The following is a 57,671-nucleotide window of genomic DNA, read 5'->3' on the forward strand; positions in this document are numbered from 1 at the left end:
CCTTCGGCACGCTACCGGCCGCCGGCTTCCGCCCGGAGCAGACGAACACTCTCCGCACCCTCCGCGTCGTCTACCTGCTGGCCGACCACGGCGTCCGCCTCGACGACGACCACCCGAACGCCCAGCTCCCACACCGCGACCAGGTCAAGTCCAAACTCCTAGACCTCTTCCGCACCGCAACCCCGTACTACTTCTGAAGTGACCACCGAGGCGATCCGCGCCAACTACGCCCGGGTCGCCTCGACCTATGCCGGTGACTGGGCAGAAACCCTCGCAACCCACGGCCGAGCCCTCGCAGACCGCCTCCGACCGGCTGTGACTACCGGACGAATCTTGGAGTTGGGGTGTGGCCCGGGCTTGGTGCTCTCGCATCTGGCAGCAGTGAACCCGGGGGCTCGGGTGGTGGGGGTTGATTTGACTGAGGAGATGTTGCGGCTGGCTCCGGCGGGGTTCGGGCGGGTTGTTGGTGATGCTCAGGCGTTGCCGTTGGGGTCTGGGGTGGCTGATGCGGTGCTGATGCCGTTCGTGCTGTTCCATCTGCCTGAGTTGGCGGTGGCGCTTTCCGAGGCACGGCGCGTGTTGGTCCCGGGTGGGTCGTTCGGGGCCGTCACCTGGGCGGGGCATGATCCGCATCCGGCGTACGAGGTGTGGGTGCGGGTGATCGACGAGCACGGTGCTCCGCCCGACCCATCGCCGCAGATGCCGTCGAACGACATCACCTCCGATCCCGTGAAGCTCCGGATCGCCTTGCAGGCGGCGGGGTTCGGTGAGGTCGAGATCAGCGTCGAGCGGTTTCGGCACCAGCCGACCGCGCGGGAGTTCCTGGCGCATTCGCAGGTGATCGGCGCGATGGCGCGGCGGATCGAGCAGCTTCCGCCGGATCGGCGTGCGGCGTGCCTGGCGGTCGCGGAGGAGGAACTGAGCCGGCTGGATTCCGATGCGTTCATCGAGTCCGGCACGGTCCTCTACACGACCGCCAGAGCTAGCTGACTACTGGAAGGTTGCGGTAGCGGTCAGGGTGGGGAACGTCACCGTGCCCGAGGTCGGGGTGGCGCCGGAGTCGATGGCTGTGTAGGAGAGGACGCTCTTCGCGGTCAGCTGGACGACCTTGGTGGCGGCCGGGACGGGGACCGGGATCACGTCGAGGGTCTCGGCGCCTGGGACTGGCGGGATCGGGGCACCGTCGGCCGTCACCGTGAGGAAAGGCGCCACCCAGGTCGTCTTGTAGAGGATGTAGTTGTAGTCCAGCTTCGACTCTGTCTGGACCCGCAACCAGGCCTTGCCGGCTGGAGCCCAGCCCTTGTCCGGATCCCAGGGGGTCAGGACCGCCTTCTTGAGCGAGAGCAGGTAGGAGCTCTTGTAGTACGCCCCGATGTTCCGGACGGTGAGCGGGAACGACTTGTTCAGGTTGGCGACGACGCCGGTGCGGTAGTACGCCGCCGCGACATCGGTCGTCGTGCGCTCGCCGGTGGTGAGCGAGAGCTTTTGGACGACGCCGGCGTTGGTCGCTGTCAGCGACAGGTCGGAGGTGTCCTTCGGAACCGACACGAGCAAGGTCCGCTCGCTGGCGGAGGCTTCCGCCCCCACACCGGGGAACACCTCGACCGGGCGTTGCTCACTGCCGACCGTGACGGTCCACTTGGTCAAGGCGGACTTGGCGGTGCCCGCGTTGACCGCCGAGGCACCGATCAGTGGGTCGACGGTCGGCGTGGTGCTGAAGACTGCCACGACGAACTTCTCGCCGCTGGCGGGTGCCTTGACCTCGGTGCCCGCGCCGATGGTTTCCGGTGTCGCGAGGCCCTTGAGGGCCAGGGTGCCGTCGGGGACGACCAGCTTGCCGGTGGCCGGCTTGAGGTCGAGCTTCTCGCTCTTGTCGGTGACCGTGGTCAGCCCGGCCTGGGCGGCCGGCGCCGGCGGCGCGGCCAGCGCGTCCGCGTTGTCGTCGGCCTTCTTGTCGTCCGGTCGCCACAAGGCGCTGTTGTCCGGCCTCACCTGGGACTTCTGCCACTGGTCGTTGTCGGCCGGCTCGAAACCCGGCTTGTCGCCGCCGGTGGTCTGGATCGGGAGCACGTCCCACACCTGGCGCTCGGGCGTGCCGAGCCGGCGGAGCGGGCCGCAGGCCACCGTGCCGAGCGATTGCTTGCCATCGGCACCGGTCACGAAATAGCAGCGCGCCGACGGGTCGAGGTTCTTGTTCGACTCGGCATCGACCTCCTTGTGCCAGTCGCCCTCGGTGGTGGTCAGGAATGCCGAGGCGGTCTTCTTCTCGACCGTTCCGGCGCCTGTCTCCAGACCTGACGCCCCGCAGCCGGCCAGGACCACCAGTCCTGCGGCCAGGGCGACACCCACTCGCGTCTTCATCGCGTTTCCCCTCGTTCGACAAGCATTGATTGTGCTGACCTCCGACACCTGAAATCCTGCCAGTTCACGGGGCCTCCCGACCGGGCGTTCGCAAAGCTGTGGATAACCCGCCGGGATGCCGGCTGCGGCCTGCGAGGATAGCGACATGGAAGAGCAAGAGCTGGCCGCGGGTCTGGTCGATCGGCTGCGGGCCGCCTTCGAGGCGGCGGCGTACACGGTGGAGGGCGTTGCGGCGCGCTTGGACGGATCAGCCAACAATGCGCTGGCGCGCAATGAGACTACCCTCGCTTTCCAGCGGACGGCCGCCGGTGACTCGCTCGACACGATGATCAGGCTGTTCCTGCTGCAGCGGGCCGTGCCCAGAGATCTTGTGGAGAAGGCATTCCCGGGCGACACGACCGAACTGATTGCCCTGGGCATCTTACGGGAAGCGGGTCGTCATCAGCTCGCGGCGGCGCTCGACGTCCGGCCGTATGCCGAGGACGACCGGCAGTGGTGGGTGATCGCTGATCTCACGCCGGGGCTGGACGGCCGGCGCGAGCCGATGCGGCCGGACTATGTGCTGGGGATCGCGCCGGCGAGTCTGAGCCTGGTCAGGCTGACCGTGCCGATCAAGGCCGGGAAGGCGCTCGACATCGGCACGGGGTGCGGCATCCAGGCCTTGCATCTGGCCGATCGGGTCGGCCAGATCGTTGCCACCGATGTCAATCCGCGTGCTCTTCGCCTGACTCGCTGGACGGCAGCGCTCAATCGGGTCGAGCTCGAGGTACGTGCTGGAAGTCTTTACGAGCCGGTCGCGGGGGAGCAGTTCGATCTGATCGTGAGCAACCCGCCGTACGTGATCGCGCCGCCGGCGGCCGATGCGCGGCTGACCTATCGCGAGACGGGTTTCGCCGGAGATGCCGTTGTCGAGCAGTTGGTTCGGCAGGCTCCGCGGCATCTGACCGAAGGCGGCTGGTGTCAGTTGCTCGCCAACTGGACCTGCGTTCGGGGGCAGGACTGGCGGGAACGGATCGCGGGCTGGACCGGGGATCGGTCCGGCTGGGCGGTGCAACGCGAGCAACTCGACCCAGCGGAGTACGTGGAGTTGTGGTTGCGCGACGCGGGTCTGCAGGGGCGTCCGGAGTACACGAGCCGGTACGACGCCTGGCTGCGATGGCTCGACGAGCAACAGGTCGAGGCGATCGGGATGGGATGGATCAACCTGCACAACGTCGCGGGCAGCATGGATGCGGAGGAGTGGCCGTACGAGATCGAGCAGCCGATCGGGCCGCATGTGCTGGATCGGTTCGAGCGGGTCGAAGGACTGCCGGCCGAGCTGACCGGGCTGCACCTGACCATGGCCGAGGATGTCGTGCAGGAGACGGCGGGTCAGCCTGGTGCCGAGGATCCGGCGACGATCGTGCTGCGCCGGCAACGCGGGATGCGCCGGGCCGAGCAGGTGGACACGGTGCTGGCCGGCTTCGTCGGTGCCTGCGACGGCGAGCTCAGCGTCGGCCAGATCCTCGACGCTCTCGCCAGCCTGCTCGAGCGCGACGACCTGCACGCCGACTACCTCCCGAAGATCGCCGGCCTCATCACCGAAGGCTTCCTTCACTACTAGTCGGTTCGTAAACCATCGTCACTTGGCGTGATCAAATAGGTAGCATTCAGTCACCGTTGGTTGACTGGAGGGTGCCTGATGGATCTGCGGCCGGTTCGGGTCGAGCTGACGGGCAGCGTGCTGGTGATGACGATCGATCGCCCCACTGCCCGCAATGCCGTTGATCGCGGGGTCGCCAAGGCGCTCAGCGCGGCCCTCGACTACCTGGAGACCCATCCGGAGATCACCGCCGGGGTGCTCACCGGCTCCGGCGGGCATTTCTGTGCGGGAATCGACCTCGAGGCCTTTCCCACCGAGGGAGTCCCGGTCGTCGGCGAGCTCGGACTGGCCGGTCTGACCCGGCGGCCGCTGACCAAGCCGTTGATCGCGGCCGTCGAGGGTTGTGCCGTGGCCGGCGGGTTCGAGCTCGCCCTGGCCTGCGATCTGATCGTGGCCGGTGAGTCCGCGCAGTTCGGGTTGCCCGAGGTGCAGCGGGGCCTGATCGCCGGCGAAGGCGGTGCGATCCGGCTGCCTCGGCGGTTGCCATACCACCTCGCCATGGACCTGTTGCTCACCGGCGACCCGATGCCGGCCACGACCGCGGCTACCCACGGCCTGGTCAACCGGCTGGTCCCCGATGGCGCGGCGCTCACCACGGCGATGACCCTTGCCGCCCGGATCAGCCGCAACGCTCCGCTCGCCCTGGCGGCGGTCAAGGAGATCGTCCGCGCGGTCACCGAGGACGCGGCCTACGCGATCCAGGATCCCTTGTATCGCAGGGTTTCCAGCTCCGAGGACGCGCAAGAGGGCGCGCTCGCGTTCGCCGCGAAACGCCCGCCTCGCTGGCAGGGACGCTAGTTCGTGCGGCGGCGGCGTTTCTCTTCGTACATCCGGCGGTCGGCGACGGTGAGGAGTTCGGTGATCGAGGTGCCGTCGGTGCTGCTGGCTTGGCCGATGCTCAGCCGGAGCATCGCGAACCAGGGGTGAGCGGCGCCCCGGGCGACGAGGTCCGCGGCTGCTTTGATGCGTTCGACCAGTTCGCCGGCGCCTCGTTCGTCGGGGTTGTCGAGCACAACGACGAACTCGTCGCCGCCGGCCCGGGCGACGACGTCGTCGGCGCGGCATTGCTCGGTCAGGAGTTGGGCGACGCGGCGCAGCACCTCGTCGCCGCAGGCGTGGCCGTGGCTGTCGTTGATGACCTTCAGGTTGTCGACGTCGATCGCGAGCACGGCGATCGAGCGCCCCGAGTCGAGCGCCGCGCCCATCCGCTCGTCCAATGCGCGGCGGTTGCCGACGCCGGTCAGCGGATCCTCGCGTGCGGCCCGCCACTCCGCGTCGTGCCGGATCGAGAGCTCATGGGTCGCGAGCGCGCTGCGTACGGCGTACAGGCCGCGCAGCCGCTCGGCCCACCAGCCGCGGGTGATCGCTCGCGCATACTGCAGACCTGACGACGCTCCGCCATCCCCGGAGTCGGCGACGATCTGTACCGCGGTATGCCGCACAAGCGCCTCGACAGGCGGGTCAGAGGTCGGCGGCAGATCGGTCGCAGCCCGCTCGGCCGCCTCCGTCGCCTCCTCAAGCCGGCCCATCGCCGCATAGGCCTGCGCCAGATAAGCACCGGCGATCGCAGCCATTTCGGGCGAACCCAGCTTCACCAACTGGTCGCGACAGTCCTTGAGGATGACCGCGGCCTCCGCCGGATCCGCCTCGAAATCGCTGGCCGCGAGCCACATCCGGCCGGCGATCGGCCAGTAGCCGATCAGGTTGGCGCGGACGATCACCTCATTCGCCTCCGCCGCCCAGTGCTTGGCCGCTTCACGCCGGCGGATGATCTCGGCGTCGTACACCGGATCGCCGAGCCGCTCCATCTCGTGGGCCCACCGCATGTTCGACTCGGCCAGGTTCATCCGGTTGATCGCCGGCGACTCGGGCAGGCCGAGCGGATCCACCCCGGCCGCGGCGGCGAACTCGAAATGCGGGATGCACAACTCGAACAACCGCAGCAGGTCGTACGCATAGCCCAGCCCGGTATGCGCCCAGCTCGCCAGCCCCGGGTCCTTCGTCCTGGCCAAGGCGTTCTCGGCCGCGACCAGGTCGGTCACCGAGTCACCACCCTGCCCGGTACGGATCAAGGTGACGATCCGGACCGCCAGCGCATTGGCCTCCCAGCCGGGCTCCTCGATCGCGCGGGACACCCGGATGCAGCCGTCGACGGCGTCCAGCGCGGTCTCGGCGTCGCCGGTGTAGTGGGCGGCGACGGCACGGACGTACTCCGCGGCCGCACGCTCGCTACTCGGCTCGGGACCGAGCTCGGCGAGCAGCAGACGGATCTCGGTCGCCGCTCCGGCCGGGTTGCCCGACTGGGCCCGCGTCATCGCGGCAGCGATCCGCGCGGTCACCCCCGACGTCTCCCGCACCCAGCCTCCCCGTTGTGTTCTGCCGATGGTCCTGCACCGATCACCTGGAACGGCGCTTGTCCTCGTACAGCCGGCTGTCCGCCATCGGGATCAGCAGCTCGACCGGCACACCTTCCGCGGTCGCGGCGTACCCGATGCTGAGGCTCAGCTTGCTGAGCCACGGCTTGGCGGTCGTGGCGGCCACCAGCGCCACCGCGGCGCGGATCCGCTCGGCCAGCTGCGCGCCGCCTTTGGCGTCCGGCTGGTCCAGTACCACGAAGAACTCGTCCCCTCCCGATCGAATCACGGCATCGGTGGCACGTGCCTGTTCTACCAGCAGATCTGCCACAAGTTGCAGCAATTCGTCCCCACAGGCATGCCCGAAGGTGTCGTTCACGATCTTGAGGTCGTCCACGTCGATGGCCAGCAACGTCACCGCGCGCTGCGAGTCGCGGGCCGCTGTCAGCCGCTCGTCCATCGCGCGCCGGTTGCCGATCCCCGTCAACGCGTCCTGCCGGGCCGCATGCCATTCGGCATCATGGCGGGCCGAAAGATCGTGCGCGACCAGGGCCTGCCGTACTGCGTTCAGCCCACGCCGGCGTTCTTTCCACCAAGCGCGAGCCACCGACTGGGCGTAGTCGAGCGAGGCCGCCGCGCCGGGTTCACCGAGCTGGACCGCCAGCTCGGACCGGGTCTGCAGCACCAGCAACTCGGTCGACGGATCGGACAGCGGAATCAGATCCTCGATCGCGCGACCGGCCGCGATCCGCGCCTGCTCGAAGTCGCCCTGCTCGGCGAAAGCCCTTGCCAGGTAGGAGCCCGCGATCGCCAGCCGCTCGGTCTCGCCGAGTTTGCTGAACTCGTCGCGGCACTCCGCCAGGTCCTTGGCCGCCGCGGCCGGATCGGTCGAGGTGGCGGCCGCGGCCAGCCAGAGCCGCGCGCTCAACCGCCAGAACACCTGGCTCTCGTCATCGACGATGACCGTCTCCGCCTCCCGGGCCCAGTGCGCGGCCGAGGCGAGCCGCTCGGTGATCTCCGACCGGTACGACGGGTCACCGAGGCGCTCGAGTTCATGCGCCCAGCGCAGTTGCGTCTCGGCCAGGTTGAGCCGGTCGATCGCCGGCGACTCGGGCAGTGGCAGCGCGTCGTCCTCGATCCCGACGGCGATCTCGTAGTGCGGGATACAGAGTTCGAACAGCCGCAGTACGTCGTACGCGTAACCGAGCCCGGTATGCGCCCACCCGCGAAGCCCCGGATCCGTCGTCCGCTCCAGCGCGTGTTCGGCCGCGACCAGGTCGTTGATCGTGTCGCCACCGCGACCGCTCCGGGCCAGCGTGATGATCCGGATCGCCAGCGCGTTGGCCTCCCAGCCCGGCTCGTCGATCGCCCGCGCGACGGCGAGGCACTCGTCCACCGCCGCGAGGGACTCGTCGGCGTCGCTGGCGTGATGCGCGGTCACCCCACGCACGTACTCCGCCGCGGCCAGGTCATAACACGGTACGCCGGCGAGCTCGGCGCGGATGGCGTCGATCTGGGCAGCGGCGACGACATGCCCGCCGGACTGGGCAAGCGTCATCGCTGCCGCGATCTGTGCGGACAACCGCCCCGCCTCCATCGCCCGCCCTTCCCTTGTCGTCACCCACCGTCCAGGTGAGACCGCCCATTGTGGCGGCGCGGGGGCTCGCTGTCACGAGCTGACAAGTTCCGGCCGGTCCGGTTCAGCCGGCCGCCTGCTGTGTACTGGCCACCGCGTGCAGCTGGACCGGCAGCGATTCGACTCCGTAGACGATGGAGAAGTCGCGGAACCGGAGCTGGTCCTCGGAGACGGCCAGGGACAGATCCGGAAAGCGGTTGGCCAGCGCAAGGAAGGCCGCGCGCAGCTCCATCCGGGCCAGCTCGGCGCCGACACAGCGGTGCATGCCGTGGCCGAAGGCAAGGTGTGCGGCAGGGGCGCGGCGAGGCCAGAACTTCTCGGAGTCGTCGCCGAAAACGGCCCTGTCCCGGTCGGCGCCGGACAGCGAGACCGCGACCAGATCACCCTTCTTGACCTGCTGGCCGAACAGTTCCTGATCGTGCTTGGCGAACCGCGGGAAGGCGACCTGGACGACGGTCAGGTACCGCAACAGCTCCTCGACGATCGCGTCGACCGACTCCGGCTCCGTGCGCAGCTGGGCGAAGATCTCCGGGTCGCGGAGCAGTACCAGGGTGCCGAGCGCGAGCATGCTGGCCGAGGTCTCGTAGCCGCCGAGGAAGACGCCGTCGGCGAGCCCACCGAGCTCGATGTCGTCGATCCCGTCGCCGTGCTCGCGGATGATCGAGCCGATCAGGCCGTCGCCGGGGTTCTTGCGCTGCTTGCCGACGATCTCGAAGAGGAACTCGCGCGACTCGCTGGCCGAGCCGAAGACGCCGATGCCGCCGCCGGACAGGTCGAACCGGGCCGGGCCGAGGGCGCGGAAGCGATCGCGGTCGGACTCCTCGACGCCGAGCAGGTCGGCGATCAGCAGGAACGGCACGTTGAAGGCGAAGTCGGTGACGATGTCGACCACCGGGCCCTTGGCCTCCATCAGGTCGAGCTGGTCGTTGACGATCTTCTCGATCATCGGCTCCAGCCGGGCCAGCCGGCGCTTGGTGAACTCGGGCGTCAGCAGCTTGCGCAGCCGGGTGTGGTCCGGCGGGTCGGTGAAGCCCAGGCCGCCGATGCCCTCGGACGGCTTGTTCGGGTCCGAACCGATCATCGGCCGGATGTCGTTGCTGAAGTTGACCGAGTCGGCGAGCACGACCTTGGCCTCGGCGTGGCCGGACACCATCCAGACGTTCAGCCCGAACAGGTTGGCGAGCTTGTGCATCGGCTCGATCTCGCGGATCGCGGCCAGTTCGGGCACCGGGTCGAGGCCCGAGCGCCGCAGCGGCATCGAGACCTGGCGCGGAAAGACCCGCATCTTGGACAAGTTCAGACCACCCTTGCGAGTGGTTCGGCTCAAGACGCGGCTGCCGACCCATCTCTTCAGGTATGTCGCAACCATGACTCCCACGCGCCCTCTCTGAAACCACTGCCCCCGACGGCTTTCGTCTTCTTCGAAAGTAGTCGTACCGGGGACCAGATCTGATGGTGTTGGCACCACTTTCGCGGTGGCGTTGGCACCACCATGGGAGGGGGCCATGGCGCTGCTTCGTGTTGCCAGGTCAGACCTTGTCATGGACCAGGGCCGAGATACCACCGGAACCCACCTGTACCGTCCCCTGGGACGGCTGACAGGTGGGTTCCGGGGCAGCTCAGGGAAAGTCCAGCCGAAAGTCGGTTGCGCCGGCTGCGGCGGGCTGCTGGGTCAGGCGTTCTTGCAGGTCAGCCGCGCCTCCGCCCAGTCTGCATGGTCACTGGTGACGCCGTCACCGGCATCGGTCACCTGCAACGTCAGGAGCTGGCCGCCCGTCGTGTCGACGCTGACGGGCACCGTGGCCGAGGTTCCGGTGAGCAGCTCCGATGTGTACTTCGCCACACCGTCGACGAGCACCTTGAAGCTGACCTTGCCCCGGTCCTCCATCTCGTCGTCCACCCCGACCTTGGCGGTGAAGCCGGTGCAGTTGCCGCCGAGCCGCACGGTCACCGACGACGGCGCGTGCGTACCCAGGCCCTTCGCGTACTGCGTTCCGTCGAGCGTCAGGGTCGCGCCGTCACCGGCCGCGTCCTCGCCGTTGCTCTTGTCCCGCTCGACCGGACCCCAGCCGTTGCTCGAGTCGACGAACTCCAGGTCGCTGACCCAGGGCTGTCCGGTGGGAGCCGGAGGCAACGGCTTGTCCGCCACGGTGGCAGCGAAGAACCCGAGTCCGCCGCCGGGCAGCTTGATCGCCTTCACCGTCTTGCCCGGGGTGAGGGGTACGGCGGTGTAGAAGACCCGGTAGTCGGTGGTGGTGTTGGCCAAACCGGATTGTGTATACCGGCCCTTCACCGAGACGGCGAGTTTCGCGCCGCCGGTCGCGGGGTCCTGGCAGCACCAGTTCGGCAATTGCAGCGCCGACTTCGACTCGGTGCCGTCGGAGTAGATGATCGTCACCTCGCCCTTGGCGTTCAGGCTCGCGCCCGCACCCAGCAGGGCCAGCGACGATCCGGTGCCCGAGACGAGGATCGGCGCGGACTGGTTCTTCACCAGGTTCGGCGTACCGGGCACGCCGGTCGGCCAGGTGAAGTCTGCGCCCTGCACGGTGACCTTGGCGCCCGGGGTGTAGCCGGCCGCGGCCAGTGCTTCGCCGTTGAAGCTGTTGCCCGAGCCGTCGAAGTTGCCTTGGGCAAAGCTCTTCGCGTCGCTGATGCCGACCACGGTGGCGGCCTGCGACAACGATGCATAAGGCAACTGTGCTGTTGCCACCGTGCTGTTGCTGTAGATGTCCTCGTGGACCAGGTACGAAGCGTCGAGCCGCAGTGTGAAGGCAGCCGGCTTGACCGAGGCCGCGGGAGTCACCGCGAGCCTGGTGGTGACCGTCTTGCCCGGGTCGACCTTGGCGAAGGTGCTCGTGCCGGTCGCCGTCCAGCCGGTCGGGAGGTCCAGTGCGAGTTTGACCTCACGCATCGTCGAGGCGGTCGGGTTGGTGAAGGTGGCCGTCAGTTCGGTGGCCTGGCCGGGGGCGTTCCACAGTGCCGGCGAGGAGAGCTCCGGCGTACCGGTGGACTCCAGGACGGCCTTGCCGCCGCCGACGGAGGTGGTGCCGCCGAGCCGGACGGTTGCTGCGACAGCCGTGGAGATCGACGCGGTTTTGACGAGCACGACGCCGTTCTCGTAGTACCAGCCGGTGCTGGCCGCGAGGTACGCATCCTTGGTGGCCTGCTTGGTGAGCTGGACGTTGTCCACCGAGACGTCGCGCGGGGCGGTGCCGGTGTGGACGGTCAGCTCGTACGGACGTGCGCTCGGCTTGCCGGCGTACGAGCCCTTGCTGGCGCCGATCTTGACGGTGACGTCGCCGCGGGCCGCGACCGGAGCGGTGACCTCCAGGAGTTGCGAGGCCGACTTGTCCTGCTTGTAGTCGCGGGTGACGCGGTCGTCCTCGTAGAGGCTGAACGACGACTTGCCCTCGGGGTAGATGTCCACGGTGAGCCGGTCGCCGAAGCCCTGCTCGGCAGCGCTGTTGATACCGCTCTTCCACATCGGTACTACGGCGCCAGCCTTGACGAACAGCGGCAAGGTGTCGAGCGGTGCGTGGTAGCCGTTGACCGTGGTCGGGCCTGTGTAGACCTTGCCGGTCCAGTAGTCGACCCAGTTGCCCTTGGGCAGGTAGATGCCGCTCTTGACGTCGTCAGCGCTCCAGGACGGTGCGACTAGGAACTCCTTGCCGGCAAGGAACTCGTACTTCGCGGCGTCGCCCCAGGTGTTCGGGTCGTTCGGGTACTCGAGCACCAGCGAACGGTCCAGCGGAGCACCGGTCGCGTGGGCCTCAGCGGCGTACGAGTAGAAGTAGGGGAGCAGACGCTCGCGCAGCTTCAGGTACTTGCGGTTGATCGAGGTGTAGGGCTCGCCGTACGTCCACGGCTGCTTGAATGCCGGGGTAGCCCAACCGGACATCGTCATGAAGGCCGGGTTGAACGTCTTCCACTGCAGGTCTCGCGTGTAGCTGGTGGGGGAGCCGCCGAAGATGCCGTCGACATCCCCTGCGCTGTAGGCGATGCCGGAGTTGCCGGAGCCGGTGATAGCCGGGATCTGCCACTTGATCGCGTCCAGCGAGCCGCTGTGGTCGCCGGTCCACTGCACTGCACACCGCTGCGCCCCTGCCCAGCCCTCGACCATCCAGGCGTAGCCACGGGCGTTGCTGTACTGCTCGATACCGTCGTGCGCGGTGTCGCAGGCGCTCAGCGCGTACCGGTAGCCCGGGCCGACCCAGGCGACGTCCAGCTTGCGTACCCGGACTCCTGCGTCGCCTACCTCGGCCGGCTGGCGGTCGAGCGAGGACTGGGTCCACAGGCCCATCTGGATGTTCCGCTTGCGCAGCTCGTCGCCGGTCTGCTTGAGCGCGGGGATGTCACGCTTGCCCCACCAGGTGCCGTCGACCTGCTCCGAGTCTGTATTGGCCGAGTAGCCGCAGCCGTAGTCGTCGTTGACCAGCATCCAGCCGCCGGGCATGTCGTTGTCCTGGAACTTCTGCGCGACCTTGACCGCGTCCAGCGTGGTCGTCTTCTCCGGGTTGACCTTCCAGTCGTTGCTGGGGTCCGGGTCGGTCGCGTAGTGGCCGCGGTTGTAGCAGTCCGAGTCGCCGTACTCGAGCCCGTAGATCGGCGGCATGAACGGCCGGCCGGTGAGCTCGGTGTAGCGGTCGAGCGAGGTCTTGAGGTCGCCGACGAAGTAGTACGCGTCGAACCGCTTCTCGTCGTGCTCGGTGACGACAGGACTCGTGAAGCTGTAGCTACCGGGGGCGAAGGTGTTCCGCAGTACGCCGTACCCGGCAGTGCTCATGTAGTACGGAGAGGCGTTGGGGTTGCCGCCGTCCTCCCAGTTGAAGTCCCTGGCGACCGTGATGGTCTGGTCGCGATGGGAGAAGCGGCCGTTCTGCATGCCGCCGCCGAAGAACTGCTCGTCGGCGCCACGGCTCAGCGACTGCGTGGTGGAGCTGTCGGTCCAGGACAGGGGTGCCGTCTCGGACCAGACCTGCTGCCCGTTCGCCCGGTAGAGCGAGAAGCGCAGCGGCGACTTGTTCGCCCGTACCTCGACCTTGCCGGTCGTCAGCGAGTAGTAGCTGCCCTTGTCGGTCCAACTCGTCGCGGGCTTCGCGTAGTCGGTCTTGGCGACGATGTTCGACGCCGGGGCGGTGGGGTCGGTGGGTGGGGTGTTCGCCGGGTCGGTGAACGTGCCGTCCGGGGCCAGCCAGATCCGGAAGACGTCGTCCTTGACGAAGACGACCCGCACCTTCGCAGTACCGGCCGACAGCGTGTACTTCGCGCCGTCGGCGGCGAAGTCGGTCACTGCGCCCAACGAGGTACCTGCCGAAGCTGCGCTGTTTGCTGCGGCTGCGGCGGGTTCTGCGCTGGCGGGGCCGACCGCGTTGGCCAGGGCACCCGCTACTAGGGCCAGGGATGTCCCGGCGATGACTACTGAACGTTTAACGCGGACAAAGATGCTCACGAGTGCCTCACTTCACGCATCTATGAACAGGATTGCGCTATTGATAACCCACCGGTGCACCGCTTGTCACTAGTTCGGGCGCTGCTGTTGTCATGAAGTTGAGATGGCGACTCCATCGGGTGATGGCACCGTGCCGGCGGTCACGAGGGCTTTGATGATTCGCATGACGAACAATCGAAGCTTCAGCCGCCGCCGGGTCCTTGGTGCCGGCCTGGCGGCGAGCGTCTTCTGGTCGGTCCCAGCGCTGGCCGGCGCGTACCCGATCGGCGAACGCGACAGCGGGCCGGCTGTCAGCGGCGCCCTCGCCGCGACCGGCGCCACGACGACGTACCCGCCGACGAAGATCCACGTGCCCGCTCCGAGCGGACCGGACAAGATCGGCACGATCGAGCTGCACCTGATCGACCCTGCTCGGGACGACGCGAGCGCGCCGGGCGGCAAGCGGGAGCTGATGGTCAGTGTCTGGTACCCGGCGCGGCCTCGCGCGGAGGGGCCGCTGGCCAAGTACATGCCGCCGAAGACCGCAGACGTGCTGAGTCACAGCCTGGCCATGGCGGCCTTCGGTCTCAAGGACCCGGTCTTCGACTTCGCGGGCAGTGACACGCATGCGCGGGTCGGCGTACCGGCGCAGCTCGGCCGGCATCCCGTCGTGCTGTATTCACCGGGCTACCCGCTCAGCCGGTTCTACGGGACTGCTCAGGTGGAGGAGCTGGTCAGCCGCGGGTACATCGTGGTGACGATGGACCACACCCACGAGGGGCCGGTCGAGTTCCCGGGTGGGCGGTTCGTACCGGGTACGGACGTACTGCTGCCGACCGCGGACGAGACCAAGGCGGCCGTCGACGCTCGAGTGGCGGACGCGCGGTTCGTGCTCGACCGGATCTCGCTGCTGGCCTTCGGGCTCAACCCGGATGCCGAGCGGCGCCAGTTGCCGCGGGGTCTGCGGCAGGCGATCGACATCAACAGAGTGGGGATGTTCGGCTTCTCGGCCGGCGGCCACACGACGGCCAACGCGATGCTGGCCGACCCGCGGATCAAGGCCGGGGTGGATCTCGATGGCACGCTGGCCTACGACATGCAGAAGGGTCCGCTCGGGCCGGCCGCTCTGCACGGGCTGGACCGGCCGTTCATGCTGTTCGGCTCGGACGGCAGTCAGCGCACTGACCCGAGCAACACGGACACGTTCGACCTCTCGTGGGCGACGTTCTGGCAGCAGCAGAAGGGCTGGAAGGTCAACCTGCAACTGCCGGGGACGAACCACCTCGGCTTTTCGGACTACCAGTTCTTCTTCTACGACATCTTCTACGGGCTGACCGGGGATGACGACGGCGCTGTCCAGGTCCAGGCGAACGTGGGCGGCATCCTCGACCGGCACCGGATGCTGCTCTCCCAGCGGACGTACCTGACGGCCTTCTTCGACCAGTTCCTCCAAGGCCGGCCGCAGCCGCTGCTGCAGAAGCAGTCCCAGGCGTTCCCCGAGGTGCAGTTCGTGTCCTGATCGGGCAGGTGCGTGCTACCTGGGGATGACCTGGAGATCACGCCTTAGGACGATTCGCCGGGGCGGCTGCTGGGATTGGCTGGGGGCATGATCCAGCGCCGAATCATCGCAGCCGCCCTTGCGACCGCCTTCGCAGCGCTCGCAGTACCCGTCGCTACCCGGGTCGGCCCTCCGGTGGCTACGGCTGCTCCAGTTGCCGAGGCGGTCGCCGCTAGTACGCCGTACCGGGTCGTACTGCCCGAGCCGACCGGGCCGTACGGGATCGGGACGGCCGAGGTGCACCTGGTGGATGCCCGGCGCGCGGACCCGTGGCAGCCGGGGAAGTGGCGAGAGCTGATGGTCAGCGTCTGGTACCCGACTCGGGGTATTCACCGGCAGTTCGCTCCGTACGCCGATCCGGCCGTCGCCCCGGCTCTCGGCGCGGAGATGGCCTCTCTTCTGCGGCTGCCCGGCGACAGCGTCGACCTGGGCGGCAGTACTACCCACGCCCGGCACCACGCCAAGCCCTGCGGGCGGCACCCGGTACTGCTCTATTCACCCCCGTCGGGCGTCTCCAGGGTGATCGGTACGAACCAGGCTGAGGAGCTGGCCAGCCGGGGGTACGTAGTGGTGACCATCGACCACACCGGGGAGGCGCCGGTCGAGTTCCCCGGCGGTCGGGTGGTGGATGCGCTGCTGCCGTGGACCGCGCCGGGAGCTGTGAAGAAGGCCACGGACACGCGGGTGGCTGATGTGAGATTCGTCCTCGACTCGCTGCCGGGCCTGCCGCGCCGGCTGAGTCATGCGATGGACCTGAGCCGGATCGGGATGTACGGGTACTCGATGGGCGGCTCGACGGCTGCCTCGGCGATGCTCCTGGATCGCCGGATCTCCGCCGGGGTGAATCTGGACGGTGGGATGCGGGATGGGGAGGAGCCGAGCGAGGTGAGCCGGCGGGGGCTGGACCGGCCGTTCCTTTTGGTCGGCGGCGGAGCGCATTCCCGGTCTACGGACGCCACCTGGTCCAGCTTCTGGACGGCGCAGCACGGCTGGAAGAAGGAACTGGTGCTGCCGGACGGCGGGCACGGGTCGTTCGGTGACTATCAGTTCACCCTGCCCGGCCTCGCGCGCGCGTCTGGTATCGACCCCGCGGTGCTGTCGGAGGGCCTCGGTACGGTCTCTCCTGACGTGTCGGTCGCCTTCACGCGACATGCGCTGAGCGGGTTTTTCGGCGAGTTTCTGAAACCCTGATGAGGGTGATGGGGCCCCGAGCGGTTACCGTGCGTTGAGAAATGCGTTGCTGTCGGCCGTACTCTGTCCGTGGACGGGTGCCCAGAACTTCGGAGCACGGCCTGGTTCGGGGGAACAAGTTGTCCGGCCGCAGGCGTTTGAGGGCACAAGTGGAGCGTTGACAGGCAAGGAGCGCAGTGGCAGGGGCAACAGGCACGAAGACATCGTCCGGCAAGTCGTCGACGGCTGCCGGTGGTCAGCGCCGCCTGGTGATCGTCGAGTCGCCGAAGAAGGCGCGGATGATCGCCGGCTTCCTGGGCGCCGGATACGTGGTGGAGTCGAGCTTCGGCCACATCCGCGACCTGCCCAAGGGTGCCGACGAGATCCCGGCCAAGTACAAGGGCCTGCCGTGGGCGCGCCTCGGGGTCAACATCGAGGACCACTTCGACCCGCTGTACGTCGTACCGGCCGACAAGAAGGCGCAGATCCGCAAGCTGAAGGACCTGCTCAAGGACGCCGACGAGCTCTACCTGGCCACAGATGAGGACCGCGAGGGCGAGGCCATCGCGTGGCACCTGCTGGACGAGCTGAAGCCGAAGATCCCGGTCAAGCGGATGGTCTTCCACGAGATCACGCCGAAGGCGATCCAGGACGCGGTCGGCAGCGCGCGGCAGATCAACGACGCGCTCGTCGACGCCCAGGAGGCCCGGCGGATCCTGGACCGGCTGTACGGCTACGAGGTCTCGCCGGTGCTCTGGAAGAAGGTCATGCCGAAGCTGTCGGCCGGCCGGGTCCAGTCGGTGGCGATCCGGATGGTGGTCGACCGCGAGCGGGAGCGGATCGCGTTCCGCAGCGCGTCGTACTGGGACCTGGACGCCAAGCTCGACGCGGGCGAGGGCAAGACGCCGCGGATCTTCCCCTCCCGGCTCGTCTCGGTGGACAGCCGGCGGGTGGCCCAGGGCCGCGACTTCGCCTCGACGGGTGAGCTGAAGAGCCAGAACACCGTCCACCTGGACGAGTCGACCGCCACCGCGCTCGCCGCGGCGCTGCGGGACTCGACCTTCACGGTCCGCTCGATCGAGTCCAAGCCGTACACCCGCAAGCCGTACGCGCCGTTCCGGACCACCACGCTGCAGCAGGAGGCCGGGCGCAAGCTCAACATGTCCGCCTCGCAGACGATGCAGATCGCGCAGCGGCTGTACGAGAACGGCAACATCACTTATATGCGTACCGACAGCGTGACGCTGTCGGACACCGCGATCACGGCGGCCCGGGCTCAGGTCCGCGAGCTGTACGGCGCGTCGTACCTGCCGGACAAGCCGCGCGTCTACACCTCCAAGGTGAAGAACGCTCAGGAGGCGCACGAGGCGATCCGGCCGGCCGGCGAGCAGTTCCAGACCCCTGCCCAGACGGGGCTGAGCGGCGCGGAGTACCGGCTGTACGAACTGATCTGGATGCGGACCATCGCGTCGCAGATGAAGGACGCGGCCGGCAACAGCGTCTCGATCAAGATCGACGCCCGGGCGTCGTCGGGCGAGAACTGCGAGTTCACCTCGTCCGGCCGGGTGATCACCTTCCACGGCTTCCTGAAGGCGTACGTCGAGGGCGCGGACGACCCGTCCGCGGAGACCGACGACCGGGAGACGCAGATCCCGGACGTGTCCGAGGGCGACGTGCTGCCGGCCACCGAGGTGCTCGCCTCCGGCCACGAGACCAAGCCGCCGGCCCGCTTCACCGAGGCGACGCTGATCGCGCAGCTGGAAGACCGCGAGATCGGTCGGCCGTCGACCTACGCGTCGATCCTGGGCACGATCCAGGCGCGCGGCTACGTCTACAAGAAGGGCACGGCGCTGGTGCCGGCCTGGCTGGCCTTCGCCGTCGTGCGGTTGCTGGAGCAGCACTTCACCCGGCTCGTCGACTACGCGTTCACGGCCTCGATGGAGGACGTGCTGGACGACGTCGCCGCCGGGAACCTGCAGCGCGAGGGTGTGCTCGGGCGCTTCTACTTCGGTGACGACGGGATCGAAGGCCTGCAGTCCATGGTCAGCGATCTGGGCGACATCGATGCCAGAGAGATGTCGACGTTCCCGGTCGGCGACGCGGACAGCGGGATCGTGGTGCGGGTCGGCCGGTACGGGCCGTACGTCGAAGGGCCGGACGAGACGCGGGCGAACGTACCCGAGGACCTGCCGCCGGACGAGCTGACGGTCGACAAGGCGCGCGAGCTGCTGTCGCAGCCTTCCGGTGTGGAGCTGGAGCTCGGCGCTACGCCGGACACCGGGCTGAAGGTCGTCGCCAAGGCCGGTCGGTTCGGGCCGTACGTGACCGAGGTACTGCCGGAGGACGCGCCCAAGAGTGCGAAGCCGCGGACCGGGTCGCTGTTGTCGACGATGTCTTTGGACACCGTGACGCTGGATGATGCGCTGAAGCTGCTGTCGCTGCCTCGGGTTGTCGGCAAGGACCCGGAGTCCGGGGACGAGATCACGGCACAGAACGGGCGCTATGGGCCGTACCTGAAGAAGGGGACGGACTCGCGGTCGCTGCAGACCGAGGACCAGATGTTCGACATCACCCTCGAGGAAGCGCTGAAGATCTACGCCGAGCCGAAGCAGCGTGGACGCCGCGCTGCCGCGCCGCCGCTGAAGGAGCTGGGCGCCGACCCGGAGTCGGGTCAGCCGGTGGTGGTGAAGGAGGGGCGCTTCGGTCCGTACGTGACCGATGGCGAGACCAACGCGACCCTGCGCAAGGACGACTCGGTCGACACGATCTCGCTGCTGCGGGCGGCTGAGCTGCTGGCGGACAAGCGGGCGCGCGGGCCGGTGAAGAAGACGGCCAAGAAGGCTCCGGCCAAGAAGACCGCCGCTAAGAAGACTGCTGCGGCGAAGAAGACTGCGGCCAAGAAGACGACTGCGAAGAAGACGACTGCCAAGAAGACTGCGGCGAAGAAGACCACTGCCAAGAAGACGGCCGCCAAGAAGGCCTGATGCCTGATACCGCGAAGGGCCCGGCCGAGGTCACCGCGCAACGCCTCCGTGAACGAGGCGAACGCGTGACCCCGGCTCGGCTCGCCGTGGTCGAGGTACTGGCCGGCACCGACGAACACCTGAGCGCCGAACAGATCGGCGAACGGGCGGAGCAACTGCGCCCGGGCATTCACCGGGCGACGGTCTACCGCGCGCTGGACGCCCTTGGCGAGTTCGGCCTGGTGACGCACGTACACCTGGGCCGAGCCGGCACCACGTACCACCTGGCGGGGGACTTGGCACCCCGCCACCTACACCTCCGCTGCAGCGAATGCGGCACGGTCCTCGACGTAGCCGGCGACATCCTCGACCCAGCCCGCCGAAAACTCCTCCGAGAACTAGGCTTCCACCTGGCCCCCGAACAGGTAGCCCTAGTCGGGCTCTGCAAAGACTGCAGCAGCTGAGGTTCCGGCTCGTGACGCTTGGCGTCACCTCGCGCCTGGAGATGACGACGCCAGCGTCGGCCGATGCCTCCGACCAGCCTCGTGACGCTTCGCGTCACCTCGGCGTATCACTACGCACGTGGCGGGGTCGACGTACGCGCTACGGCTGAGGATGTGCAGCCGAGGTGGTGCCAAGGCGGCCAACTGGCAGGTGGCTGGCCGGCTCGTGACGCTTGGCGTCACCTCGCGCCTGGCGGGATGGCGTAGCCCCACCCGGCATCTGGTCGGCTCGTGACGCTTCGCGTCACCTCGCACCTGGGATTCGCCGAGCGGCAGCTGGCCAGCAGGCTCGTGCCCGGCTCGTGACGCTGGGCGTCACCTCGCGCCCAGGGGATGGTGGTGGGATAGCCCGGCGTTGGCTGGAGACCGACATGCCGATCTGCTCGTGCTGTGCGGGGTCGCTGCCTTCGGGTGGTGGGCGAATTGGTCGCCGCGACGGTTCCTCGGCGCATACCGAACCTCCGCAGGTAAGCGATTACCTCGGCGTGTCGGGGCGCTCCGCGGCAGTTAGGTACGCGTGGCGGTGCGGTGCTCCGTTGCAGCGCGGCCAACGGCCCCAAGAACCGGCGTACCGGCGTTGGGCTGTGGCGCAGTCCGGCGTGCGGGGTGGTTCTCGTCAGGTTGATGGGGGTGGGGTGTTGTCGCCGGGCCAGGTCCAGTGGGGGACTTCGTGGAGGGGGTGTAGGTCGGCGTCTGTGGTGGCGTTGGAGTTTTGCAGGGCTACTTGGGAGCCGAATTCGACGTGTTCGCGGACTGCTTCGCGGAAGGCGGGGTCGTCGGGCATGGCGGCTGTGTCCAGGGCGGTCATGTAGAGGTCTACGAATCGTTGGCGTTGTTGTTCGGTGATGTGCAGGCCTCGGTGGATCGCGATCAGGTGGGCGAAGCCCAGTTCGCGGGAGAAGCGGTCTGGGCCGCCGAAGGATTCGGCGGTGAAGGCGGTCAGGTGGTCGACGTGTTGGGGCTGGCCGGCGCCGAACAGCGGTTGCAGGAGGGGGTCGTTCAGGACGCTGTCGTAGAACGTCTGCTCCAGGCGGTGAAGGCCCTCGAGGCCGCCGGCGAATTCGAAGAGTGTGGGCACCAGCATCCTCCGGCCTGGAGCACGACACCGCGCTCGTTGGTGCAGACGCTATCGGCTGGCGGCCGGTCGGGCGATAGGTTCGGTGGATGGTGGCGGTTGGGGAGTCGATCTCACGCGACAGCGCGCGGCGGATCGCGTTGGTGGCGCAGGGGTTCGGGGTGGCGCGGCCTCGGCGGGTTGACGTGCGGAAGGTTCGGCGGGTGGTGGAGCGGGTCGGCGTACTGCAGGTGGACTCGGTCAATGTGGTGTGCCGGTCGCACTATCTGCCGGTGTTCAGTCGGCTGGGGCGGTATGACCGAGCGACGCTGGATCGGATGGCTTGGGGGGATGCCCCTGAGTTGTTCGAAGGGTTCTGGGGGCACAAGGCGAGCTTGATGCCGGTGAGTGCCTACCCGTTGGTGCGGTGGCGGATGCGGGCGGCTGAACGGCAGGTCTGGAGTGAGCCGGTCGGGCCCGAGGTGTCGGTGCCTTGGGCTGTGGTGGTGGGGATGCAGCGGCTGGAGAAGGAGCGGCCGGGGTTGGCGGGCGAGGTTCTCGCGCGGATCGCGGCCGAGGGGGCGATGACGGCGGGTGAGGTGGGAGCTGGGGAAGTACGGCGCAGAAAAGACGATCCGGATCCGGACCCGTCGACCGGCTCGATGTGGAACTGGCAGGACGCCAAGATCGCTGTCGAGTATCTGTTCAGCACTGGGCAGCTGATGATCTCGGGGCGGCGGAACTTCGAGCGCGTGTACGACCTGACCGAGCGGGTGCTGCCCGATGCCGTACTACGGACGCCCGAGCTCACCGCCGACGACGCCCAGCGTGAACTGGTGCGGCTCTCCGCCCGGTCGCTCGGGGTCGCGACGGCTCGTGAGCTGTGTGGCAAGACGGGCGGCCACTATCCGTTGCCGGCGGCAACCACCAAGCGGATCGTCGCTGAGTTGGTCGAGGCCGGCGATCTCATCCCTGTGCAGGTCGAAGGTGTCAAGCAGCAGAGCTACTTGTCCTCGACTGCCACGGCAGATCCGGTCGACGCCCGCGCGCTGCTCTCACCGTTCGACACGCTGATCTGGAACCGCGACCGCACCCAGCACCTGTTCGACTTCTTCTACCGGATCAGCATCTACACACCGGCGGCCCAGCGGGTCCACGGGTACTACGTCCTCCCGTTCCTTCTCGGCGACCGCCTGGTGGCCCGGGTCGATCTGAAGGCAGATCGCAAGACCTCCACCTTGGTCGTGCCCACCATCACCGCCGAGCCCGCTGCCCCCGATTTCACCGAGCCGCTGGTCGCGGAGCTGGAGCTGATGGCCGAGTGGCTGGGGCTCGAGCGGGTTCGCTTGCTCTGACGAAGTCGATTGCTCTGACAAAGTCGATGAATGTCTGTCCATATCTGTTCATCGGTGTGGATTTATGAACAGATCGGCCGTAGGCTCGATGCCTGTGACCTACGACCACAGTTATGTCGAAGACTTCGCCTCGGGCGCGGGTGTGTTGGCCCCGCGGGCGTGGCTTGATGACGATTCCCCACGGGTTGGGCTGGGTGGGGAGTGGAGTTTCCGGCTCTCGCCGAGTGTGGCGGAGGCGCCGGACGACCTGAAGGACCCGGATGTGTCCGGGTGGGACACGATCGTGGTGCCGGGGCACTGGCAGCTCAGTGGGTACGGCAAACCGGCGTACACGAACATCGACTACCCCTTCCCGGTCGATCCGCCGCATGTGCCGACGGCCAATCCGACCGGCGACTACGTGCGTACCGTGCGTGTTCCGGCGGAGTGGGACGGGTCCCGGATCGTGCTGCGGTTCGAGGGGGTGGACTCGCGGTTCGCGGTGTTCGTGGACGGGAATCCGGTCGGCTGGTCGTCGGGGTCGCGGTTGCCGAGTGAGTTCGACCTGACCAACTTGGTTGCTCCAGGCAATGAATTCACCGTCGCGGTCCGGGTCCATCAGTGGTCGGCCGGCAGTTACGTCGAGGACCAGGACATGTGGTGGCTGTCCGGGATCTTCCGTGAGGTCAACCTGCTCGCGCTCCGGCCGGAGGCGGCGACCGACGTGTTCGTGCACGCCACCTACCTCGATGGCGCCGGCACGGTGAAGGTCGATTCCGACGTACCGGGCACTGTCACGGTCGAGGAGCTCGGCCTCGAGTTCCCGACCGGGTTCGAGACGCCGGTACCGAGCGTTGAGCCGTGGAGCGCCGAGAGCCCGAGGCTCTATGACGCCGTACTCCGAACCGCCGGCGGCACGGTACGTCTCAAGCTCGGGTTCCGCACCGTGGCGATCGTCGACGGTGTGCTGACCGTCAACGGCAACCGGGTGCTGTTCAACGGCGTCAACCGGCACGAGTTCCACCCGGATCGCGGCCGCGCGCTGACCGAGCAGGACATGCTCGACGACGTGCTGATCATGAAGCGCGCCGGGATCAACGCGGTCCGCACCAGCCACTATCCGCCGCACCCGCATTTCCTCGACCTGTGCGACCAGTACGGGCTGTATGTCGTGGACGAGTGCGATCTCGAGACGCACGGCTTCGGGTACGAGCCGCAGCCGCCGAACCTGCCGAACCCGGTGATGGATCCGCGGTTCGAGGCCGACCTGGTGCAGCGGATGCGGCGGATGGTCGAGCGGGACAAGAACCACCCGAGCATCGTCATCTGGTCGCTCGGCAACGAGTGCGGGATGGGCGACAACCTCAAGTCGATGTACGCGTTCGCGCACGACCGGGACCCGTCGCGGCCGGTGCACTACGAGCGGGACACGCATGCGGAGTTCGTCGACATCTACTCGCAGATGTACACGTCGCCGGAGGATGTCGAGCGGATCGGGGCGGACCGTACGTCGTACCGGGGGCTGCCGTTCATCCTGTGCGAGTACGGGCATGCGATGGGGAACGGGCCGGGTGGGTTGTCGGACTACCACGCGCTGTTCGAGAAGTATCCGCGGTGCCAGGGTGGGTTCATCTGGGAATTCATCGACCACGGGCTGCGGACGACGGTGGACGGGCGGGAGTTCTACGCGTACGGCGGTGACTTCGGCGAGGAGATCCACGACGGCAACTTCGTCTGCGACGGCCTGCTGTTCCCGGACCGTACGCCGTCACCCGGCATGCTCGAATACATCAAGGTGATCGAACCCCTGGTCATCACCGGCGACGCCACCGGTATCACCATCACCAACCGCCAAGAGGTCCTGGACACCAGCCACCTGACCTTCCGCACGGTGACGGAGGTTGCCGGCGAGCGGGTGGGATCCGGCGTCCTCGACGTACCGCCGATCGCGGCTGGCGAGACAGCATCAGTTGACCTCCCACCCGTAGACGCCTCCCAGCCAGAAACCTGGCTGACAATCACAGCAGAACTGACCGAAGCCACCCCCTGGGCCGACGCCGGCCACCGGGTGGCCTGGGGCCAGGTCAGGCTGGACCAGCCAGTCGGCCCACGCCATGCCGGCACCAAGGCGCCCGAGGAAGCCGCGTCTGCCAGCACAAGCGCAGCCGGCGCCCCCTCCTCCTCTGTCCGCGCCGAGGTCGCCGGAGGCGACGAGGCGCGGCATGCGCGCGGTGATGCGGGTGAGGATGTTGTTGCCGGAGTGCACGGCATCGACGTTGCCTCGCTTGGCGTCAGCAAGCTGCGGTTGGATGTTTGGCGGGCTCCTATTGACAACGATGTGATTCCTGGGGTTGTGGACGGTTGGAAGGAAGCGGGGCTGCATCGGGTGCAGCAGCGGGTGGTGTCGGCTGGGCTGGTTGATGGGGCTTGGGAAGTGGTGACCCGTACTGCGCCGCCGGCTCTGCAGTGGGGGCTGGTTGCTACCTGGCGCTGGACTCACGGGCAGGACGGGTCGGTAGTACTGGACCTGTCTGTGGAGCCTGAGGGGCAGTACCCGGCCACGCTGCCTCGGCTGGGGATCACCTTCGAGTTGCCGAAGGTCGGACAGGTGGAGTGGTTCGGTACCGGGCCGAGCGAGGCGTACGTCGACACGCGCGCCGCCGCGGCCGTCGGCAAGTACTCGGCCAGCGTCGAACAGCTGCAGACGCCGTACATCCGTCCCCAGGAGAACGGTCACCGCATCGACACCCGCTGGGCCCAACTGGACTCCCTGCGGGTGGAGGCGGCCCCCGACCTCTTCGGCCTGACCGTGCGCGACTGGACGACAGCCGACCTGGCCAATGCCAAGCACGCCCCGGACCTGGTCGCCGGTGACACCACCTACGTCACCATCGACCTGGCCCAGGCAGGCATCGGCTCCAACTCCTGCGGCCCGGCCCTCCCGGACCGTTACACCCTGCATACAGCTCCTGCCTCCATGTCACTGCGCTTCACCCGCTGACGAGATCAGGCGATGTGAGAGTTGTCGGCACACCCGACTAGGCTTTCGGGTGTGCCGGAGGTGTATGACCCGCTGACTGATCCTGCACCGGCGCATGATCTGCGCGCGGTGTTGCGGATCCGGGCGTTCCGGCGGCTCTGGATCGCTTTCGGGTTGTCCAGTCTGGGCGACTGGATCGGGTTGCTGGCGCTGACCGCGATGGCGAAGGCCTTCGCCGGGGACGACTACCAGGCGGCCAACTTCGCGATCGGCGGGGTGCTGTTCCTGCGGGTGCTGCCGGCGCTGGTGATGGGGCCCGTCGCCGGCTGGGTGGCCGATCGGCTGGACCGGCGCTGGACGATGATCGTCGGGGATCTGATCCGGGCGGCCTTCTTCGTCAGCATTCCGATCGTCGGGACGCTGACCTGGGTGCTGGTCGCCACCGTGCTGATCGAGATCGTCAGCTTGATCTGGGGGCCGGCCAAGGACGCCAGCGTGCCCAACCTGGTGCCCCGGCACCGGCTCGAGGCGGCCAACCAGCTCAGCCTCATCACGACGTACGGGACGGCGTTGCCGGCGGCCGCGATCTTCACCGCGATCACCCTGGTCACCCGCGGTCTCGGCGACTTCTTCTCGATCAACCTGGCCGTCTACGTCAACGCGGCGACCTTCCTGATCTCGGGTCTGGCGATCGTCTCGGTCGCGGAGATCGGCCGGACCGGTCAGCACGACCACGAAGAGCACCCGACGTTGTGGCGCACGATGGTCGAGGGCTGGTCCTACGTCACCGGTACGCCGGTGGTCCGCGGGCTCGTCGTCGGCATCTCCGGAGCGTTCGCCGCGGGTGCCGTGGTGATCGGGCTGGGGCGGACGTACGTGGAGGATCTGGACGCCGGCGATCCGGGGTACGGCGTACTGTTCGGCGCTGTTTTCGGTGGGCTGGCGCTCGGGATGGGGTTTGCCCCGCGGGTGTTCTCGGGGTTGTCGCGGCGCAGGTTGTTCGCTGCTGGGCTGGTCGGGTCCGGGATCGGGCTGGCGGGGTTGGCGTTGATCCAGCAGCTTGAGATCGCGACGATGATCGCGATCGTGCTGGGTTTCTGCGCTGGTGCGTCGTGGGTTTCCGGGTACACGCTGCTCGGGCTGGAGGTGCCGGACAACGTGCGGGGGCGGACGTTCGCGTTCGTTCAGTCGGCGGTACGGACCGTGCTGGCCGTCACGCTGGCGGTTGCGCCGTTCGTGGCCGGCGCGATCGGTCGGCGTACGGTCGATCTGCCGGGCGATGGGTCGGTGACGTACAACGGCGCCTCGATGACGATGCTGATCGCCGCGATCCTTGCTGGGGTGATCGGGCTGGTTGCCTGGAAGCAGATGGACGACCGGCCTGGGGTGCCGTTCTGGCGTGATCTGCGGCGCAGCTTCGGGAAGACGCCGGGCGTGTACCCGACGACGGGGCTGTTCATCGCGCTCGAAGGTGGTGAGGGCGCGGGCAAGTCGACGCAGTCCGCGCTGCTGGTCGAGTGGCTCCAGGAGCAGGGTCAACAGGTGCTGCTCACCCGCGAGCCGGGCGCGACCGATCTCGGGAAGAAGCTGCGGCAGATCGTGCTCGATCCGGCGACCGGTGAGATCTCGCATCGGGCCGAGGCGCTGCTGTACGCCGCGGACAAGGCTGAGCATGTCGACTCGGTGATCAAGCCGGCGCTGAAGTCGGGCGCGGTGGTGATCACTGATCGGTACGTCGATTCGGCGCTGGCGTACCAGGGGTCCGGGCGTGATCTGGATCTGGGCGATGTCGAGCGGGTGAACCGCTGGGCAACAGATGATCTGCGGCCCAACCTGACGATCTTGCTGGATCTGCCACCGAAGAGCGGGCTCGGCCGGTTCGAGGAGCGGGACCGGATCGAGGCGCAGTCGGCCGACTTCCACGAACGCGTCCGCAAAGCATTCCTCGAACTCGCAGCTGCCGAGCCGCAGCACTACCTGGTCCTGGACGCCACCCAGGACCGCACTGCCTTGGCCACCCAGATCCAAACCCGCCTACTCCCAATGCTCCCGCCCCTGCAGCAACCGGCGAAACCGCGCGAGCAGTCGGAGCCGGGGGCGGGGGCGGGTGGGGTCTTGCAGCCGGGGGCGTCTCAGTCGGAGGTGGGGCAGCAGTGAGTGTTTGGGATGACTTGGTGGGGCAGGAGCCTGCGGTTGAGGTGTTGCGGCGGGCTGTTGCGGGGGCTTCGGCTCGGTTGCGGGGGGAGGGTGGCAAGGCTACGGCTGGGATGACTCATGCGTGGCTGATCACCGGGCCGCCGGGGTCTGGTCGGTCGAACGCTGGGCGGGCGTTTGCGGCCGCGCTGCAGTGCCTGGATGGCGGATGTGGTGAGTGTGCGGTTTGCCGTACTGCGCTCAACGGCGCCCACCCGGACGTCACGCTGATCCGCACCGAGATGCTGTCGATCCGGGTCAGTGAGATCCGCGAGCTGGTACGCCGGGCTGCGATGAGCCCGACCCAGGGCCGCTGGCAGGTGATGTTGATCGAGGACGCTGACCGGCTGACCGACCAGGCCGCCGACGCGTTGCTGAAGAGCATCGAGGAGCCGGCCCCACGTACCGTCTGGGTGCTCTGCGCGCCGACGGTCGAGGACGTCGTACCGACGATCCGCTCGCGCTGCCGGCTGCTGGTACTGCGAACCCCGCCGGTGGCAGCGGTCGCCGAGATGCTGACCCGCAAGTCCGGGATCGAGCCGGAGCTGGCCAGCTTCGCGGCCCGGGCGGCGCAGGGACACATCGGGCGCGCGAAGGCACTGGCGCGGGACGAGGTCGTCCGCAGCCGGCGGAACAAGGTGCTCGAGGTCCCGTTCGAGCTGCACGACATCGGCGCCTGCCTGAACGCGGCCCAGCGACTCGTCGACGCGGCGAAGGAAGAGTCCAAGGCGAGTGCCGCGAAGGTCGACGAGCAGGAACGGACCGAGCTCGAGCAAGCACTCGGCGTCGGCACGAAGGGCGCCAAACCGCGTGAGGCCGGTGCTGCCCTGAAGGAGCTCGAGGACGGGCAGAAGGCGCGCGCCAAACGCTGGGAACGCGACGTGCTCGACCGGTCGCTGGTCGATCTGATGGCCTTGTACCGCGATGTTCTGGTCGTTCAGACCGGTGCGGGAGCAGAACTGATCAACGCCGAGCTCAGCCAGGACATCCAGCGGCTGGCCGGCCGGACCAGCCCCGAACAGACTGTCCGCCGGATCGACGCGCTGACCGGTTGCCGCGAGGCGATCGAGGGCAACGTCGCGCCGCTGCTCGCGCTCGAAGCGATGACGATCGCCCTGTTCGAGGGCTGAGACCCGCGTCTGACTCGCGGACACGCTTGTAACGAAGGCGAGGGCGTGCGCGATGTTGGGGTGGCCAGGCTGACCTGGACTCCCCAGTGTCGTTAACCCCCGCGAAGGATGCTCTTTGACCCAGCCGCCCCCGCCGATCCAGCAAGGACCGGTCCAGCACGGGCGGACTCCGCTTCCGTCGGCCGAGTCCTGGCTGGAGGGCGTGCCGACACCCGCGCAACGTCGGCTGGATCGCTATGCCGTCGCGGCGTTCGCGACCAGCCTGCCGGGGCTGGTGCCGCTCGCGGCGGTGCTCGGGCTGGTCGGGATCCGGCGGATCCGCAAGTCGGGTGCGCGCGGGCGGGGGCTGGCGATCGGCGCGCTGGTGATCTGCGGGTGCTGGCTGATCGCGCTCGGGGTCGCCGCCGCGCTGAACCTGTACGGCGAGCGCCGGGCCGGCATCGGGCGTACCACGGGCATCTCGCAGGTGGAGGTGGGGCAGTGCTTCGACGCCGATCTCGAGGTGGCGACGCTGCGCCAGGTGAAGATCGCGGACTGTGCGGTGCCGCACACGGGTGAGGGGTACGCGAAGGTCCGGGCGACGTTGACCGGGCTGGCCGCGGACCAGCGGACAGCGGCGGCGACGCAGCAGTGCGCGACTGCTTTCCAGAGCTTCGTCGGCAAGGCGTACGAGCAGTCCGAACTGGACATCTACTACGTCGTACTGGAGGATCGTGCCGTTGCTGACGGCAACGTGCTGTGCATGGTCGGTAAGCCCGGCGAACAGTTGACCGGCTCCATGCGCAATTCTCAGCGCTAGGGGGCCAGCAGTGAGCAATATGTCCGAGCCGGATCCGGACCGTCCGCAGGACGACGTGACGCGACCGCTGCCGACCTCCGGTGAGCCGGAGACGGCCGAGTATCCGCAACAGTCGCCGCAGTCGCAGTCGCAGTCGCAGGCACCGCAGCCGCAGGACGGGCAGGCGCAGTGGCCGCGGTATGGGCAGCCGGAGCAGCCGCAGTACGGGCAGCCGGAGCAGCCGCAGTACGGGCAGGCGCCGGAGTATGGGCAGCAGCCGGAGTATGGGCAGCCTGGGTATGGGCAGTCGTCGCCGTACGGGCAGTCGGAGCAGGCGCAGCAGCCGCCGTACGGGCAGGGGCAGGCGCCGCAGTACGGACAGCCGGGGTATGGGCAGGCGCAGCAGCCTGGGTATGGGCCGCAGTACGGGCAGGCGCCGCAGTTGGGGCAGGGGCCGGGGTATGGGCAGCCGCAGTACGGGGCAGCACAGCACGGGCAGGGGCAGTACGGCCAAGGGCAGTACGGGCAGGGACAGTACGGCCAGGGACAGTACGGGCAGTCGCAGTACGGGCAGGGGCAGTATCCGGGGCAGGCGCCGGCGGCGTACGGGTATGGGTATCCGGGGGCGCGGGGCGACAAGACCAATGCGCTGGCGATCGCCTCGCTGGTGTGCGGGCTGGGCGGGCTGGTGGTCGGGATCACCGCTCCGATCGGCGTGATCCTGGGCATCATCGCCCTGGTGCAGATCAAGAGCAAGAAGGAGTCGGGCACCGCGATGGCCGTCGTGGGCATCATCGTCGGCGGCCTGATCACGCTGATCGGCATCGTCCTCATCCTGGCCGTGGTGGCCTTCGGCGACGCCAACGACTTCTAGCGAAACCACCTCCGACTTTTCCAGCGAAACCGCACACCCGGGGCCGTAGCGTCCACCACAGGACGGTTTGCCACGTACTCTGGCGCGGTGGGCATGGTGATGGCGGTGTCGTTCGAGCGGTACGGGCGGCTGTACTACCTGGACCCCGGCCCGCACAGACCGCGGGTCGGGGACAAAGTGCTGGTCCCGACCGATGACGGGCCCGAGGTCGCCGAGTGCGTGTGGGCGCCGCAGTACGTCACCGAGGAGATCGGTGGGCTGCCGCTGTGTGAGGGCGTCGCTACGCCGGCTGACCTCGACCGCGACGAGCAGAACCGGCAGCGCCGGGCCGATGCGCGGCTGACTGCCAAGCGGTTGATCCGGGAGCACGGGCTGCCGATGAAGGTGGTCGGCATCGACTTCGTGGACCGGCGGCCGGATGTCGATCAGCTGGTGATCGTGTACTTCTCCGCGCCGCACCGGGTGGATTTCCGGGAGCTGGTCCGGGATCTCGCCCGTGGGTTGCGGGCGCGGATCGAGTTGCGGCAGGTGGGTGCGCGGGACGAGGCGCGGCTGCAGGGTGGGATTGGGCCGTGTGGTCGGGATCTGTGTTGCGCGACGTTCCTGAAGGACTTCGAGCCGGTCAGTGTGCGGATGGCGAAGGACCAGGATCTGCCGCTCAATCCGCTGAAGATCTCCGGTGCTTGTGGGCGGCTGATGTGCTGCCTGAAGTACGAGCACCCGTTGTACCAGGAGTTCAACGCCAAAGCCCCAGCCGCTGGTACGCAGGTGGAAACCCCCGCCGGTGACGGTGTTGTAGTCGGCCACAACGTCCCGTCGGACACGGTAGTAGTCCGCCTAGCCGCCTCCGGCCGCCGCTGCGCCTGCAGCCGCGCAGACGTCTGCTCCCCCCGCCAACAGTACGAAGCCTCCGACACCACCACCCCCGACGCGCCCGCGGTCGAGCCCGTGCAGTCGGTGCAGTCGGTGGAGCTGATCGAGCGGCCGGCGACCGCTGAGCCGGAGCCCGAGGTACAAACGGAGCCGGAGAGCGATCGGCCTCGTCGTAAGCCGCGTCGGCGTCGCAGGTTGAGTCAGGGTGAAGGTGACAGCACAGTGCCGGAATCGGACGAGGGTACGGGAGATAGTTCGCTGTGATGATTCGTCGGGCGACTGTGGTTGTGGTTGGGCTCGCAGTGCTGGTGGCGGGGTGTGGGGTGGCTGGTCGGGCGCAGGATGCTGGTGGGGGTGGCGGGAGCGCGCCGAGTAGTGCGCCTAAGGGGCCGGCTGGGCCGGTGCCTGCGGGGTTGGAGAAGTTCTACAACCAGCAGCCGGACTGGGAGCGGTGTGGGTCGGGGAATCAGTGCGCGACGATCAGCGTGCCGCTCGACTACAGCAAGCCGGATGGGAAGACGATCGAGTTGCGGGCGCGGAAGGTGCTTGCGCGGGATCGGGCCGGGCGGATCGGGACGCTGTTCATCAACCCGGGTGGGCCGGGAGCATCTGGGCAGCAGTTCGCGGCGTCGGCTGGGTTTGTGCTGGGGGCGCCGCTGCTGCGGAAGTTCGACGTGATCGGCTGGGACCCGCGTGGCGTCGCCGACTCGACGCCGGTGCGTTGCCTCGACACCGAGCAGCTCGACAAGTTCATCGCCACCGACGGCAGCCCGGACGACGACGCCGAGATCGACGCGCTGAACACGCAGGCCAAGGCGCTCGCTGACGGTTGTGAGCAGCGCTCGGGCGACCTGCTGCCGCACGTCTCCACCAAGGATGCCGCCCGCGACATCGACGTACTGCGCGGAATCGTCGGCGACCAGGAGCTGTACTACCTCGGGATGTCGTACGGGACGCTGCTCGGCGCCACCTACGCGGAACTGTTCCCGAAGAACGTCGGCCGGCTGGTGCTCGACGGTGCGGTCGACCCGTCGAAGTCGTCCGAGGACAACAACCTCGCGCAGGCCAAGGGCTTCGACACCGCGCTCGACGCCTTCGCCGAGGACTGCGCGCAGCGGTCCTGCCGGCTCGGCAGTACCAAGGCCGAAGTACTGGCGAAGGTCGACAAGCTGATCAACGACAGCGACGCGACTCCGCTGCCGGGTGACGGCGATCGCGAGGTGACGCAGGCGCTGGTCGTGCTGGGCGTGATCTTCCCGCTGTATCTGAAGGACTACTGGCCGCGGCTCGAGGATGCGGTCGTCGACGGCATCGCGGGCAAGGGCGCGCGGCTGCTGGCGCTGGCCGACGAGTACACCGACCGGACGCCGAAGGGCTACGGCAACAACCAGAACGAGGTGATCTACGCGGTGAACTGCATCGACCGCCCGGATCTCACCTCGGTCGCGCAGGGCAAGGCCGAGGCGGCGAAGTTCAAGGCCGCGTCGCCGCGGTTCGGCTCGTTCCTGCTCTGGGGCTCGCTGCCGTGCGCGAACTGGCCGGTGAAACCGGAGGACAAGCCGCACAAGATCACCGCGGCCGGTTCGAAGCCGATCGTCGTGGTCGGTACGACGCGCGACCCGGCGACGCCGTACGACTGGGCGGTCGGCCTCGCCGGGCAGCTGGAGAACGGCGTGCTGATCACCCGGGACGGCGACGGCCACACCGGCTACAACGAGGGCAACCAGTGTGTCGACGACGCGGTCGAGACCTACCTGCTGAAGGGCACGCCGCCGACCAGTGACCTCAAGTGCTGATCGGCGGCGTCCCGAAGTACTAGCTCGAGGTACTAGTTCGGGCGGGTGTCGCCGACGTCGGTGCCGGAGATCTGCAGGGTGTCGATCGCCTTCTGCAGGACGGCGCGCAGGCCGGCCTCGTCCTGCGGGCGGCCGCCGACGGTGATCTCGACCAGCGTGCGCTGGCCGTTGGCGGTCGGGCGGAAGCTGGACAGGCCCATCCGCGGGCCACGGGTCTGATCGGTGTAGGTGTAGATCAGCGTGCCGTCGTCGCGGCTGATCACCTGCAGGTCCTTCTCGTCGATGCTCTTCTCGCGCGCGGCCACCAGCTCGTCCGGCGTCTGCTTGCTGCCGCGGGTGTCGAAGCGGATCTGCCAGACGCCGGTCGGATCGACGTACTTCGGTCTGGTGTCGCCGGTCGCGCTCTTCCAGCCGGTGGGGATGTCCGCGGTCGCCGGCGCGTCGTCGGCGCCGAACGCCTGCGACGTGAACTGGAGCGAGTCGGCCTGCAACCCGTCGCCGGTCTTCGGCGTCTGGGTCGGCTGACTCGTCACCACCTGGCTGGACGGGCTGTCACCGCCGCGTGAGTTGATCGCCAGAACGGTGCCGAAGACGGCGACTCCTACGGTCATTCCCGCAAGCGTCGCCACTAGCGCCTGGTGCCTGGGCGTGAGCATCCCGACCTCGTTTCCGCGTCTCGGTGCGCAGCTCGATTATCGGGTACGAAGGGGGCGTGAGCGAAACCGCGTACCGTAAGCGCCTGTGGAGATGGACGAAGCACTGCGCCGGTACGACGCCGGCGACGCCGGACGGACCGAACTCAAGCTGCTGGTGAAGGAGCTGCTGAAGCTCCTCGTCGCGAAGGCGCCCGGCCACGCGGTGGAGGTCCGCGTCCCGCCGTACGGGGCGGTCCAGTGCATCGAAGGCCCCCGCCACACCCGAGGTACCCCCGGCGCCGTCATCGAAATGCCCGCCGACATCTGGATCCCGTTGGCCCTCGGCAGGGTCACTTGGTCGGATGCACGTCTGACGGGCAAAGTCCGGGCCTCCGGAGAACGCACTGATCTCACCAACCTCCTCCCTCTCCTCCCCAACTGAAAGTCCGCCGCGGCGCTGCGCGCCGCGGCGGACGATGTTGAAGAGGGCGGGCCCAACTGGACTGGGCTGTTGGTAAGTGCAGGGCTTGGAGCCCTGGCCAGGTGACCAGCTGGTGGTGAGTGCAGGGCTTGGGCCCGGCTAGCTGGCGGGGGTTGGCTGGGCTACTTGGCGGTCCAGACTGTGGTGCGGCCCCAGATTAGGTTGAGGGTGCCGGTGTTGGTCAGGGTCAGGACTGCGTCGTGAGGGGTGGCTTTGGCGGACCAGAGGGTCTGCTTGCCGGCCGAGAGGACGGCGAAGCCGCCGAGGTCGCCGCCCTGGACGAGGGCGTAGGAGCCGGGGTGGCCGGCGGTGTTGCTGTGCCAGAGGACGGTCTTGCCGTTCTTCAGCAGCTGGAGGTCGCCGGTCTTCTGCATCTTGAGTGAGTAGATGTGGTTCGGGGAGACCATCACGTTGTCAGTCCGGAGCGCCTCCGTCTGACCCATCCGGCCGAGGATCATGTGGTGGTTCCAGATGGCGATGCCACGCGCGTTGTAGAGCGACAGGATGCCGTCGTTGTGGATGATGAGGTTGGCGTTGGGCGCGTACGTGCCCAGCTTCCAGATCGTCGTCCGCCCGTAGATCAGGACCAGATTGCCGTCGGTCTGCAGCCGCAGGACCGCACCCGGCTTGGAGACCGGCGTCGTCCAGGTCGCGTTGTAGCCGGGGCCACGGGTCAGCTCGGCCCACCCCTGGGCGTCCTGAGCAGGTACTTGCCGTCGTTCGACCGCAGGTACTGGCCGACCTTCAGCGACTGACCCGGCTTCAGCGTGTCGGAGACATACGAGGCCTGAGCAGTGGACGTGGTGGCGGCGCTGGCCGGTGCGACCGCCAGTACCGCAGTACCGGCGATCAGTGCCGCGGCAGAGGCGGCGAGAGCTGCGGTGGCGCGCAGTTTGTTCTTCATACGAGTGGATCCCCCTAGGTCAGAAGCTTTCACCCGTATGACGCCACCGCAGCCCGCATGGTTCGATCAGTGCAGCTTCTTCGCCACCGTGCGCCCACGGATCAGCAGCAGCGAACCGTCGTCGCGGAGCTGGAGTACGGTGCCGGGCATCTTCGTGACGACCGACCAGGTCGGGATGTTGAAGTTGTTGTAGACGGCGAAGGTGCCGTCCGGCGTCAGCCTGGCGATCGAGTCCCGGGTCTTGCTGGGGTCCGGCGCCCGCCACAGCAGCGTCTTGTTGTTCTTCATCAGCTCGAGATCGCCGTTCGGACGGATCTGCACGGTGTAGACCCTGGACGGCGAGAACAACGACATCGCGATGTCGCGCGGGCCGGCCGGCAGGATCTCGCTGCCCGCCCACAGGGTCCCGATGATCATGTGGCGGTTCCAGACCGACTTGCCCTGCGGGGTCAGGATCTTGAGCAGGCCGTCGTTGGGCAGTACCAGCTTGGCGTTCGGGCTCTTGGCGCCGGCGCTCCAGACCTTGGTCCGGCCGTAGATGATGCTCAGGGTGCCGTCGGTCTCCATCCGCAGGACGGAGCCCTTGCGCTCGGTGTTGATCGACCACTCCCTGGTCGAGCCCGTTCTGATCAGCTCCAGTACGCCGGTGGCCCGCATCACGAGGCTCCACTGGTGGTCCTTGGAGCGGATGTACTGACCGGCGGTCAGCCGCTGACCAGGCAGCAGCTGGTCGGCGATCGCGGTCGTGGCGGTCGTAGCGGTCGTCGTGGTCGGGGCTGCCTGGGCGGGTGTGACCACCAAGGCGGCTGCCGTCGCGAGCGCGGCAGCGAGAACTGCGGAGAATGCCTTCATCTGTCAGACGGTAGGGCTTCCGGCGGGCCAACAGACCGGACCGCCGTTGCAGGTTGATGCAACGGCGGTCCGAGTAGTGCGGGGGTGGTGGTCAGCGGCCGCCGGTGCCGCTCGCCCAGACCGGCGTACGGCCGTAGACGACGACCAGGTTGCCGTCGTCCTGCATCTGCAGGACCGAACCCTTGCGGGTCGTCCTGCTGGACCACAGCGGCTTCTTGGCGGCGGAGTAGACGACGAAGTTGCCGTCGGTCTGCATCGTCGCGAACGCGCCCTTGCTGATCGTCCGGGTGCTCCAGATCGGTGTCTTGCCGTTCTTCACGATCACCGCGTTGCCGTCGGGCTGCATCTGCAGCCGGAAGATCCGGTTGTGCGAGTACAGCATCTGGCCGGTCGGCAGTACCCGGCCGGCGCCGAGAGTGACCATCACCATCCAGCGCGACCAGGCTGCCTTGCCACGCGAGTTGTAGATCACCAGGTTGCCGTCGTTCTGCACGGCCAGGGTGGCGTTGGTGCTGCCGTGCGTGCCGCTGGCCCAGACCGGCGTACGACCGGAGATGACGACCAGGTTGCCGTCCTTCTGCATCACGATCGCCGACGACTTCTTGTTCGTCACCGTGCTCCACACCGGCGTCCTGCCGTTCTTGTACAGCACCGCGTTGCCGTCGGCCTGCATGATGAACGTGTAGACGCCGCTCTTCGAACGACGGTACTGCCCCGGCTTGAGGATCTGACCGGGCTTCAGCAGGTCGCTGACCGCGGTCGCGGCGGTAGCACTCGACACCTGGGTGGCAGCGCTGGTGTTCGCCTGCGCGACTGTCGGGACCAGCAGCACGGTGCCGGCGACTGCCGCACCGGTGGCGAGAACGGCCAACGCCCGGGCACGGGCTTTGAGATTCGGGATCATGCGGCCGACAGTAGGGCGGAAGTGGGTTCATCGATGGCCGATACAGGTGTCACTATGTGCCAGTGGCAACAAGTTTCCGCACCCGGCTGGCCCGTCTGAAGATCGATCTGACGCCGTGGCGGGGGTCGCGGGACTTCCGGATCCTGGTCGTCTCCGGCTCGGTCTTCTTCCTCGGCGGCATGGTCGGTTACGTGGCGTTGCCGTTCCAGCTCTACCAGTTGACCGGCTCGAACTTCGCCGTCGGCGCGATGGGCCTGGTGACGATCGTCCCGCTGGTGATTTTCGGCCTGTACGGCGGTGCGCTGGCCGACCATGTCGACCGGCGCAAGATGCTGGTCGCGACCGGCGTCGCGCAGGCGCTGATCTGCGCGCTGATGCTGACCAACTCGCTGCTGGCGCATCCGCAGGTCTGGCTCATCTACGTCTGCGGCGGGTTGAACGCGATCGCCACCTCGCTGCAGCGGCCGAGCCGGGAGGCACTCTTCCCACGGGTGGTCAAGCACGACGAGATGGCCGCGGGTGTGGCGTTGATGTCGCTGACCATGCAGATCGGCCAGCTCGCCGGTCCCGCGCTGGGCGGCGTACTGGTCGGCACGGCCGGGGTGAGCTGGGCGTTCGGGATCGAGCTGACCGGCCTGGTGATCGCCACCAGCCTGTACGCCGGGCTCGGGTCGTACAAGACGAACGAGCACAGCAAACCGCCGAGCCTGCGCGGGATCGGCGAGGGCATCGTCTACGCCTATCGCCGCAAGGATCTGCTCGCCACCTATCTGGTCGACATGGTCGGGATGTTCCTGGCGATGCCGATCGTGCTGTTCCCGGCGTTCGCGACCGACATCTTGAAGGAGCCGAAACTGCTCGGTCTCCTCTACAGCGCCGAGGCGATCGGCGCGATGTGCGCCAGCCTGACCAGCGGCTGGGCCAAGCGGGTGCATCACCAGGGCCGGGCGGTCGTCTGCGCGACGATCGTCTGGGGCGCGTCGGTCGGGATCGCCGGGCTGGCACCGAACATCTGGTTCGCGATCGGCTTCTTCGCGATCGCGGGCGGCGCCGACATGGTGTCGGTGCTGTTCCGGTCGGTGATCTGGAACCAGACCATCCCCGACGAGATGCGCGGCCGGCTGGCCGGGATCGAGATGCTCGGCTACTCGCTGGGCCCGCTCGGCGGTCAGGCGCGCTCGGGGCTGGTGGCCGACCTGACGACCGTACGGACCGCGATTGTCAGCGGCGGAGCGCTCTGCGTGGTGGGAGTCGTCGGTACTGCGGTGTGGTTGCGGCAGTTCTGGCGGTACGACGCGCGCACCGACGAGCACGCCGTCCGGCAGCGGGAGTTGCGGACCGAATCGACGTAATCGGCCCGCAAGGCGTTCCTGCCGGGCGTTGCGGGAGCGAGCGGGTAGCTTCGGGAGCATGGTGCTGCTCGTCGTCCTGCTCGGCATCGTGGTGCTGCTGATCGCGGTCGGCATCCATGACGTGGTCCAGAAGAAACACTCGATCCTGCGGAACTATCCGGTGATCGGGCATCTGCGCTTCCTGCTGGAGAAGATCCGGCCGGAGCTGCAGCAGTACTTCATCGAGCGCAACTACGACGGCCGCCCGTACGACCGCGACACCCGCTCGACGATCTACGCGCGGGCGAAGGGCACCAACGAGGAGCAGCCGTTCGGGACCGAGCGGGACGTGAACGAGATCGGGTACGAGTACCTGGTCCACTCGACCGTGCCCCGCCCGGTGGCGCGGGAGATTCCGCGGGTCAGGATCGGCGGGCCCGACTGCACTTCGCCGTACGAGATGGCACTGCTGAACGTCTCGGCGATGAGCTTCGGAGCGATCAGCGCCAACGCGATCGAGGCGCTCAACCGGGGCGCGGCGCGCGGAGGCTTCGCGCACGACACCGGCGAGGGCGGGATCAGCGAGTACCACCGCAACGGCGGCGACCTGGTCTGGGAGATCGGCAGCGGGTACTTCGGAACGCGCGACGCCGATGGCGGATTCGACCCGGAGCAGTTCCGCGACAAGGCCGCCGACGACCAGGTCAAACTCGTCTCGCTCAAACTCAGCCAGGGCGCGAAACCCGGCCTCGGCGGAGTACTGCCCGGCGCCAAGGTGACTCCGGAGATCGCAGCCGTCCGTGGCGTGCCGGTCGGCAAGAAGGTCGTCTCACCGCCGTACCACCAGGTGTTCTCGACACCGCGCGAACTGGTCTTGTTCATCGCCCGGATGCGCGAGCTGGCCGGCGGCAAACCGACCGGTTTCAAGCTCTGTGTCGGCTCCCGCACCGACGTGCTGGCGATCTGCAAGGCGATGGTTGCCGAGGGCATCACTCCGGACTTCATCGTGGTCGACGGCGCCGAGGGCGGTACCGGCGCGGCGCCGCAGGAGTACGAGGACCACGTCGGCACGCCGCTGACCGAGGGACTGATGACCGTGCACAACGCGCTGACCGGCGTCGGGCTGCGGGACCGGGTGAAGATCGGTGCCAGCGGCAAGGTCGCCACCGGCGTCGACGTCGTCAAGCGGATCCTGCAGGGCGCCGACTACACCAACGCGGCCCGCGCGATGATGATGGCGACCGGCTGCATCCAGGCGCAGACCTGCCACACCAACACCTGCCCGGTCGGCGTCGCCACCCAGGACCCGCGCCGGATGCGCGCGCTCGACGTCGCCGACAAGACCAGCCGGGTGGCGAACTACCAGCGCGAGACCGTCGCGTCGGCGATGCAGGTGATCGCGTCGATGGGGCTCGACGGCCCGGACCAGCTCGAGCCGCGGATGCTGCTCCGGCGGATCGACCACACCCGGACGGAGAGCTATGCCGAGCTCTTCGATCACCTTGCGCCGGGACAGTTGCTGGGCGGCATTCATGACGTGTCGAAGGCTTGGGCCCGGGACTGGGTACAGGCGGATCCGGACGTATTCAGACCATAGGGAGCTGCTGCTGTGAGTACTGTCGCTGAGCTACTGGTGGAGTCGCTGGCCTCGCATGGCGTCACGTCGGTGTGGGGTGTCGTCGGCGATGCGCTCAACCCGGTCACCGATGCGATCCGGCGCGAGGACCGGGTCGAGTGGATCGGCGTACGGCATGAGGAGGCGGGTGCCTTCGCTGCCGGCGCGCAGGCGTCGCTCACTGGTCGTCTGGGGGTGTGCATGGGGACGGTCGGGCCGGGGGCGATCCATCTGCTCAACGGCCTGTACGACGCGGCCAAGTCGCGGGTGCCGGTGTTGGCGATCTGTGGGCAGGTGCCGCGCGAGGAGATCGGCAGCGACTTCTTCCAGGAGGTCAACAACGACGTGCTGTTCGCTGACGTCGCCGTCTTCACGGCGACGGTGTCCACTGCCGAGCAGGCGCCCGGGCTGATCGAGCAGGCGGTCAATGCGGCGCTGGCGGAGCGGGGTGTCGCAGTACTGTCCATCCCTGGTGACGTCGGCGGTCTGGAAGTGCCGCACGGTACGCCGGTGCCGCGGTTCCTCGAGCCTGCATCGCATTCCGTGCCTGACGCGGCTGAGCTGTCGCAGGTGGCGGCTGTGCTCAATGCTGCCGACAACGTGACGCTACTCGTCGGCGCCGGGGCTCGGGACGCGCTGCCTGAGGTGCAGGAGCTCGCCAGCGTTTTGGCCGCTCCGGCGGTGCTCACGCTGAAGGCCAAGGAGCGGTTCGAAGAGAACCTGCCGCAGGAGGTCGGACAGTCGGGGCTGCTGGGCAATCACGCGAGCAAGGTGGCTTTCGACGGGTGTGACGTGCTGTTCCTGGTGGGGACCGACTTCCCGTACCGGGAGTTCCTGCCGTCGGGGAAGACCGTCGTGCAGCTGGATCTGCGGGGTGCGCACATCGGGCGGCGGGTACTGGTCGATCACGGGCTGGTCGGGCATGCGCAGCCGACGCTGGCGCAATTGCTGCCGCTGCTGCACCAGAAGACTTCCACTGCGCATCTGGACAAGGCGCGGAAGTCGTACGCGGCTTGGCGGGAGCGGCAGGTGCAGTTCACGGATCCTGCGTTCGACCGGAAGCCCAAGGGGTTGCTGCGGCGCAAGGTGGACAACCCGGACGCGCGGATCCGGCCCGAGCTGCTGGCGGCGGCTGTGGATCGGCATGCCGCTGACGATGCGCTGTTCACGAGTGACACCGGGATGTCGACGGTTTGGCTGGCGCGGTACGTGCGGATGCGTGGGGATCGGCGGTTGATCGGGTCGTACAACCTCGGGTCGATGGCCAACGCGATGCCGCATGCGCTGGGGTTGTCGGCGGTGGATCGGTCGCGGCAGGTGGTGGCGTTCTGCGGTGACGGCGGGTTGTCGATGCTGTTGGGGGACCTGATCACGGCGGTGGCGTACGAGTTGCCGGTCAAGTTGGTGGTGTTCAACAACGGGCGGCTCGGGATGGTCAAGCTGGAGATGGAGCAGGTCGGGTTGCCGGAGTACGGGACCAAGCTGGCGAACCCGGATTTCGCCGAGGTGGCCAGGGCGATCGGGCTGACCGGGATTCGGGTCGAGCGGCCGGGTGACGTGGATGAGGCGGTCTCACGCGGGTTGGCGACTGGGGGGCCGGTGCTGATCGACGTACTGACGAATCCGGACGAGATCGCGGTGCCGCCGTCGCCGACGGTGCATCAGGGGTGGGGGTTCGCGATCGCCAAGACGAAGGAGTTCATCGAGAGCCACGAGTAGGGCCTGCGGTTAGGCTCTGTGACCATGCGTACTCGGTTCGTGGTCGCTCTGGTCGGCAGTACTGCGTTGCTGGCCGGGTGTGGCGGTCCTGGGGGCGAGACGGCGCCCAGTGTGCCGCCGCTGGTGTCGGTGAGCACTACGCCTACCGAGACGCCTAGCCCGACGCCTACGGAGACGCCGAGTACGCCGCCTACCTCCAAGGTGGCGGACACCTTGTGCGTGCGGATGAACCAGGCGCTGGTGCAGTCGACGCTGGGTGTGCCGGTGGTGCGGATCCAGCCGAAGCCGGTGCTGCCGGAGCTCGGCTTCCCGACGTACGACCAGTGCCAGCTGGGGTTGAGCACAAACTCGTCCGGTCCGGTACTACGAGTCGGCACGTCCGTCTTCTACGCGACGGCCGTGGACCTGGCGGCGGTCCGCAAGGCCTACGACGCCACCAAGGGGGAGCCGGCCAAGCCGCTGACCGTCGGGCAGGGCGGATTCGCCACGAGCCGCTTCGTCGTGTTCTTGGCCGACGGCAAGCTGCGCAAGATCAGCGGGCCGCCCGCGACGCCGGCGAAGTACGCAGTACTGGCCCAGGACGCGGCCCAACAGACCGGGGGCCTTCCAGAGCCCGCGCCGTACATCACCCGCCCGGAGTGCGAGCGCGGCACGTCCGCCGCCACCAAGGTGATGGGCATCGAAGCCTCAGTCCGCCGCGACAGCGAAACCGACGCCGGCGACATCGTCTGCGCCTGGCTCACCAAGACCCGCGTCCTCTACTCCAGCGCCCGCCGGGTATCCGACGCCCAGGCCGTCACCACCCCCATCAGCAAGCTGCCGACCTCCTTCCCCATCCCCCTGGGCGACGAAGGCTACGTAGACACCGCCACCGGCCGCGCCATCATCCGGGTAGGCACCGACAAACTCATCGACCTGGTCCCCCTCCCCGCCGGCACCACCGACAAAGACAACATGATCGCCTTCGCCCTAGCCATGTCCGGCCTGTATACCCGCTGACCGAGGCTCAACTGACGTCTTTGTGAGCCTTGGCTATCAGGGTGATGGCTTCGGTGAGTTCGGTGGGGGTGCGGGCGGCGTAGCCGAGGACCAGGCCGGGGGATCGGGGGTGTTGGTGGTGCCAGGAGAGGGGTTGGGTTTTGACGCCGCGGGCCAGGGCGGCTGATGCCAGGGCGATGTCGTCGAGGGTGTCCGGGAAGGTGATGGTGAGGTGCAGGCCGGCGGCGGCGCCGTGGACTGTGGCTGTGGGCAGGTGGTTGCTGATGGCATCGATCATCGCGTCGCGGCGGGCGCGGTGACGGCGGCGGACGAAGCGGAGTTGGCGTTCCAGTTCGCCGGATTCCATCAGGTGGGCGAGGGTCAGTTGGGGCAGGCCCGCGTTGCCCAGGTCCGCGTGGCGTTTGGCGGCGATCAAGGCGCGCCGGTTGCGCGGCGGCGGCAGCATCCAGCCGATCCGCAGGGCCGGGGCGAGGAGCTTGGAGATGCTGCCCGTGTAGATCACCTGCTCGGTGAGCATGCCGCGGATGGCGGGCACCGGCGGCCGGTCGTACCGGTGTTCGGCGTCGTAGTCGTCCTCGATGATCAGCCCGCCCTCGATGGCCCACTGCATGAGTTCCCGTCGCCGTTCGCCGTCCAGTACTACGCCCGTCGGGAACTGGTGCGCCGGTGTGACGAGGACGGCTGGGGCACCGGTGTCACGCAGTACGTCGACCCGCAACCCGCTGTCGTCGACCGGGACGGGAGGGGTGCGCATGCCCCAGATCTGCAGGTGCTGGCGGGAGCCGAGTGAGCCCGGGTCTTCGACGGCCAGTTCGGTGATGCCGTCGCTGCCGAGTACCTGGCAGATCAGTGCGAGAGCCTGTGAGACACCCGCGACGATGATCAGGTCGGTCGGGTCCGCCTTGATCCCGCGGTTGCGCGCCAGCCAGTTGGCGACTGCTAGCCGCAAGGCCGGCGTACCGGCTGGGTCTCCGTAGCCGAAGGCTGATGCGGAGAGGTCGGTCAGTACTGCCCGCTCCGCCTTCAGCCAGGCGGCCCGGGGGAACGCGGCCAGGTCCGGCACCCCGGGCGTCAGATCGATCCGTGCCGGCGCCGCTCGCATCGTGTCGAAGATGTCTTGATCCGGATCAGCCAGCGTGAGCTGCCCAACCCGCGCCCGCTGTGTCCCGTCCACCGACAACCCAGCAAGGCCGACAGGTGTGCCGGGCGGCTCTTGGAAGACTGCAGGTCGGTCGATGGGAGCGGCCGCTACCGTCGTGCCGGCCCGGCCTCGGGCGGTGATGTGGCCGTCTTCGGTCAGGCGTTGATAGGCCTCGGTTACGACGCCTCGGGAGACCTGGAGTTCGGCGGCCAGTTGACGAGTAGCCGGGAGGCGGCTCCCCAGGGCCAGGCGGCCGTCTGCGATTGCCGTGCGGAGTTCGGTGGCCAGCCATTCGGCGAGGCCGCCGGGTGGGGCGTTCTCGGGTCGGAGCTGGAGGAAGTCGGCGCCGGCTTTGGACCTACCGGCAGCGCGATGATTGGACCTGTCCACGGGACCATTCTGCGCGCACCTTGGAGGTGAGGGAACTACCGAGTCGGAGGTCGGAATCTTGACGCTGAACCGGGTGTGCCGGGTTGGGTGCGGCTGGTAAACAAGGTGCATGTCGCCGACCGAACAGCTTGAGATCGAGACCAAGTACGACGTCGACGAGCACGCGATCCTGCCGCTGCTGCTGGAGCTGCCGGGAGTCGCGAGCGTCGCGCAGCCCGTCGAGCTGGACCTGGAGGCCGTGTACTTCGACACGGCCGGCCTCGACCTGGCCGCCAACAAGGTGACGCTCAGACGCCGGACCGGCGGCGAGGACGACGGCTGGCACGTGAAGCTGCCGATGGCCGCCGGTGAGCGGCTCGAGATCCGGCACCCGCTCGGCAAGTCGGCGAACAAGGTGCCGGTCCAGGTGGTCCGGAGCGTCCGCGTGCACGCCCGCGACCGTGAGCTGGTCCCGGTGGTGACGCTGTCGACCCGCCGGATCGTGCATCGGTTGCTGGACGCCGAGGGCGAGGTGCTCGCCGAGATCGCGGACGACCACGTGACCTCGACGGTCGACGGCGAGTCGGAGAGCTGGCGGGAGTGGGAGGTCGAGCTGGTCAACGGCGAGGCCGACCTCCTCGAGGCAGCCGAGCCGCTGTTGCGCTCCGCCGGCGCCACGCCCGCGTCCGGCCCGAGCAAGCTGGCGCGGGCGCTCGGCGACCGGGTGCCGAAGCGGGACGCCTGGGAGCTGCCGAAGAAGCCGACCACGGCCGACCTCTTCCGCGCCTATGCGCTCGCGCAGGTGCAGGCGATTCACGAGCGCGATCTCGGTGTACGCCGGGACGTGCCCGACTCGGTCCACAAGATGCGGGTCGCGACGCGGCGGCTGCGGTCCGCGCTGGCGACGTACCGGCCGGTCATCGATCGCGAGGTCGGCGACCGGTTGCGCGACGAGCTGAAGTGGTTCGCGGGCGAGCTGGGTGGCGCGCGCGACGCCGAAGTACTGCGTGAGCACTTCAGCACCGCGGTCGACCAGCAGCCCGTCGAGCTGGTGATGGGCAGGGTCGGCGCCTACATCGACACCCATCTGCGGTCGGTTTACAAGGCCGCCCGGGTCGAGGCGCTCGCCGCGCTGGAGAGCGAGCGGTACTTCCGTCTGCTCGACGCATTGGACGAACTCGTCGCGAACCCGCCGCTGATCGGCGAGACCCGCAAGGCGTCCAAGCAGCTGCCCGAGCTGTTGAAGCACGACTGGAAGCGGATGAGCAAAGCCGTCCGCCGGATGGAAGCCGCCGAGGACACGGCCGAGCAGGACCACGAGCTGCACGAGGTACGAAAGGCCTCCAAACGACTCCGGTACGCCGCTGAGTCGGCCCTCCCGGTCCTCGGCGACGAGGCGGCCGGCCTGGTGTCGCGGGCCAAGGAGGTCCAGGAGGTGCTCGGCGACCATCAGGACAGCGTGGTGGCTCGCGACTTGTTGCGGCTGCTCGCGGTACAGGTGTTTCTGGATGGCGGGAATTCGTTCAGCTACGGCCGGCTGCATGCTGCTGAAGAGCAGCGTGGTGAGGCTTCGCGGATCGCGTTCCTCGAACTTTGGCCGTCGCTCAAGCTCTGAACAAAGCGAAAAACCCGGAGGGCCAAGCTGGGTGCTTGGCCTCCGGGTCTCGGGGTGAAGCTGTCAGGCAGGTTCGCGACGTTTCAGCAGGGCCTGCCTGACAGGTCTAGTGGGTGGTTGCCTTCTCGGCACCCGCGCCGGTGAGCGAGCGGACCTCCATCTCGGCGAACTTGTCGATGTTGGTGCCCTCCTTGCTGGTCAGCGTGCCGATGATGCCGAGCACGAAGGCCAGTGGGATCGAGACAATGCCCGGGTTGTCCAGCGGGAACCAGTGGAAGTCGATCCCGGTGTCGGTGATCATCGACAGACTCGCGCCGGTCTTCTTGTCCACCTTGCCGGAGACGACCGGGCTGAAGATGATCAGGAAGATCGCCGAGCCCAGACCGCCGTAGATGCTCCAGAGCGCGCCCCGGGTGTTGAAGCGCCGCCAGAACAGGGAGTAGAGGATCGTCGGCAGGTTCGCCGACGCCGCGACCGCGAAGGCGAGCGCCACCAGGAAGGCGATGTTCTGGCCGTTGGCGAAGATGCCGCCGATGATCGCGACCGCGCCGATCACGACCACGGTGATCCGGGCGACCCGGACCTCGCCGTCGCCGCTGACCTGGCCCTTCTTGATCACCGAGCCGTAGATGTCGTGGGCGAAGGACGCGCTCGCCGTGATGGTCAGGCCGGCCACGACCGCCAGGATCGTGGCGAAGGCGACCGCTGAGATCACGCCGAGCAGGATCTCCCCGCCCAGTTCGTACGCCAGCAGTGGAGCCGCCGAGTTCGCCTTGCCGGGAGCCGCGCGGATCTTGTCCGGCCCGACCAGCGCGGCCGCGCCGTACCCGAGGACGAGGGTGAACAGGTAGAAGATGCCGATGATCCAGATCGCCCAGCTGACGCTGCGACGAGCTTCTCGCGAGTTGGGGACCGTGTAGAAGCGCATCAGTACGTGGGGCAGGCCGGCCGTACCGAGTACCAGTGCCAGCCCGAGCGAGATGAAGTCGAGCTTGCTGATCCCCGTTGCGCCGTACTGGAGACCCGGGCTGAGGAGCTTCTCCCCGGCGGCGGGACTCTTGTCCACGGCGGCGCCCAGCAGGCCGGACAGGTTGAACGTGTACTTCGCGAGCACCCAGATCGTCATGATGCCGGCGCCGATCACCAGCAGGACCGCCTTGACGATCTGTACCCAGGTGGTGCCCTTCATGCCGCCGACCAGCACGTAGGTGATCATGATCGCGCCGACGACCGCGATGACGATGTTCTGTCCGGCCTTGCCCGAGACGCCGAGCAGCAGGGCGACCAGGCCACCCGCGCCGGCCATCTGGGCCAGCAGGTAGAAGAAGCAGACGCCGAGCGTCGAGATGGCCGCGGCCATCCGGACCGGACGCTGCTTGAGCCGGAACGACAGTACGTCGGCCATCGTGAACCGGCCGGTGTTGCGGAGCAGTTCGGCGACCAGCAGCAGGGCCACCAGCCAGGCCACCAGGAAGCCGATTGAGTACAGGAAGCCGTCGTACCCGTTCAGGGCGATGGCGCCGGCGATACCGAGGAACGATGCGGCGGACAGATAGTCGCCGGCGATCGCGATGCCGTTCTGCGGGCCGGTGAAGGACCGGCCGCCGGCGTAGAACTCGGCCGCGCTGCGGTTGTTGCGGGAGGCCCGGATCACGATGGCCAGAGTGGCCACCACGAACAGCGCGAAGATCGCGATGTTCACCTTGGGGTCCCCGACGGTTGCCAGGGGCAACAGCATTGGCGCGCTCACTGGTCGTCTCCCTCGATCTGGTCACGCAGGTGCTTGGCGTCCGGGTCGAACGACTTGTCGGCCCAGCGGACGTACAGCAGCGTGATCGCGAAGGTGGAGACGAACTGGCCGAAGCCGAACAAGAGCCCGACGGTGATGTTGCCGCCGACCTTGTGCGACATGAAACCGTGCGCGTAGTCGGCGAGCAGGACGTAGAGGAAGTACCAGGCCAGGAACAGCCCGGTCATCGGGAACACGAAGCGCCGGAACCGGCGACGCAGCTCGGAGAAGTCCGGCGACAGCTGGACATCCCGGTACGTCGTCAGTTCCGGATCGCCGGCCGCGCGGCGCGTATCGCTCATCGCGGGACCTCCAGACGGAATCAGGCCGGGCGGAAGAACCGGCACGCAGGGTTGCTGCTCGTACTGTGGTCCAGCTCACTCTCACCCAACAGCACCGAACCGCACCGAGCGCCCAGTGGCGCGCACCCTTCGACCGGCGGCGGACCCCCCTGCGACAAACGGTCCAATTCCCGCGACGAGCGGCCGCCACCCCGTCGGGCACCGCGTGTCGGGCTGCTCGCGATTTCAGGGGTTCACCCCTCATCTGGTGGGTTGCCCCCCGTGATACCGGGGTGGTAACCCACCACTTCGGGGGTTAACCCCCGCAATGGTGGCGATGGGTCAGGGCGAGGGGAGGCCGCGGTCTACGTCTACTGCTTCGGGGGTGTGGAGGCGGACCATGCTGCGGGGAGTGCCGCGGGGGATTTTCTGGGGGGTGAGTTTGGAGATGGTGATGACGGTGATGAAGGCCAGCGGCATCGTCCAGGCGGCGGGTTGGGCGATCAGGGCCTTCGGCCAGCCGGCGTGGGGTGGGCCTAGGACGTTGAACAGTACTGCGGTGATCGCGGCGACTCCGCCGACGATCAGGCCGGCCGCGGCGCCGACGGTGGACATCTTGCGCCACCAGATTCCGAGCACCAGCAGGGGACAGAAGGTCGAGGCGGCGACGGCGAACGCCAGGCCGACGGTGTCGGCGAGGCTGAGTGCGCCGGTGATGTTGAAGGCCACGTAGGGAAGGGCGATCGCCAGCAGGGCCGCGATCCGGAAGCTGTTGACGGCCAGGTAGTCGCCGCCGGTCAGCCGGTGGAGGCGGTTGCGGAGGAGGTCCTGGTCGATCACGCCAGCGATGGCGACGGTCAGCCCGGATGACGTCGACAGGAACGCGGCGAAGGCTCCGGCGGCGACGAGTGCGCCGAGCAGATCGCCTGCTGTACCAGGGAAAATGCGGCCAGGCAGCTCGAGGACGACGGTGTCGGCGCCGCTGCCGATCAGGTCAGGCGCGAAGGTCCGGCCGAGGATGGCGTACAGGGGCGGGAAGAGGTAGAAGGCGCCGAGCAGGGCCAGCACGACGACCGTCGTACGGCGGGCCGCGCGGCCGTCGGGGTTGGTGTAGAAGCGGACCAGGACGTGCGGCAGGCCCATGGTTCCGAAACAAAGGGCCAGGAGCAACGAGTAGGTCGCGTAGAGCGGGTGGTCGCGGCCGCCTGCTCGGGAGAGCGGCTCGGCCCATTCAGCGCCGGCACCTTGGAGGGAATGCAGGACGCCGACAGGGTGGTCACCCGAGCGCCAGGCGATGAAGATGACGAAGATCGGCGCTGCCAGGGCGGTGAGCTTGAGCCAGTACTGGAAGGCCTGGACGAAGGTGATCGAGCGCATCCCACCGGCGGCGACGTTGATGACCACGATGAGCGCGACCAGGGCGGCGCCGACGGCGGGAGGTGCGCCGGTCACGGTATGGACGGTCAGGCCGGCGCCGCGGAGTTGGGGGAGCAGGTAGAGGGTGCCGATGCCGACGACGAGGCAGGAGCAGATCCGGCGTACGACGGCCGACTCGAAGCGCGTTTCGGCGAAGTCGGGGAGGGTGTACGCGCCTGAGCGCCGGAGTGGAGCCGCGATCAGGACGAGCAGCATCAGGTAGCCGACGGTGTAGCCGACCGAGAACCAGAGCATGTCGGCGCCGTTCACCAGCACCAGGCCGGCCACACCGAGGAAAGATGCCGCTGACAAGTATTCGCCGCTGATCGCGGACGCGTTCCAGCGTGGCGTGACGGCCCGGCTGGCGACGTAGAAGTCGCTCGTGGTGCGGGAGATCCGCAGCCCGAACAGCCCGATCCCGATGGTTGCCGCGATCACCAGTCCGATCGCGGTCAGACTCATCGCCGGGTTCATGCTGTGCTCCTCGACCGAGATCCTGTGGCACTTGCGGCGCGGAGCACTACTTGCGCCCGACGAACTCGGTGAACTCGGCTTCGATGCGTTCCGCGTGGCGGACGTAGATGCGGGCGGCGACGTAGACCACGGGGTAGACGATGACGCCGAGCAGGAGCCATGGCAGGGGGATGCCGAAGATCGGCAGGGTGCGGGTCGCGGGGACCAGCAGGAAGAGCAGGGGCAGGCCGCCGAGGGTGACGGCGGCGCCGGCGATGACGGCGAGGGCGAGCCGGAGCTGGGACTGGATCAGCGAGTTCATGTAGACCTCGCCGACCCGGGTCTGCTCGTCGATCTCGCGGGTGCCGGTGTGCGCCGTCATCCGGCGCGCGGCGCTCGTCCGTGGGCTCGTCACACGCACCCGCCGGGGCGGCTGCTCCGGAACGCTCATCGTGGTGCCCCAGGGCCTTGGTTGCGCCCTCTGTCCTTCCTAACTAAGTCTAACCGCGAGGGCCTCCCAGCCGGCTGGGTTATCCACAGGGTGCTCACAGTCAGCCCCTCAAGGAAGTTGAGCGGACCAGGAGGTCGCGGAGTTCGCGGGTGTGGCGGCGGCTGACTGGGAGCCAGTCGTCGCCGACTCGGACGGCGCAGCGGCCGCCGTCGACGCGCATTTCGTCGACGTGGGCCAGGGCGACGAGGGTGCTGCGGTGGATGCGGGTGAAGCCGGCGTCGCGCCAGCGCTCCTCCAGGGTGCTGAGCGGGATCCGGACCAGGTGCGAGTTCTGGCCGGTATGAAGCCTGGCGTAGTCGCCTTGCGCTTCGACGTACCGGACGGTGGACCGCTGGACGAACCGGGTGACGCCGGCCAACTCGACCGGGATCGTCTCGTCGTCCGTGGACTCCGCCTGCGGTGGTACGGCGGTCGGTGTACCCAGGTTGACCACCCGACGCACCGCGTCGCTCAGCCGCTCGGCCCGGACCGGTTTCATCACGTAGTCCGCCGCGTCCAGCGCGAAGGCGTCGACCGCGTGTTGGTCGTACGCCGTGACGAAGACGATCTGCGGCCGGCTCTTGAACTTGGACAGGATCCTGGCCACCTCGATCCCGTCCAGGCCGGGCATCTTGATGTCGCAGAACACCACGTCCAGGTCGCCGTCCTGCAGGATCTTCAGCGCCTCGGTCCCGTTCGAGGCGGTCTTGATCTCGCCGATCCGGGGATCCTGGCGCAGCAGGTAGACCAGCTCGTTGAGCGCCGGCTCCTCGTCATCAGCAACGAGGGCACGCAAGGGAGAGTCGGTCATGCGGCCAGACTAAGCGGACGCGTGCACCCCTGAGGAGTATTTGGGCACCCGGAAGCTGACCTTTGTACCGGCCTCCGGGGCGGTCTCGACCACCAGGCCGTAGGCGTCGCCGTAGACCTGGCGCAGCCGGGCGTCGACGTTGCCAAGGCCGACCGAGTCGCCGCTCGACTCGCCGGCCAGCGCGGCGCGGATGACGTCGGGATCGCTGCCGGCCCCGTCGTCCTCGACGCTGATCTCCGCCTCGAGCCCGCGGTCCTGGGCGCGGATGGTGATCCGGCCGACGCCCGAGGTCCCGTCGAGGCCGTGCCGGACAGCGTTTTCGACGAGCGGCTGGACGACCAGGAACGGGATCGCCACCGACAGCACCTCGGGGGCGATCAGCAGTGACACCTTGAGCCGCTCGCCGAACCGGGCCTGCTCCAGTACGAGGTACCGCTCCACATTGCGCAGCTCGTCGGACAGCGTGGTGAACTCACCGCCGCGCCGCAGCGCATACCGGGAGGAGTCGGCGAACTCGAGCAGCAGCTCCCGGGCACGCTCGGGGTCCGTCCGGACGAAGGAAGCGATCGCGGCCAGCGCGTTGTAGATGAAATGCGGGCTGATCTGCGCCCTGAGTGCCCGCAGCTCCGCCTCCATGGCACGGGTCCGCTCCTTGTTGAGCTCGGCGAGCTCTACCTGGCCGGAGACCCACCTGGCCACCTCCTCGGTCGCCCGGACGAGTGCTGCCGACGAGCGAGGGCTATAGGCGACCAGTACGGCCACTACTCGGTCCTCGGTGACGATGGGCGCCACTACCGCAGTACGGATTGGGCACTGCGGGTCGCCGCACGCCACATCGTGGATACCCAGTACTGCGGTACGCCCCGTGCGCAGAGTCGCCGCCGCGAGCCCCTTGACGTCCCCACGGTGGTTGCTCTCGTATGGACCGCCAACCCCGTCCCAAGCGAGTACGCCGGAGGAGTCGCAGATGGCGATGGCCGCTGTACCGAGGAGGTCGCGCAGATGCTTGCTGGCCTTACCGGCCGCCGCCGGAGTCAGCCCCTCGCGCAGGCTCGGGGTGGCGAGGGAGGCGGTGTGCAGCGTCGCGTACGTCGCCTTGTCGGCCGGTGTGCCGAAGTGCTTCCGTCGCCGCGCGAACATGCCCTGACGGTAGCCGCTCACACCTCCGAGCGCGGCCTGAACGCCTCTAGCGCCTCGGTGTCGGAGTAGTTGGAGCGCAGGTACGCGTCCAGCCACTCCTCGATCCCCGGGTACGACGAGTCCTTGGCCAGCTGGTCCGCAGCGGTGTCCGGGAGCACGGTACGACGCAGCTGGACACCCCCTGGAGTCAGCAGCGCCCAACTGGCGCCGGGTGCGCCGTACGGCATGCCGACACTGCCTGCGTTGACCACCAGTCGCCGGTCGACCTGCCGGGCGAAGGGCATGTGCGTATGCCCGCAGACGACCGTCCTGACCTCTTCCGGTACGCCGCCGAGCACCGTCGCCCATCTCGCGATGGGGCTGTCGACCAGCACCATCTCCTCGTCATCCCGAGGCGTCGCATGGCAAAAGAGGGTGTCGCCGAGTGTCACCTGCGTCGGCAGGTCGGCGAGCAACGAGACCTGGTCGGCCCGGAGTTGCGAGGCGGCCCAGGGGCTGACCGGGTCCGGTGGATCGCCCTTGAACGACCCACGAGCCATCTCCACCAGCTCCCGGTCCGCATTGCCCCGCACCCACACGGCCCGCTCGCCCAACCCCACCAGGAGGTCCAGCGTCTCCACCGGCTGCGGCCCGCTGGCGATGTCCCCCGCCAGCACGATCACATCTGCGGCAGCCACATCCGGCTCGGCCAGTACTGCCTCCAAAGCAGGCAGTACACCGTGTATGTCGGCCAGCACCACGATCCGGTCCATCTGGGTAGTCTGCCGCCGATCCGTCCCGGCCAGGGCGCTCGTTAGCTGCCGGCAGACAGGTCAGGAGCCGAGGTGGACGTTGCTGTGCGGCGTCAGCGGGGTTGCCAGCTCGCAAGCGCCGGTGGTGATCGTGCAGCGGATGATCCCGCGCTGGCCGTACCCGTCCTCGCCGCCGCCGTTCAGGGCGTCGGCGACGATGAGCAGGTGCTGGTCGTCCTCGGGGACGGTCTGGAAGAAGCAGCTCTTCCACTGCCGCAGGATCACTCCTGTCTGGGCATCGAGCGCAGTGGCGGTCCCGGAGCAGTAGCCGTCGGCGTACGCGTCGCCGCCGAACGCGGTCCTGGCGTCCGGGGTGAACCCCTCGATGGCGCTCTCGCAGGTCTTCCAGAGCCGCTTGCCGGTCGCGAGCTCCTTGACGTCCGAGCAGGATCCACTGTCGGAGATCAGGCCCATCGAGACGACCAGCCGGCCGTCCGAGGAGATGCCGGTGGGCGAGGTGACGTCGAGCTGCGTGGCCTTTGCCGCGCCGGGCGTCCAGGAGTAGAGCTTCGATCGTCCGCCTTCGGTGGTGGCGTACTCGAAGTAGACCTTGCCGTCCACGACGGACAGGACGCGCAGGCCCCACGCGTTCGGCAGTTCGAGCTTGTGGCTGTCCAGGCCGCCGTTGTCGGAGTACACGGTGCCGCCCTTGAGGGCTTCGCTCTGGCTGCCGGTCCGGGTCGCGGAGTACGCCGCGATGGTCGCGTCAGCGCTCGTCACCAACGTGGTGACGTCCGGGACCCGCTCGACGGAGCCGGTCCCTGGTCCGAGCTTGAGCAACTCCGTCCCGAGGCCCTTGGTGACGACGGCGAGCACCCGGCCGTTGACCCGGGCGATCTGCTGGATGTCCGCCTTGCCGGGAATCGTCTCCGGTCCGCCCGCGCCGCCGTTGACCACCCGGCCGACGAGGTACGCCACCTGGGGATCGCGGCCCCGGGGCAGTTTGGCCAGGTTCAGGGTGATCTTGACCGGTCCGGACGGCTTGTCCGGCGTCGTGCTGGGCGTGCTGGGCGTCAGCGTCGGTGTCTTCGAAGGAGTGGCCGGCGGCGCGGTCTTGGTGCCCGGAGCAGTCGCCGACGCGGACAGCGGCGCCGCCGTCCCGCCCTCTGAGCGCGGCCCCTGCTGATAGGCGACGACGCCGCCGATCACCACCGCGGCGACCGCGACGGCGGCGACGAGCACGACCAGCCGGCCGTTCTTCTGCAACATGACGTCGTTCCTAACGCGCTGAGGGGTCGAGACCGATCATCGCAGGATCACGCTCTGATCGAGCGCGTCCGGCGTCGCGCGTTCGCACTGGCCGGTGGGGATGCTGCACCGGATGATCGCCAGCTTGAGGGTGCCGTTGACCGGATTGCCGGACACGACGGTGACGGCGAGCAGGTGCTGGTCGTCCTCGGCGACAGCGTCGTAGAACTGGCCGTTCCAGGTCCGGAGCAGCTTGCCCGTCCTGGCCTCGTGCGCGGTGAGAGTCTCCGAACTGCCCTCGAAGGAGGCGCCGACGCCGACCGCGATCCGGCTGTCCGGGGTGAATCCGACCAGCCGGCTCTCGCAGGTACGCCAGAGCTGGGTGCCGGACTCGATCGCGGTGACAGTGGCGCAACTGCCGTCGTTGAGTTGCTTCAGCGAAGCAGCGATGGTGCCGTCGTTCGTGACCGTGACGGGCGACGCGGCGGCCTTCAGCGAGGTGGCCTTCGAGGTGCCCGGCTTCCACTGGAAGAGCGTTTGCTGGCCTCCACTGGTAGCTGCCGCCCGGAAGTAGACCGATGCGCCCCGGTAGGCCAGTACCTCGACGTTCCAGCTGTTCGCGAGTTCGAGCCGCTGGACGGAGTCGTCGACCTCGGCGTACAGGTCACTGCCCTTGGTCCGGTCGCCCTTCGCGTCGAACCGGGTGGTGGCGTAAGCCACCGCGGACTGGTCCTCCCTGCCCACGAGAGACGAGACGTTCGGGGTCTTCTCCACTTCTCCGTACCGGACCTTGACCAGGTCACTGCCGGAGGGGAACGGGTCCTTGTCCGTGCTGGCGTGCTCGACGACGGCCAGAGCGGCTGTGTTGAGCCGGGCGATCGCCAGAATGATCCCGGTGCCAGGGATCTTCACCGGGCCGCCGGGACCTCCCCGGACCTCTCGGCCGGCCAGGTACGGCAACTGCGGCGCCCGGCCGTCGGCCAGCTTGTCCACCACCACATCAACCGTGGCCGGGCCGGTGCTGGAACCAATACCGGTGCTCGGCTTGTTGCTCGGCCGAGTGCTGCTCACCGCGGTGCTGCTCGGTAGTGGCGTCGGTGGCGTGGCCGTGGCGGGCGATGGGGTGGACGGAGGCTTCGGGGTTGTGGACGGCGTACTGCTCGGTCCGGGTAGCGGTGCCGCGCCGGAGTCCCTGTCAGCCGGCCCCTGCTGGGAGGCGAACACACCACCGGCCACCACCGCGGCCACCGCGACAGAAGCGAGCCCGGCGGCCAGCCGCTCGTTCTTGCGCATTAGGTCGAGCTTCAGGGATGGGGCCATCAGGTGCTCAGCAGGAGTCGGTTCGAGCTCACGGGTGTGGCCAGTTCACAGTCGCCGGTACTGATGGTGCAGCGGATGATCGCCGACTTCGCGTTGACGCCCTCGCCCGACGCGGACGCGACCATCAGGAGGTGCTCGTCGTCCTCGGTGCTGATGCTCTGCAGGCAGCCCTTCCACTCGCGGAGCAGCCTGCCGGTCTTCGCGTCGAGGGCAGCCTCCGCCGAGGAGCAGTAGCCGTCGTCACCGGACGGTACTCCGAACACGGTCGCCCCACTGGGGCTGAAGTCGTTCAGGTAGTAGTCGCAGGTCTTCCACACCCGCAGGCCGGTCTCGACGGCGGTGACCGCGGAACACGAGCCGGTGGTGTTGACCAGCAGGGCCGTGGCCGCGGTCTTGCCGTCGGCTGCCATCGTCGTCATGGACGAGAGCGCCTTCACCAGCTTGGCTTCCGGCTCACCCGGCGACCAGACATACGTGCTCCAGCTCGCGCCGCTGCCAAGTACGTCCGAGGACTCGAAGTAGACCTTGTCGCCTACGTAGGAGAGCACCTTGAAGTTCCAGCGCTTGGTCAGCTTCAGTGCGGTCAGCGACGTGCCGGTGTCGGCATAGATGGTGCCGCCCTCGACCGGGCCGTCAGCACCGAAGGCGGCGTACGCGGCACCGCTCTGGTCGGCGTTGGTCTCCATGTGGTTGACGTTCGCGACGCTGGCGACGCCGTTCGCCTCCAGCCGCAGTACCTGCGAGCCGTTCCCGTTGGTGGTCAGCGCGAGGACCGAGCTGTTCACCCGGGCGATCTGGAGTACGTCGTCCTTGCCGGGGATGCTGACCGTGCTCCCGGCACCGCCACGGACCTCGCGGCCGGCCAGGTACGGGATCTGCGGCTGCCGTCCGGTGCCGAGTTTCGACAGGGCCAGGGTGACCTTGGTCGGGCCGGTCAAGGTCGGTGTGTCGGTGGGGGACGGCGGTGCGCTCGGTGCGGGTGTCGACGGCTTGAGGGAAGGCGTGGTCTTCGGTGTCTGTGCGCTCTTGGAAGGAGTCGTGGCCGGAGTGGTCGGGGCTGGCAGCGGCGCTGCATAGGCGGTGCTCTGGCGCTGCGGGACCTGGCGAGACGCGATGGTGGCGCCCAGTACTACGGCAGCGACCGTCACGGCGGCGACCAGCGCCACCAGGAGACCGTTCTGCCGCTTCATGACCAGCCGCCCATCACCCGGAGCGAGTCTCGCCGAGCCGTCTTGGCCGGCTTCGTCGCCAGTTCGCAGGCGCCCGAGCCGATGCTGCAGCGGATGATCGCGCTCGCCGTGTTCTCGCCGGTGTCCACGGCCATCAGCAGGTGGTCGTCGTCCTCGGCGGTCGTGGTGAGGAACTCAACTCCGGTCCACTGCCGGCGTACCGTGCCTGACTTGCTGTCGATCGCGGTGGTGGACGGATTGGAGCCGCCGTTGTGGAAGTCCGGGGTCGCGTAGACGGTTCGGCCGTCCGGGGTGAAGCCGTCGAGTGAGTACTCACAGGTCCGCCACAGCTGGGCGCCGTCGGCCAGCGCGCGCACCGCGGAGCAGAAGGTCTGCGCGGCGCCCTCGAGCTGGTCGACACCGTTGGTGCCCTGGAAATCCACGCCCGCAGGGGTTTTGAAGGACTTCAGCAGGTCGACCTTGCCGGTCTGGGTGTGCCACGCGTTCAGCGTCGCGTCGGGCTCGTTCGGGTCGGTGCCGGCGGCGAAGTACACGGTCTGGTCGACCACGGCCAGGACGGTCGAGTACCAGTCGTTCGGGCGGTTCAGCTTGTTGTCGGTGAAGGCGTTGCGCCAGTAGACGGCGCTGCCCTTGCGGCGGGTGTGGTCCGCATTGGACCGGGCCGTGCCGTACGCGATGGCGTCCTCGTTCACCGAGGTCACCAGGCTCGCGACGTCGGGAGTGCGCTCGGGGAGGACGCGGTCGAGATTGACCCGGACCAGCTCGGAGCCGCCCAGGCCGACTTCGCGGACCACCATCGCGTCGCCGTCGTACCGGACCGCGCGGAGGATCTCCTGGCTGCCGGGGATGGTGACGTCGCCGCCGAGGCCGCCCTTGAGCACCCGTCCGTCCAGGTAGGCGACCTGCGGCTCCCGGCCGGTCGGCAGCTTGGCCAGGTCGACCTTGACCGTCGGGATCGCCGGACCGGAGAGCGTCGTGACCGGCGTGGTCGATGGCTTCGGGGTCGTCGACGGCTTGGCTGACGGTTTGGGCGTCGACGGCTTGGGCGTGGCGCTCGCGGTCAGCGGCTGAGCGGCAGCCGATGGGGACGTGGCCGGGCCGCGGCGGGCCGCGAGGGCCCCACCGCTCACCACAGCCAGTACTGCGACCGCCGCCACCCCCATGGCCAGCGGGCCGTTGCCCGTTTTCACGTTCGGTCGTCCAATCGGTTCGTCCCCGTCCGGGATAGGACGCGGGCCGACGCGGTTTTGTTCGTCATGAGCCGAGAAGAAGTGTTCCGGACGCCGGCGGGGCCGCCAGCTCGCACTTCCCGGAGCTGACCGTGCAGCGGACCAGGGCCGACCGGGACCCGGGTTCCGGCTTGTCGTGCCACGCCAGTACTACGTGATCGCCGTCCTCGGGTCTCGCGTCGCGCAGGGACGGGCCGGTCCACTTGCGGAGCTGGTTGCCGGTCTCCGGGTCGAGGGCGGCGTTCTCCAGATCGCCGTACGGATCGCTGCCGGCCGGGATGCCGATGGTGAACGTGTTGCCGGGGCTGAAGCGGGTGAGCTGGTATTGGCAACTGCGCCAGCGCTGGGTGCCGGTGGTGGCGGTCATCAGGGTCGTGCACA

46 protein-coding genes (2 of these 46 running past the window's edge) are annotated in these 57,671 nt (G+C 68.3%); 22 read left to right on the plus strand and 24 right to left on the minus strand.

Going from position 1 to position 57,671, the window contains the following annotated elements; translation table 11 throughout:
• Both ACIA12_RS23890 and ACIA12_RS23895 read left to right on the plus strand, forming a co-directional pair.
• A protein-coding gene (locus ACIA12_RS23890) for a DUF2785 domain-containing protein (protein ID WP_396369246.1) crosses the window boundary here: on the plus strand, window positions 1–197 show its final stretch. It extends 598 nt beyond the left edge of the window; 197 of the gene's 795 nt are visible here — the last part of the coding sequence; its start codon lies beyond the left edge, outside the window; it ends in the stop codon at window positions 195–197.
• Window position 198: 1 nt separating this feature from the next.
• Complete coding sequence (locus tag ACIA12_RS23895) at window positions 199–990, plus strand: class I SAM-dependent methyltransferase (protein WP_396369247.1); 792 nt, start codon at window positions 199–201, stop codon at window positions 988–990.
• Here the strand turns inward: ACIA12_RS23895 and ACIA12_RS23900 are convergent, their stop codons facing one another.
• A complete protein-coding gene (locus tag ACIA12_RS23900; RefSeq protein WP_396369248.1) occupies window positions 991–2,361 on the minus strand; it encodes a hypothetical protein in 1,371 nt (456 codons plus the stop codon).
• Window positions 2,362–2,506: 145 nt separating this feature from the next.
• Here ACIA12_RS23900 and ACIA12_RS23905 point away from each other — a divergent pair, with 145 nt between their 5' ends.
• A complete protein-coding gene (locus tag ACIA12_RS23905; protein ID WP_396369249.1) occupies window positions 2,507–3,964 on the plus strand; it encodes a methyltransferase in 1,458 nt (485 codons plus the stop codon).
• A 78-nt stretch (window positions 3,965–4,042) separates the two neighbouring features.
• Window positions 4,043–4,801 (plus strand): crotonase/enoyl-CoA hydratase family protein, encoded by a 759-nt coding sequence (locus tag ACIA12_RS23910; protein ID WP_396369250.1) that lies wholly within the window; start codon window positions 4,043–4,045, stop codon window positions 4,799–4,801.
• Here ACIA12_RS23910 and ACIA12_RS23915 read toward each other — a convergent pair.
• From ACIA12_RS23915 to ACIA12_RS23930, 4 genes are all read right to left on the minus strand, one after another.
• Window positions 4,798–6,360, minus strand: a complete 1,563-nt coding sequence (locus ACIA12_RS23915) for a diguanylate cyclase (protein ID WP_396369251.1) — start codon at window positions 6,358–6,360, stop codon at window positions 4,798–4,800. The genes ACIA12_RS23910 and ACIA12_RS23915 overlap by 4 nt on opposite strands.
• 40 nt (window positions 6,361–6,400) lie before the next feature.
• Window positions 6,401–7,978 carry a diguanylate cyclase domain-containing protein gene (locus ACIA12_RS23920; protein WP_396369252.1) on the minus strand — a complete coding sequence of 526 codons (1,578 nt, stop codon included), beginning with the start codon at window positions 7,976–7,978 and terminating at the stop codon, window positions 6,401–6,403.
• Between the two features lie 79 nt (window positions 7,979–8,057).
• Window positions 8,058–9,278, minus strand: a complete 1,221-nt coding sequence (locus tag ACIA12_RS23925; RefSeq protein WP_396369253.1) for a cytochrome P450 — start codon at window positions 9,276–9,278, stop codon at window positions 8,058–8,060.
• Window positions 9,279–9,665: 387 nt separating this feature from the next.
• Entirely contained in the window at window positions 9,666–13,283 is a 3,618-nt protein-coding gene (locus ACIA12_RS23930) for an NPCBM/NEW2 domain-containing protein (protein ID WP_396369254.1), read from the minus strand.
• A 322-nt stretch (window positions 13,284–13,605) separates the two neighbouring features.
• Here ACIA12_RS23930 and ACIA12_RS23935 point away from each other — a divergent pair, with 322 nt between their 5' ends.
• The 4 genes from ACIA12_RS23935 (at window position 13,606) to ACIA12_RS23950 (ending at window position 19,576) form a co-directional block, all read left to right on the plus strand.
• Window positions 13,606–14,940, plus strand: a complete 1,335-nt coding sequence (locus ACIA12_RS23935) for an alpha/beta hydrolase family protein (RefSeq protein WP_396369255.1) — start codon at window positions 13,606–13,608, stop codon at window positions 14,938–14,940.
• A gap of 87 nt (window positions 14,941–15,027) precedes the next feature.
• Window positions 15,028–16,170 (plus strand): alpha/beta hydrolase family protein, encoded by a 1,143-nt coding sequence (locus ACIA12_RS23940; RefSeq protein WP_396369256.1) that lies wholly within the window; start codon window positions 15,028–15,030, stop codon window positions 16,168–16,170.
• 176 nt (window positions 16,171–16,346) lie between these two features.
• Window positions 16,347–19,133: a type I DNA topoisomerase gene (gene topA / locus ACIA12_RS23945; protein WP_396369257.1), complete on the plus strand. Its 2,787-nt coding sequence runs from the start codon at window positions 16,347–16,349 to the stop codon at window positions 19,131–19,133.
• On the plus strand, window positions 19,133–19,576 hold the full coding sequence (locus ACIA12_RS23950) for a Fur family transcriptional regulator (RefSeq protein WP_396369258.1): 444 nt from the start codon (window positions 19,133–19,135) through the stop codon (window positions 19,574–19,576). Before topA ends, ACIA12_RS23950 begins: the two co-directional genes overlap by 1 nt.
• A 655-nt stretch (window positions 19,577–20,231) precedes the next feature.
• On the opposite strand, the gene ACIA12_RS23955 is transcribed toward ACIA12_RS23950, so the two are convergent.
• A complete protein-coding gene (locus ACIA12_RS23955) occupies window positions 20,232–20,693 on the minus strand; it encodes a group II truncated hemoglobin (protein ID WP_396369259.1) in 462 nt (153 codons plus the stop codon).
• Window positions 20,694–20,779: 86 nt separating this feature from the next.
• Between ACIA12_RS23955 and ACIA12_RS23960 the strand changes: the two genes are divergently transcribed.
• The 8 genes from ACIA12_RS23960 (at window position 20,780) to ACIA12_RS23995 (ending at window position 32,627) form a co-directional block, all read left to right on the plus strand.
• Window positions 20,780–22,024, plus strand: a complete 1,245-nt coding sequence (locus ACIA12_RS23960) for a winged helix-turn-helix domain-containing protein (RefSeq protein WP_396369260.1) — start codon at window positions 20,780–20,782, stop codon at window positions 22,022–22,024.
• Between the two features lie 88 nt (window positions 22,025–22,112).
• On the plus strand, window positions 22,113–25,004 hold the full coding sequence (locus ACIA12_RS23965) for a glycoside hydrolase family 2 TIM barrel-domain containing protein (protein ID WP_396369261.1): 2,892 nt from the start codon (window positions 22,113–22,115) through the stop codon (window positions 25,002–25,004).
• 51 nt (window positions 25,005–25,055) lie between these two features.
• Window positions 25,056–27,140 (plus strand): dTMP kinase, encoded by a 2,085-nt coding sequence (tmk, locus tag ACIA12_RS23970; protein ID WP_396369262.1) that lies wholly within the window; start codon window positions 25,056–25,058, stop codon window positions 27,138–27,140.
• Complete coding sequence (locus tag ACIA12_RS23975; protein ID WP_396369263.1) at window positions 27,137–28,306, plus strand: DNA polymerase III subunit delta'; 1,170 nt, start codon at window positions 27,137–27,139, stop codon at window positions 28,304–28,306. The genes tmk and ACIA12_RS23975 overlap by 4 nt, the downstream gene beginning before the upstream one ends.
• Window positions 28,307–28,421: 115 nt before the next feature.
• Window positions 28,422–29,105, plus strand: a complete 684-nt coding sequence (locus ACIA12_RS23980) for a DUF4190 domain-containing protein (RefSeq protein WP_396369264.1) — start codon at window positions 28,422–28,424, stop codon at window positions 29,103–29,105.
• A 19-nt stretch (window positions 29,106–29,124) separates the two neighbouring features.
• Window positions 29,125–29,958 (plus strand): DUF4190 domain-containing protein, encoded by an 834-nt coding sequence (locus ACIA12_RS23985; protein WP_396369265.1) that lies wholly within the window; start codon window positions 29,125–29,127, stop codon window positions 29,956–29,958.
• A gap of 93 nt (window positions 29,959–30,051) precedes the next feature.
• Entirely contained in the window at window positions 30,052–31,095 is a 1,044-nt protein-coding gene (gene ricT / locus ACIA12_RS23990) for a regulatory iron-sulfur-containing complex subunit RicT (protein ID WP_396369393.1), read from the plus strand.
• Window positions 31,096–31,232: 137 nt separating this feature from the next.
• Entirely contained in the window at window positions 31,233–32,627 is a 1,395-nt protein-coding gene (locus ACIA12_RS23995; RefSeq protein WP_396369266.1) for an alpha/beta hydrolase, read from the plus strand.
• Between the two features lie 32 nt (window positions 32,628–32,659).
• On the opposite strand, the gene ACIA12_RS24000 is transcribed toward ACIA12_RS23995, so the two are convergent.
• The gene (locus ACIA12_RS24000) at window positions 32,660–33,238 is read right to left on the minus strand and encodes a hypothetical protein (protein WP_396369267.1); all 579 of its coding nucleotides are present in this window, start codon (window positions 33,236–33,238) and stop codon (window positions 32,660–32,662) included.
• A 136-nt stretch (window positions 33,239–33,374) separates the two neighbouring features.
• Between ACIA12_RS24000 and ACIA12_RS24005 the strand changes: the two genes are divergently transcribed.
• Window positions 33,375–33,704 carry a sterol carrier family protein gene (locus ACIA12_RS24005; RefSeq protein WP_396369394.1) on the plus strand — a complete coding sequence of 110 codons (330 nt, stop codon included), beginning with the start codon at window positions 33,375–33,377 and terminating at the stop codon, window positions 33,702–33,704.
• Between the two features lie 161 nt (window positions 33,705–33,865).
• On the opposite strand, the gene ACIA12_RS24010 is transcribed toward ACIA12_RS24005, so the two are convergent.
• The 4 genes from ACIA12_RS24010 to ACIA12_RS24025 form a co-directional block, all read right to left on the minus strand.
• Window positions 33,866–34,186, minus strand: coding sequence for a hypothetical protein (locus ACIA12_RS24010; RefSeq protein ID WP_396369268.1), 321 nt, complete (start codon window positions 34,184–34,186; stop codon window positions 33,866–33,868).
• Between the two features lie 230 nt (window positions 34,187–34,416).
• On the minus strand, window positions 34,417–34,647 hold the full coding sequence (locus tag ACIA12_RS24015) for a hypothetical protein (protein WP_396369269.1): 231 nt from the start codon (window positions 34,645–34,647) through the stop codon (window positions 34,417–34,419).
• A 66-nt stretch (window positions 34,648–34,713) separates the two neighbouring features.
• Complete coding sequence (locus ACIA12_RS24020) at window positions 34,714–35,499, minus strand: hypothetical protein (protein ID WP_396369270.1); 786 nt, start codon at window positions 35,497–35,499, stop codon at window positions 34,714–34,716.
• A 91-nt stretch (window positions 35,500–35,590) separates the two neighbouring features.
• Window positions 35,591–36,403 carry a hypothetical protein gene (locus ACIA12_RS24025; protein ID WP_396369271.1) on the minus strand — a complete coding sequence of 271 codons (813 nt, stop codon included), beginning with the start codon at window positions 36,401–36,403 and terminating at the stop codon, window positions 35,591–35,593.
• A 62-nt stretch (window positions 36,404–36,465) separates the two neighbouring features.
• On the opposite strand from ACIA12_RS24025, the gene ACIA12_RS24030 reads away from it, so the two are divergent.
• The 4 genes from ACIA12_RS24030 to ACIA12_RS24045 are packed head-to-tail and all read left to right on the plus strand — an operon-like array spanning window position 36,466 to window position 42,067.
• Entirely contained in the window at window positions 36,466–37,755 is a 1,290-nt protein-coding gene (locus ACIA12_RS24030; protein ID WP_396369272.1) for an MFS transporter, read from the plus strand.
• Window positions 37,756–37,813: 58 nt separating this feature from the next.
• Window positions 37,814–39,331: an FMN-binding glutamate synthase family protein gene (locus ACIA12_RS24035; RefSeq protein WP_396369273.1), complete on the plus strand. Its 1,518-nt coding sequence runs from the start codon at window positions 37,814–37,816 to the stop codon at window positions 39,329–39,331.
• A 12-nt stretch (window positions 39,332–39,343) separates the two neighbouring features.
• On the plus strand, window positions 39,344–41,068 hold the full coding sequence (locus tag ACIA12_RS24040; protein WP_396369275.1) for a thiamine pyrophosphate-dependent enzyme: 1,725 nt from the start codon (window positions 39,344–39,346) through the stop codon (window positions 41,066–41,068).
• Window positions 41,069–41,092: 24 nt separating this feature from the next.
• On the plus strand, window positions 41,093–42,067 hold the full coding sequence (locus ACIA12_RS24045; protein ID WP_396369276.1) for a hypothetical protein: 975 nt from the start codon (window positions 41,093–41,095) through the stop codon (window positions 42,065–42,067).
• 7 nt (window positions 42,068–42,074) lie between these two features.
• Here the strand turns inward: ACIA12_RS24045 and ACIA12_RS24050 are convergent, their stop codons facing one another.
• Window positions 42,075–43,598 (minus strand): PLP-dependent aminotransferase family protein, encoded by a 1,524-nt coding sequence (locus ACIA12_RS24050; RefSeq protein ID WP_396369277.1) that lies wholly within the window; start codon window positions 43,596–43,598, stop codon window positions 42,075–42,077.
• 109 nt (window positions 43,599–43,707) lie between these two features.
• On the opposite strand from ACIA12_RS24050, the gene ACIA12_RS24055 reads away from it, so the two are divergent.
• Window positions 43,708–45,192: a CHAD domain-containing protein gene (locus ACIA12_RS24055; RefSeq protein WP_396369278.1), complete on the plus strand. Its 1,485-nt coding sequence runs from the start codon at window positions 43,708–43,710 to the stop codon at window positions 45,190–45,192.
• 106 nt (window positions 45,193–45,298) lie between these two features.
• Here the strand turns inward: ACIA12_RS24055 and ACIA12_RS24060 are convergent, their stop codons facing one another.
• The 12 genes from ACIA12_RS24060 to ACIA12_RS24115 all read right to left on the minus strand — a co-directional run.
• Complete coding sequence (locus ACIA12_RS24060; RefSeq protein ID WP_396369280.1) at window positions 45,299–46,930, minus strand: cation acetate symporter; 1,632 nt, start codon at window positions 46,928–46,930, stop codon at window positions 45,299–45,301.
• An 8-nt stretch (window positions 46,931–46,938) separates the two neighbouring features.
• The gene (locus ACIA12_RS24065) at window positions 46,939–47,283 is read right to left on the minus strand and encodes a DUF485 domain-containing protein (RefSeq protein ID WP_396369281.1); all 345 of its coding nucleotides are present in this window, start codon (window positions 47,281–47,283) and stop codon (window positions 46,939–46,941) included.
• Window positions 47,284–47,604: 321 nt separating this feature from the next.
• The gene (locus ACIA12_RS24070; RefSeq protein WP_396369282.1) at window positions 47,605–49,152 is read right to left on the minus strand and encodes a cation acetate symporter; all 1,548 of its coding nucleotides are present in this window, start codon (window positions 49,150–49,152) and stop codon (window positions 47,605–47,607) included.
• 46 nt (window positions 49,153–49,198) lie between these two features.
• Window positions 49,199–49,546 carry a hypothetical protein gene (locus ACIA12_RS24075; RefSeq protein ID WP_396369283.1) on the minus strand — a complete coding sequence of 116 codons (348 nt, stop codon included), beginning with the start codon at window positions 49,544–49,546 and terminating at the stop codon, window positions 49,199–49,201.
• 136 nt (window positions 49,547–49,682) lie between these two features.
• A complete protein-coding gene (locus ACIA12_RS24080; protein ID WP_396369284.1) occupies window positions 49,683–50,432 on the minus strand; it encodes a LytR/AlgR family response regulator transcription factor in 750 nt (249 codons plus the stop codon).
• Window positions 50,433–50,441: 9 nt separating this feature from the next.
• On the minus strand, window positions 50,442–51,572 hold the full coding sequence (locus tag ACIA12_RS24085; protein ID WP_396369285.1) for a histidine kinase: 1,131 nt from the start codon (window positions 51,570–51,572) through the stop codon (window positions 50,442–50,444).
• 17 nt (window positions 51,573–51,589) lie between these two features.
• On the minus strand, window positions 51,590–52,324 hold the full coding sequence (locus tag ACIA12_RS24090) for a metallophosphoesterase family protein (protein ID WP_396369286.1): 735 nt from the start codon (window positions 52,322–52,324) through the stop codon (window positions 51,590–51,592).
• A 60-nt stretch (window positions 52,325–52,384) separates the two neighbouring features.
• Window positions 52,385–53,572 (minus strand): hypothetical protein, encoded by a 1,188-nt coding sequence (locus ACIA12_RS24095; protein WP_396369287.1) that lies wholly within the window; start codon window positions 53,570–53,572, stop codon window positions 52,385–52,387.
• 36 nt (window positions 53,573–53,608) lie between these two features.
• The gene (locus tag ACIA12_RS24100; RefSeq protein WP_396369288.1) at window positions 53,609–54,871 is read right to left on the minus strand and encodes a hypothetical protein; all 1,263 of its coding nucleotides are present in this window, start codon (window positions 54,869–54,871) and stop codon (window positions 53,609–53,611) included.
• Window positions 54,871–56,061: a hypothetical protein gene (locus ACIA12_RS24105; protein ID WP_396369290.1), complete on the minus strand. Its 1,191-nt coding sequence runs from the start codon at window positions 56,059–56,061 to the stop codon at window positions 54,871–54,873. The genes ACIA12_RS24100 and ACIA12_RS24105 overlap by 1 nt, the downstream gene beginning before the upstream one ends.
• A complete protein-coding gene (locus ACIA12_RS24110) occupies window positions 56,058–57,251 on the minus strand; it encodes a hypothetical protein (RefSeq protein ID WP_396369291.1) in 1,194 nt (397 codons plus the stop codon). Before ACIA12_RS24110 ends, ACIA12_RS24105 begins: the two co-directional genes overlap by 4 nt.
• A 64-nt stretch (window positions 57,252–57,315) precedes the next feature.
• Window positions 57,316–57,671, minus strand: the 3' end of a protein-coding gene (locus ACIA12_RS24115; protein WP_396369292.1) for a hypothetical protein. Its footprint extends 709 nt past the window's final position; the window shows 356 of its 1,065 coding nt (coding positions 710–1,065); its start codon lies off the right edge, out of view; its stop codon occupies window positions 57,316–57,318.

Origin of the sequence: Kribbella sp. NPDC051620 (genome assembly GCF_044453825.1) — a bacterium.
Classification (GTDB): domain Bacteria; phylum Actinomycetota; class Actinomycetes; order Propionibacteriales; family Kribbellaceae; genus Kribbella.

Excerpts from the sequence above, each read along its gene's own strand:
- ACIA12_RS23900 (WP_396369248.1), bottom strand. The coding sequence starts at position 2,361 with ATGAAGACGCGAGTGGGTGTCGCCCTGGCCGCAGGACTGGTGGTCCTG.
- ACIA12_RS23905 (WP_396369249.1), top strand. The coding sequence starts at position 2,507 with ATGGAAGAGCAAGAGCTGGCCGCGGGTCTGGTCGATCGGCTGCGGGCC.
- ACIA12_RS23910 (WP_396369250.1), top strand. The coding sequence starts at position 4,043 with ATGGATCTGCGGCCGGTTCGGGTCGAGCTGACGGGCAGCGTGCTGGTG.
- ACIA12_RS23925 (WP_396369253.1), bottom strand. The coding sequence starts at position 9,278 with ATGCGGGTCTTTCCGCGCCAGGTCTCGATGCCGCTGCGGCGCTCGGGC.
- ACIA12_RS23935 (WP_396369255.1), top strand. The coding sequence starts at position 13,606 with ATGACGAACAATCGAAGCTTCAGCCGCCGCCGGGTCCTTGGTGCCGGC.
- ACIA12_RS23940 (WP_396369256.1), top strand. The coding sequence starts at position 15,028 with ATGATCCAGCGCCGAATCATCGCAGCCGCCCTTGCGACCGCCTTCGCA.
- ACIA12_RS23950 (WP_396369258.1), top strand. The coding sequence starts at position 19,133 with ATGCCTGATACCGCGAAGGGCCCGGCCGAGGTCACCGCGCAACGCCTC.
- ACIA12_RS23960 (WP_396369260.1), top strand. The coding sequence starts at position 20,780 with ATGGTGGCGGTTGGGGAGTCGATCTCACGCGACAGCGCGCGGCGGATC.
- ACIA12_RS23965 (WP_396369261.1), top strand. The coding sequence starts at position 22,113 with ATGCCTGTGACCTACGACCACAGTTATGTCGAAGACTTCGCCTCGGGC.
- ACIA12_RS23985 (WP_396369265.1), top strand. The coding sequence starts at position 29,125 with ATGTCCGAGCCGGATCCGGACCGTCCGCAGGACGACGTGACGCGACCG.
- ricT (WP_396369393.1), top strand. The coding sequence starts at position 30,052 with ATGGTGATGGCGGTGTCGTTCGAGCGGTACGGGCGGCTGTACTACCTG.
- ACIA12_RS24000 (WP_396369267.1), bottom strand. The coding sequence starts at position 33,238 with ATGACCGTAGGAGTCGCCGTCTTCGGCACCGTTCTGGCGATCAACTCA.
- ACIA12_RS24005 (WP_396369394.1), top strand. The coding sequence starts at position 33,375 with ATGGACGAAGCACTGCGCCGGTACGACGCCGGCGACGCCGGACGGACC.
- ACIA12_RS24010 (WP_396369268.1), bottom strand. The coding sequence starts at position 34,186 with ATGGGTCAGACGGAGGCGCTCCGGACTGACAACGTGATGGTCTCCCCG.
- ACIA12_RS24015 (WP_396369269.1), bottom strand. The coding sequence starts at position 34,647 with ATGAAGAACAAACTGCGCGCCACCGCAGCTCTCGCCGCCTCTGCCGCG.
- ACIA12_RS24020 (WP_396369270.1), bottom strand. The coding sequence starts at position 35,499 with ATGAAGGCATTCTCCGCAGTTCTCGCTGCCGCGCTCGCGACGGCAGCC.
- ACIA12_RS24025 (WP_396369271.1), bottom strand. The coding sequence starts at position 36,403 with ATGATCCCGAATCTCAAAGCCCGTGCCCGGGCGTTGGCCGTTCTCGCC.
- ACIA12_RS24035 (WP_396369273.1), top strand. The coding sequence starts at position 37,814 with ATGGTGCTGCTCGTCGTCCTGCTCGGCATCGTGGTGCTGCTGATCGCG.
- ACIA12_RS24045 (WP_396369276.1), top strand. The coding sequence starts at position 41,093 with ATGCGTACTCGGTTCGTGGTCGCTCTGGTCGGCAGTACTGCGTTGCTG.
- ACIA12_RS24055 (WP_396369278.1), top strand. The coding sequence starts at position 43,708 with ATGTCGCCGACCGAACAGCTTGAGATCGAGACCAAGTACGACGTCGAC.
- ACIA12_RS24060 (WP_396369280.1), bottom strand. The coding sequence starts at position 46,930 with ATGCTGTTGCCCCTGGCAACCGTCGGGGACCCCAAGGTGAACATCGCG.
- ACIA12_RS24065 (WP_396369281.1), bottom strand. The coding sequence starts at position 47,283 with ATGAGCGATACGCGCCGCGCGGCCGGCGATCCGGAACTGACGACGTAC.
- ACIA12_RS24070 (WP_396369282.1), bottom strand. The coding sequence starts at position 49,152 with ATGAACCCGGCGATGAGTCTGACCGCGATCGGACTGGTGATCGCGGCA.
- ACIA12_RS24080 (WP_396369284.1), bottom strand. The coding sequence starts at position 50,432 with ATGACCGACTCTCCCTTGCGTGCCCTCGTTGCTGATGACGAGGAGCCG.
- ACIA12_RS24085 (WP_396369285.1), bottom strand. The coding sequence starts at position 51,572 with ATGTTCGCGCGGCGACGGAAGCACTTCGGCACACCGGCCGACAAGGCG.
- ACIA12_RS24090 (WP_396369286.1), bottom strand. The coding sequence starts at position 52,324 with ATGGACCGGATCGTGGTGCTGGCCGACATACACGGTGTACTGCCTGCT.
- ACIA12_RS24095 (WP_396369287.1), bottom strand. The coding sequence starts at position 53,572 with ATGTTGCAGAAGAACGGCCGGCTGGTCGTGCTCGTCGCCGCCGTCGCG.
- ACIA12_RS24100 (WP_396369288.1), bottom strand. The coding sequence starts at position 54,871 with ATGGCCCCATCCCTGAAGCTCGACCTAATGCGCAAGAACGAGCGGCTG.
- ACIA12_RS24105 (WP_396369290.1), bottom strand. The coding sequence starts at position 56,061 with ATGAAGCGGCAGAACGGTCTCCTGGTGGCGCTGGTCGCCGCCGTGACG.